The sequence below is a fragment of the Kiloniella sp. EL199 genome, assembly GCF_900313065.1.
Taxonomy (GTDB): Bacteria; Pseudomonadota; Alphaproteobacteria; order Kiloniellales; family Kiloniellaceae; genus Kiloniella.
The window spans coordinates 346,030-403,700 of sequence record NZ_OMPU01000013.1 but is presented as its reverse complement, the minus strand read 5'-3'; the positions used below and the strand labels follow the sequence as shown (position 1 = coordinate 403,700).

Sequence of the window (57,671 nt, the reverse complement as noted above, 5' to 3'; positions counted from 1 at the left end):
CCGTCATCTTGGCGCAAAAAAAGTATTTCTCGAAAGTAATCGCAAGCTGATTAACGCCCAAAAACTCTATCGAAAACTGGGTTTCTGTGAAGTGCCACACCCCAACGGTAAATCTGACTATCGGCGCGCCAACATCTATATGACCGTAACACTATGAGTATGAATAATGAGTAACGTACCCCCATCTGACAATTGTGCGACAATATCTATGGGCACACAGCCTATAGATACCGGGGACATGACAACAGCCGAAGATCAAAAACTCTCCCGGAAAGAGATCTTTAGAGAAATTTTTGCCGGATCTCGCGCGACCATTCCCATGATTGTCGGCGCCATTCCCTTCGGCATTATATTTGGCACCCTTGCCGAACAAAGTGGTTTGTCTCCCCTCGGGGCAATCGCAATGTCAATTTTTGTGTTTGCCGGTTCATCCCAGTTTATTGCTCTGGGGTTGCTTGCCGCCGGAACCGGACCACTCATTATTATAGCCACAACCTTTATCGTAAACCTTCGCCATCTGCTCTATTCAGCCGCATTGGTGGACGATGTAAAACATCTGTCCGGGCCTTGGCGAGCCTTGATTGCCTTTGGCCTGACCGACGAAAGCTTTGCCACAATTGCAGACAAGATCCGTAAATCTGATGACATCTGGCGCAAAAAATATGTCCAATGGTTCTACCTTGGATCTTTCTCAGCAATGTATGGCAACTGGATACTCTGCACTGTCATCGGCATTACCCTCGGCGAACTTTTTCCCGACATCGGAAACTGGGGTCTAGACTTTGCCATGTCCGCAACCTTTATCGGGATGGTTCTTCCCTACCTGACGACCCGCCCGATGCTGGCCTGTGTTCTTATTGCTGGTGCCATGTCATTGGGAACAGCCGACATGCCGCACAAAATCGGCTTGATGGTCTCTGCCCTCAGTGCATTAGCTGTTGGCCTGTCCTATCACCTCTTAAGCCGGAGTAAAAAATAATGAACGAAGCCCTTATGATTGCTGGCATGGCCATTGTAACCTTCGGCATACGATATGTCCTTCTTGCTTCTGCGGGCCACTTTACCTTTCCGGGTTGGGCAAAAATCGCCCTGGATTTTGTTCCTCCCGCCGTTCTAACAGCCATCATTGTCCCCGCCGTTTTAATGCCCAACGGCAGCGATATCGAATTCAATCTGCAGAATGCGTCCCTGCTCGCAGCCTGCGTTGCTGTGGTCGTTGGCTTTATTCGCAAGGATCTGCTGACGACCATTGTCATCGGCATGATCGCCTTTGGCCTTTTCAAATGGCTTCTGTGACAAGTGGCAAATCTATAAGCTTTGCCACCTTCAATAACCTCGACCAATTAAGGAAATGCGCCGAAATGCTCGATCAAAACATTGTAAATCTTCCAAATGCCTTGAAGCAGGTAACCGATCATTGGTCACCTCAAACTTTGGCACAGGTTAATGACCACTGCGTTAAAGTTGCCAAAATAAAAGATGAATACGCTTGGCATAAACACGATGAAGACGATGAATTACTGTATGTTGTAAAAGGCAGCCTTCTCATGCATTACAAGGACAAAACTCTTGAACTCAACGAAGGCGATCTGCACGTAATTCCCAAAGGCATCATGCACAAACCATTTGCCGAAGAAGAATGCTGGATTGTACTTCTGGCGGAACCTGAACTTGCTGTAGATACAGAAAACAGTCCACACGATACAACAGCAAACGACTTAGAGGGACAGATGCAATCCCTGACCCGTTTCAGAGGACTAATTCAAGCAATTGCCTGTTCACAGGAAACGCTAAAGCCCAATAAAGCGAACACCTAAAGCAAACTTTTCAATCCGGATTGATAGTCGGGGTAATCAAGCTTCACACCAAGCTCGTTTACAATACGGCTATTATCTACCCGCTTGTTGTCCAGCCAGAAGGTTTGTGCCATAGGACTCATTTCCGCCTCATCAAATGAAACAAGAGGTGGCGGATCAATACCCAGCAACTGGCTGGCGTAGGTGGTGACCTTAGATGGCTCTTCCGGGGCGTTGTCACATACATTGTAAATGCGTCCAGCCCGAGGGCTGTTAACAGATGCTTCGAGAACATTTGCAATATCTTCAACATGAATGCGGCTAAAAATGTGTCCTGGCTTATCTATCCGCTGCTTCACCTTGCCCGATTTAAGAGAGACCAAAGGATTTCGCCCCGGGCCATAGATACCTGCCAACCTGAAAATGTGTACCGGAATATCACTTGCTTCCGAAAGAGCCAGCCATTCTTTTTCAGCCTGCGCACGCTGTTCGCTTCGCGGGCTTGAAGGATCTAGCGGGTCATCTTCAAAAACGACACCACCATCACGATTACCATACACGCCAGTCGTAGAAAGATACCCAATCCATTCAAGATTTTTACTCTTGGTAATTTCCGCAGCATGCAACTGTAAAACACAGTCCCCTTCCTTACCCGGTGGGATAGAAGAAAGAATATGGGTCACGTCACCCAACACTGTTGATGCATCTGCTAGAGGTAAAGAGCGCTCAAAATTGTGAATGACAATACCTTCGCTCTCCAACCTTTCTCTTTTTCCCTTGTCTTTATCCGAATCAGGACGGATTGTTCCCGATACTTTCCAGCCAAGAGACATCATCCGCCTAGCAAAAATCAGGGCAGAAAAACCCAGGCCAAAACAAAACAAATGCTTGGAATGATGTGACATACGTTCCTCAATCTCGAAATTGCCTAATTTCTTATATAGGGTCTCGTTACAAACTGAAAAGCAAAGCTTGCAAAGTAATAAATTTATGGTCCAAATGCGCCTATGACACAAAAAAACACACTCTTCACGACTCTTTTTATGCTGCCCATGGCTGTTAGCTTCTCCTTTTCAAGTGAAGCAGCGGGGCGCAAAGAACCAATCAATCACGAAGAACAATACATCGCCTGTATAAAACTGGTTGAACGCCGACCGGACGCTGCATTTGAATCCGCTCTTTCCTGGGCATCTCAAGGCGGCGGCTTTCCCGCTGAGCACTGTGCGACGCAAGCATTGTATGCATTAAAAATATACGATGCCGCGGCAACACGTCTGGAAAAGCTCGCGGACGTGATGAAGACGGACAATGTTGAATTACGCTCGCAACTGCTTCATCAGGCCGGGCGCGCCTGGTATGATCATGGTGATTTGGAACGTGCTTTTGCCGTACAAAGCACAGCAATTACCCTCTTCCCCGACGGCACGGAATACTACATCGACCGAGCAGAAATTTTGGCTGAACTTGGCCGCTTTGACGAAGCTTTAATTGATCTGGAAGTTGCTCACAGTTTGGAGCCGGAACGCGCAGACATCCTAGCCTTGCGCGGCACCGCAAAGCGTTTCCTGGGGAACGATGCTGAAGCCCTACAAGACATCACTCTCGCACTGAACCTGGAACCAGACAATCTGGAAGCCTTGCTTGAACGTGGCATACTAAAACGCCTGGCTGGCGATAATAATGGCGCACGGGAAGATTGGCTCAGAATCGTCAACATTGCTTTGGGGACACCTGCTGCTGATGCCGCACAACTAAACCTCGAAAAATTGGATGTAACTGTCGAGTAGTTTCTAAAATTATGATTTCTAGTGCTACCTAGAAATCGAGATCAGCATAGTGTTTGGGCGGTGGCACACCCGGTATCAAATCGGTTAGAACACCGCGCATACAAGGGCGGGATTTTACACGCGCGTACCAGTCTTTGGCCCCTTGATGCTCTTTCCAGGGAACATCCCCGATATAGTCAAGGGATGAGATGTGAGAAGCAGCCGTTATATCAGCCAGCGAAAAATCATCACCGGCCAACCATGTTCTGCGATCTGTAAGCCAACTGATGTATTCCAAATGATAATGAATATTGGCGTGCCCTGCCCGTATAGCCTGAGAATTTGGCTCTCCCAGCCCCAGAAAACGCTTTAGCATCTTCTCTTCAACCAGATTAGCGGTAACTTCACGGCGGAATTTGTCATCAAACCACGAAATCAAACGCCTGACTTCGGCGCGACACAAAGGATCATCGCCCAAAAGGCTTTGATCTGGGTAGGCTTCTTCCAGATATTCAGAGATGACCTGTGCACCACCTGTTATGCTTGTTCCATCATCTTCAACAAGCACAGGTACTTCGCCAGCCGGATTTAGTGCCAAGAACGCTTCGCGGCGCTCCCAGACTTTTTCAGCATATAATTCGAATTCGAGCTTTTTCTCTCGCAACAACATGCGAATTTTACGACAGCCAGAATCGAGGGGAAGATGATGAAGCTTTCTCATTTTCTGGACTATAACCCTACTGAGCGAATGAGAAAACCACGGAAAACAAGTTTAGGCAAAAGATCTGACACAGAATAATAACGAAGAAAACACTTTGTTTTTAAATGAAGAATTATAAATCTACTTAAATTTTGTCGAAAAAATGACATCTCTTTTTAAATTGACTTTTCAGGGTGAGGTTTACACCTTCACATAGTTCGCTTAATATCGAAGCATGAAAGAAGGACCAGATATCACTCTTATCGGCTCCCTCATCGGAGACCCAGCCCGGGCAAATATGCTCTCTGCCTTGATTAGCGGAAAAGCCCTGACGGCCAGTGAACTTGCCCATGAAGCAGGCATCACCTTACAAACAACCAGCGCTCATCTTAAAAAACTTGAAGCTGGTGGCATGATACGTCAACGCAAGCAAGGACGTCATCGATACTTCAATCTCGCAGATGAAGATGTGGCTGCTTTGCTTGAAACCATGATGGGTTTAGCTGCAAAAAAAGGGCATATCCGAACCCGTACAGGCCCTAAAGCCCCTGAAATGAGGAAGGCACGGGTTTGTTATAATCATCTTGCCGGTGAATTTGGCGTTCAGATGTTTGACAGTCTGGTTGGCAGAAGATTTCTTCTCGAAAATCAGGATGAGATTACACTTACAAACTCAGGTCGTGATTTTATAAAAGATCTGGGTATTGATCTTGATCCATTGCAAAAAGCCAAGCGTCCACTCTGTAAATCTTGTTTGGACTGGAGCGCACGCAGAAGCCATCTCGCAGGATCACTTGGTACTGCCTTACTGGATCACATCTATGAAAAGGGCTGGGCAAAACGCCTTGATGATATGAGGGTTGTTCAGTTCTCACGTAGTGGTGAAGCCGCGTTTCATGCCCAGTTCCCATTGCTCACTGATTAAGACCCACTAATCCGTAATACAGGACAAAAATTTGAACGCACCACGTTTTCAAACTCTTTTTTATTTCTCGAATGAAGATATAAACCTTGTTGAAATTAAACGCTTGGATCTTCCGGCAACGGCTGCCAAGTCAGATATTTTCCACTGGATTTTAATCAACCAAGATCACTCCATTCAGAAGCTTATCTTTGTCTCCATGAGCGAAGAAAACGGCTTTCAATCAAGAGAGTTCGAAGAAGGAAAACTTCGCTTCAATGAGGACCTTGGCTTTTATGAAACTGAAACATCGCACCCCCTGAAATGCCATCAACCCGATAACTTGTCCAACACGCTGGTATCCTTGCTGGAAAACTATCTAAGTTAAAATATCTATCACCATGCTTAATGCAAAAAAACAAGGAGCCGTAACGAATACAGCTCCTTTATTTATGCCCTGCCTCTCAGAACTTAAGCTGATTTAAGTTCTGCAGAATCTGTTACAGGATGCTCAAGCAACGCTAGCATTTCCTTTGGAACCACCTGCCAGAAATCACCTTTGATTTGCGCCCAGTCATTCAACAAACGCTCGGTGTAAACCGATTGCGTCTCTGCATGATGCTCTTTTACCAGATCCAGCAACACCTGTTCCCAATGGTCTGTCTCAACCTGTTGATAGATAACACTCTCGTCATTGATACGGCTCGGCAGGATACGGCTCGGATCATAAACAAAGGCCATGCCACCAGACATCCCGGCCGCAAAGTTCATGCCCACATCACCAAGAATAACAGCCGTTCCGCCTGTCATATATTCACAACCGTTGGAGCCACAGCCTTCGACAACAACCTGCGCACCGGAATTTCGCACAGCAAAGCGCTCCCCAGCCTGTCCGGCAGCAAACAGTTTACCTGCCGTAGCACCGTAGAGAACCGTATTCCCTATAATCGTGTTGTGCTGAGTGGGCAGCTTGCTTGACGCCAAAGGTCGCACCACAATCTCTCCACCGGAAAGACCCTTGCCAACATAATCATTAGCATCACCAAAGACCTCCAGCTTCATACCCTGAACAGCAAAAGCACCCAATGACTGCCCGGCAGAACCACGCAAGCGAACCGTAATATGTCCCGGTTGCAATTCTTTCATGCCAAAACGGGTTGTAATCTTTGACGCCAGACGTGTTCCAACGGCACGGTGCGTGTTGCGCACGTTGTACTGCAACTGCATCTTTTCACCCACTTCAAAGAAAGGGTTCGCATCTTCGATGATCTGTGCATCAAGCGTATCAGGCACGGCGTTGCGTCCTTCGAGAGTACAGTAACGCTTTGAATCACCACTATCAGCCAAAGCAAGCAGCGGGTTAAGATCCAGATCATCAAGATGTGGTGCGCCTCGACTGACCTGTTTCAACAAGTCAGTTCGACCAATGATTTCATTCAACGTTTTATAACCGAGTGAGGCAAGGATCTCGCGCACTTCTTCTGCGATAAAGCTAAAGAGGTTCACGACCTTTTCTGGCGTACCATCAAACTTCGCTCGCAGATCATCATCCTGCGTGCAAACCCCGACAGGACAAGTATTGGAATGACATTGGCGCACCATAATACAGCCCATAGCAACCAACGACGCCGTCCCAACACCATATTCCTCTGCTCCCAAAAGAGCCGCAATAACGATATCACGTCCGGTTTTCAAACCACCATCTGTTCGGAGCGTAACATTATTCCGCAGTCCGTTGAGAGTAAGAACCTGCTGAACTTCACTCAGACCAATTTCCCAAGGCACCCCAGCGAACTTGACCGATGTTTGTGGTGAAGCACCCGTTCCACCGACATTACCGGAAATCAAAATAATATCGGCCTTTGCTTTCGCTACCCCTGCGGCAACCGTACCAATACCAGACCGTGCAACAAGCTTCACACAAACCTTGGCTTTCGAATTAATCTGCTTCAAGTCATAGATAAGTTGCGCAAGATCCTCAATCGAGTAGATATCATGATGAGGTGGCGGAGAGATCAAGGTCACACCGGGTGTGGAATGACGCAGGCGCGCAATCAGCTTTGTCACCTTGAAGCCCGGAAGCTGTCCGCCCTCACCCGGCTTTGCACCTTGGGCAACTTTAATTTCAATTTCACGGCACTTGTTGAGATATTCTGCCGTTACACCGAAACGACCCGATGCAACCTGTTTAATAGCCGAATTTTCGTTGTCGCCGTTCGGATGTGGCACATAACGTTCAGGCACCTCGCCGCCTTCCCCTGAATCAGATTTGGCACCGATCCGGTTCATGGCAATATTGAGCGTTCCGTGCGCTTCAGGGCTCAACGCCCCCAAAGACATCGCCGGGGTAATAAAACGCTTTCGGAGGGATGTAATAGATTCTGTATCTTCAACATCCAGACCACCATCTGTCGCCCGCTTGAAATCCAGAAGATCTCTTAGGTTAATCGGACGACGACTTTCCAATCCCTTGGTGTATTTCTTAAAGAGCGAATAAGACCCTTTGGTAACAGCTGTTTGCATGGTGTGGATTAACTGGCCTTCCCATGCATGCTCTTCACCACCAGCGCGATAACGGTAAAAACCGCCAATTGGCAGGGCTGTAGAATCAGATTCCCACGCCTTTTCGTGAAGCTCGAGGGCCTTTTCTTCCAGCCCTGTCATCCCAATCCCGGAAATCCGGCTTGGCATACCCGGGAAGAACTCATCAACCAGCGTACGGGACAGGCCAAGAGCTTCAAAATTGTATCCACCACGATAAGAGGAAATAACAGATATTCCCATCTTGCCCATTATCTTGAGCAAGCCGTCATCCACAGCCTTTGTATAGCGTTCCATACAATCATCAAACGACAAATCACCGAACAAACCACGACGATGACGATCTGCAATAGCCTCTTCTGTCAGATAGGCATTCACAGTTGTCGCCCCCACACCAATCAAAACTGCGAAGTAATGAACATCCAGACATTCAGCACTGCGCACGTTGATGGAACAGAATGACCGTAGTTTGTGGTCTACCAGATGTGTATGAACAGCACCTGTCGCCAGAATCATAGGTATGGAAACCCGTTCAGCAGATTGCGCCTCATCGCTCAGGACAACATGCTCGAACCCCTCTCTAACCAATTCTTCAGCTTCACGACGGATGCGGTGCAAAGCATGACGGAGTGCTCCGGGCTTACCGTTAGCCTCAAAGGTACAGTCAACCACACCAACGGTACGCCCCATGTGCTTGGAGAGAGCAACAAATTCCGAGTTCGTCAGGACAGGCGAATCAAGTTGAAGAATTGTAACCTGACCTTCTTCTTCGTCCAGAACATTGCCGAGATTACCAATGCGAGTAATCAAAGACATGACCTGTTTTTCGCGCAGACTGTCAATCGGAGGATTTGTCACCTGACTAAAGTTCTGGCGAAAGAAGTGGTGCATAGGTCGCACATTATCAGACAGAACTGCCAAGGGCGTATCATCCCCCATTGATCCCATCGCTTCTTTTGCCGTTTCGACCATTGGATGCAGGATGAGTTCCATGTCCTCAATAGTCAGCCCAAAATCTAACTGGCGACGACGCAGTTCATCTTTAGAAAGGGGCTCTCTGCTATATTTGTGCTTCTTAACCAGATCATCAATCACAAGGATATTTTTCAGCCAATCACCAAAAGGTTGCTGAGCGGCCAGACGATCTTTGATCTCTTTATCCTTGTATATCTTGCCCTCTTCAAAGTTGACCGCGATCATCTGTCCGGGGCCAAGACGCCCTTTCTCAATCACACGATCAACATCAATATGAACCATCCCGGTTTCTGACCCTGCAAACAGCAAACCATCGCGGGTAATCGCATAGCGCATCGGACGCAAACCATTCCGATCAGTACCAGCCAGCGCCCACGGACCAGAAAAACCACATACTGCAGCAGGTCCATCCCAAGGTTCCATCACGGCATTACAATAGGCATAAAGTTCTTTGTGGTGTTGGGGAACAGCGTCGTTTTTACTCCAGGATTCTGGCACAAGAAGGGTCTTCGCCATGGGAAGACTTCGATCAGATCTGATCATCAACTCAAAGACAGCATCCAACGCCGCAGAATCAGAACTTCCCGGCAGAATAACCGGCTTCAAATCCTCAACATGCGATCCGAACTTTGGGTGATCAATGCGGCATTCGTGGGATTTCATCCAATTGACGTTGCCACGAAGCGTATTGATTTCACCATTATGCGCAATAACACGGAAAGGTTGAGCCAAATGCCATGTCGGGAAAGTATTTGTAGAAAAGCGCTGATGGAAAATCGCAAAGCTTGAAACAAAGCGTTCGTCCAGCAAATCAGGATAGAAATCAGCCAGCTTTTCTGCGAGAACCATTCCTTTGTAAATAATAGAGCGACAACTCAGTGAGCAAATATAAAAATCTTTGATTGAATCACGCTCTACTGCCGCTTCAATACGGCGTCGAATAATATAGAGATCCGTCTCAAATCGCTCCGCATCAACACCTTTGCTGTTCGCGATCATGATCTGTTCAATCTCGGGGCGGTTCAAACTCGCTTTTTCACCGCAAATTGCGGTATTAACAGGCACCTGTCGCCATCCGTAAATGGAATAGCCAAAGTTCAGAATTTCGCGTTCGACAATAACACGGCAACGCTCTTGAGACCCAAAATCGGTTCGCGGCAAGAAGACCATACCGATGGCAAGGTCTTCGTTTTTTTGCGCATAGCCAATGTGTTCTATGTGTTCCTGAAAAAAGCCTTTTGGAATTTCAACGTGAATACCGCAACCATCGCCAGTCTTGCCATCTGCATCTACAGCACCACGGTGCCAAACCGCCTTCAGCGCCTCAATACCTGCCTCAACGACAGAGCGACGTGGTTTACCATCAACCGCAGCAATCAGCCCGACACCACAGGACGAATGTTCGTCCTCCGGATCATACAGGCCATGCTTTTGATAGTGTGCTGCCTTTTGTTCCCATTGTGAAATCGGGTTCGGAGTTATTTTTTTATGTTCCATTTGCTCTCTCCTCAGGCGGCGGCAGTTTTTCTGCGCTCAATATAGGTATGGATTTGATCGGCAGCATCACGGGCATCCTTGATCGCCCAAACGACTAATGATGCTCCACGGACAATATCACCGGCGGCAAAGACACCATCCAATGCGGTCATCATCGTCGAGTTATCAACCCTCAGCGTACCATAACTGCTGACTTCCAACCCTTGTTCGTTAAACAATTGGGGCAGATTTTCTGGTGAGAAACCAAGGGCCTTGATCACCAAGTCAGCAGGAATAGCTTCGCGAGAATCAGGTACAATTTGCGGAACCTGTCGGCCAGAGGAATCCGGCACTCCAAGATGTACTTTTGAGACCAAAACTTCGCGTACATTTTCATCGCCAATAAAAGCATCCGGCGATGACAACCATACAAATTCTACACCCTCTTCTTCGGCATTCTTCACTTCACGTTCTGAACCCGGCATATTTTCTTTATCACGCCGATAGAGACACTTGACCGATTTCGCCCCTTGACGAACAGCAGTCCGGACACAATCCATCGCTGTGTCACCACCACCAATAACGACAACATCTTTACCCTTGGCATTAAGTCCATCACTCATATGATCCGACTTCATACCAAGGTCGTTACGATTTGCTTCTGTAAGATAATATAGCGCAGGCAGTATATTACCAAGTTCGCTACCAGGCAGACGAAGGTCCCGCGCTTGATAAACACCTGTTGCGATCAAAAGAGCATCATATTTCTCACGAATTTCTGCAAAAGAAGTTGAGCCACCAATATCGATACCAAGATGGAAAACAATTCCTGCATCTTCCAACAGCTTGATCCGGCGATCTACAACATACTTTTCCAGCTTAAACCCGGGAATACCATAAGATAAAAGGCCTCCCGCACGGTCATATCGATCATAAACATGAACCTGATACCCTTTGCGGCGTAACTGTTCAGCAGCTGCCAAACCACCGGGACCAGCCCCAATAATACCAATTTTTTCAGCGCGTTCGCGCACAGGTTTTACCGATTGAACCCAACCGTTCTCCCAAGCGGTATCCGTAATATATTTCTCTACAGCACCAATTGTTACGGTTTCATGCCCTGATTGCTGAATAACACAGGAACCTTCGCACAATCTGTCTTGGGGACAAATACGTCCGCAAATCTCCGGAAAGTTGTTTGTAGCCTGAGAAATTTCGTAGGCTTCTTCCAAACGCCCATTGGCTGTAAGCATCAACCAATCAGGAATATTATTAGAGAGAGGACAATGGATCTGGCAAAAAGGGACACCGCACTGAGAACAGCGACTCGCCTGAATTTGCGCCGCAGCTTCGGAAAAAGAATCGTAAATTTCACGAAAATCTTCATTTCGCTGATCAGCAGATCTCTTTTCAGGCATTTCCCTGCCTTGCTGAACAAACTTCAGCATCTTTTCGGACATTGTCTCTCTCCTAATCGGGCAACTATTTTGTTTTTATTTACAGAAGCTTGCTGGCTACTTCTTTGGAATTTGGGCCGCACCCGCAAATCATCACAATGATCAATGGACAATATAGGTAACTATATTTGACCTATTTGTCAAACAACACACTAACTGATCGGTAAAAATATAAAGTAAGTTTATTTAAGACAAGAATATAGTTCCGATATGAGACTATATAGTTAACCCTCTAAATAGGTAGGCAAAATAACCTCCACATCAACAGGAGAGACACCAATTTCGTCAAAGCCACGTACTGTATCAGCGACCACGTTATCCTTCTTGAGCATCTTTAGCTGATCCCGCGTCAAAGGTGGTTGTGGCATAAGCTCCATGAAAATGGCCTGCAAATACGCAACCGAAAACGGCAAGACAAGATAAGGTCGAGAGCGACCATTGTATTTTTGCAAGAGATCCAAACAATCCCGGAAAGAAAGAACCCTGGGTCCTCCAAGCTCATAAATGTGCCCTCCATGTACATCTGGTTGCTGAACGCACTTCAAAACAGCTTCCGCCACATCCCTGACATAAACGGGTTGAAACTTTGCGACGCCACCACAAACCAAGGGCAAGAAAGGACTCACAGCAGACATCCGATCAAACCGATTAAAGAAATCATCTTCAGCCCCGAACACAATACTCGGCCGCAAAACACTCGCAGAGGGAAATGCCCCCAGAACAGCGGCTTCGCCTTCTCCCTTACTGCGCCCATACCTAGAGGGAGAGGCAACATCCGCACCGATAGCCGAAACCTGAACAAATGAAGAGATATCATTCGCTTGCGAAATTTCTGCAATCACACCCGGCAGTTCACTGTGCAGATAATCAAAACGTTGCTTTCCACCCTCAAATAAAATGCCTATCAAGTTTACAACCGCGGAAGAGCCACGAATCACTTGCTCAATGGAGATCTTATCGCTCACATCAACAAAAACAGGCATCACACTGCCAACATCACCGCAACAAGTCAGAAAAGATGCTTGCACACGATCACGCACAGCAAGCCGCACATGCCAACCAGCCTTTGCAAATCTGGAAACCGCATAGCGCCCCAAGAAACCGGTACCACCAAAAACTGTTACTACCTTTGAACCATTCATCTTTGCACCTCCTCCAACACGCATTATTAGATTAACAAATGACACCACACCTGAATAAATACCCCCCCTTCAACCGCAGAAATCATCAATCATCCTTGACAGAAACAGCTTTGCTGTGAGAATGCCGAGATTAACACAAAGTCGATGTTTTATTATTAGACTATTCGCCTTACAGTCAGACTAAACACATTATTGCCAAACCACCCGCCAGAGGTTTTAGGTTTGGGAAGCACAGATAAATCAGGAGCCACATTGTGAGCGATGTAAAAATTCACCTTCATCAAACAGATCTGCCAAACGACATTGACTTCGGCACATCCGTGGCTGTTGATTCAGAAACCATGGGCCTCAACCTTTCCAGAGACCGCCTGTGCCTCATTCAACTCTCTGCAGGTGATGGTGTTTGCCACCTTGTCCAGTTCAAAGATGGAAACTTTGACGCCCCGAACTTGAGAACTCTTTTCACCAACCAGGATATTACAAAAATTTTCCACTTTGCCCGCTTTGATCTCGCGGCGATCGAGCGTTATCTCGGCGTGACTTGTAATCCTGTATATTGTACAAAGATTGCCTCCAAACTGATCAGAACCTACACTGATCGTCACGGGCTGAAAGAACTTTGCAAAGAGCTTTTGAGTGTTGATATTTCCAAACAACAACAGTCCTCTGACTGGGGATCTACCGATCTAAGTGAAGACCAATTGCGTTACGCAGCTTCTGACGTTCTGTATCTCCACCGCATGGTAAAGATTCTGGATGAACGACTTGCCAGAGAAGGCCGAATTGAAATGGCAAAAGCGTGCTTTGATTTCCTACCTTGGAGAGCGAAGCTGGACATCGCAGGGTGGGACGAAACAGATATTTTTGCACACTCATAACCCACTCGCCATCTTGGTGCCATTTTTAAAGTACATTTTTACAGTCCATTTGTACTGGCCGCTTACCGACATTTTTTTAAAGTGCCGATTTTACTTCCCGGCAAATAACGTGTACCAATTGAGTATGACATGCACCATTAGTGCCAGTTTATATTTTGCCTGGAACATTAATTCAGGAAACGGGATAAAAATCTAGAAAATGGCTAACGCAGTTCATAATTCTGAGCCGGAAATGACAACAACACCAGCCAATGTGCAACAGGCAATAGAAACAGCTCGCCGGGTTCTTGATCTTGAAGCGCGGGGTATTCAACAATTAAGTGCAGAACTGAACGGCAGTTTTGTCGAAGCCCTAAACATCCTGGCGGGTGTGACTGGTCGCGTTATTATATCTGGTATGGGGAAAAGCGGTCATATCGCCAAAAAGATCGCAGCAACTTTGGCCTCGACAGGAACACCTGCTTACTGCGTTCACCCAGGCGAAGCCAGCCACGGTGATCTTGGCATGATCACCCGTAGCGACGCCGTTCTTGCCATGTCGAATTCAGGGAATACTTCAGAACTCAGCGACCTCATCACCTATACAAGGCGCTTTGGCATCCCCCTTATCGCAATGACCAGCCGGAAAGATTCAGCTTTGGCAGAAGCCGCAGATGTTGCGCTTATCTTACCATCACTCCCGGAAGCCTGCCCTCACGGTCTCGCCCCCACGACATCAACAACGATGTCACTTGCACTTGGCGATGCGCTCGCAATCGCATTGATGGAACAAAAAAACTTCCAGCCACAAGACTTCAAAATATTTCATCCTGGTGGCGCGCTTGGGAACCAACTCCTGAAAGTGTCCGACATTATGCACGGCGAAGAGCTCCCTCTTTGTGCCGGAAATACATCGATGACTGAAACCATCCTGATTATGACAAAGCGTTCATTTGGATGCATTGGTGTCACAGATCATGACGGCAAACTTGCAGGGATTATCACAGACGGCGACTTAAGAAGACACATGGATACAGACCTGTTATCAATGACAGCAAAAAACGTCATGACGCCTGCTCCCAGAACCATACGCTCCTCAGCTCTCGCTGCAGAAGCGTTGGGGCAAATGAATGAACGTTCAATCACAAGCCTTTTTGTCACTGAAGATGAAATGCCGGTTGGTATCATCCACATCCACGACTGCCTCCGGGCAGGGATTGCCTGAGGCTGCGAACCAGCATGGACTCACCCGCCAGATCCAATAAAAAGGACAACACAGTTCCTCAAAAAGAACCCGAGCCTGCAACACCCGTTAAACCGCCTCGTTTTTCTGGTGGAAATGCCTACAGTGCTTTTGTCAGCGTCGCAAAAATAACGCTCCCCTTCCTTGCTGTAGTCTTGATTCTTCTGGTTGTTGTCTGGCCTCAGCTTGAAGAACAGGTGATTACCGAAGGAACAGCTATCGGCAACAGTATTCTGGAATCCAGCACCCCCGATACATTAAGCGCTCTTAATCCCAAATACCTAGGTTTGGACGAAAAGAATCAACCCTACACGATCATTGCCGACCTTGCAGAACAGTCCAGCGAACGTGAAAACGAGATTTTCCTGACACTACCTAAAGCCGACATCACACTGGAAGATGGCACCTGGCTTGCCCTCTCGGCTCAATCTGGCGTGTATGACAGGGATGCGAAGTACCTCAATCTAAATGGCAATGTAAACATCTTTCAGGATCAAGGCTTTGAGATTGTAACCGAAGAAGCCATGTTTGACGCCAAGGCGGGGTCTGCATACGGACAAATGTCCGTACAAGGCCATGGTCCAGCTGGAACGATAAATTCAGAAGGTTTTGTCATCACAGATCGCGGGAAGCGAATAACCTTTACCGGCAAGAGTAAACTGATCATCCTTCCTGGGGCTCAGGAGGCCCTGAAACAATGACCCGTCTAGTAGCAACTTTGGCTTTGATCTTCAGCATCACAATGGCGCAGGGCAACATCGCTTCGAGCCAAGGTCTGACTGAAGGCTTAGGGGAAAGCAATGTTCCCCTGGAAATTAACGCCGACGAAGGTATTGAATGGCGCAGAGATCTAAAACAATATGTTGCAAGTGGCAATGCACGCGCTGCACAAGGCGAGTTGGAAGTCTTTGGCGATCAGCTCATCGCCCACTACAGAGAAGCTGTTGAGGGCGGTACAGAAATATATCGTGTTGACGCTGTTGGTAATGTCAAGATTGTTTCTCCCGGTGAAACGGCCTATGGCGACAACGGTGTTTACGACATCGACAAACAGGTTATGGTCTTAACAGGCCAAAACCTGCGCATGGTTAGTGGCGCCGATACCATTACGGCACGTGATAGCCTTGAATATTGGGAAACCAAGCAACTTGCTATAGCACGGGGTAATGCAATTGCCATACGCGAAGACAAACGTGTACATGGCAATGTTTTGACAGCTCATTTTGTTCGTGATGCTCAAAATAAATTGGAAATTGAACGCATTGACGCACATGGTGATGTTCGGGTTGCCACAAAAACAGAGTATGCTACCGGCGACAAAGGTGTCTATTTTGTCAAACAAGAACTAGCCAATCTGATTGGGAACGTAAAGATAACGCAGGGAGAAAACCAGATGAACGGGGACGAGGCACAATTTAATCTAGCAACTGGTGTCAGCAAGCTCGTCAGCAAAAGCGGCAAACCTGTTCAAGGTCTCATCCTGCCATCAAGCAAAAAGAAAAAACCATGACCAACAAGCAACAATCTGCCAATCAGGAAAGCAGTGCCAAGCCATCACTTGTTGCCGACAATCAGGGATTGATGGCAACAAACATTGGGAAAAGCTTTAAGAAGCGCCCCGTTCTTCGCGCCGTTACAATGCGGGTTCAAAGAGGGGAAGTTGTCGGATTGCTTGGCCCTAATGGTGCTGGCAAGACCACCAGCTTCTATATTATTACAGGTTTGCTCTCTCCCGATTCCGGGTGGGTTACCCTGGACAACCAGGACATTACCGATCTCCCCATGTATCGCAGATCGCGCATGGGCATTGGCTACCTCCCACAGGAAGCCTCCATTTTCAGAGGCTTGACAGTCGAGCAAAATATTCGCGGTGTTCTGGAAGTTGTTGAATCGGTTCGCAGCAAAAGAGAAGCAAAGCTGGATAGCCTCCTTGCGGAATTCTCAATTACGCACCTGAGAAATACCCCGGCCATTGCCTTGTCAGGCGGCGAGAGAAGACGTGTTGAAATTGCTCGTGCACTCGCGTCAGACCCAAGCTTTATTTTACTGGATGAACCGCTAGCTGGCATTGATCCAATCGCTGTCGGTGATATTCGCGACCTCGTCATGCATCTGAAAGATCGCGGTATTGGCGTTTTGATTACCGATCATAATGTTCGCGAAACACTTGATATTGTTGACAGAGCATACATTATTCACGATGGCATGGTGCTAATGGAAGGAACCCCGGATGAAATCGTAAACAATGATGATGTTCGTCGCGTTTACCTAGGAGAAAGGTTTAGCCTTTAAGGGTTATACCTATGGCAATATCGCAAAGACTAGAGCTGAGGCAGAGTCAAAGCCTCGTTATGACCCCGCAGTTACAGCAGGCAATCAAACTGTTGCAACTGTCAAATATAGAGCTCGCAGACTATGTACAGCAAGAGGTCGAACAAAATCCTCTTCTGGATCGGGATGACGGCACCCAAAATACAGCTCTCGCCGACACAGATTCCAACGATATTCATTCCGCCGCAGCATCCCCCTCTGATAACGAAAATCAACAGCCAGACTCTCTGGAATTATCCAACGCCGATACTTTACCTGACAACAATCAAGCGCCGCTGGATAATGAGTTTGATAATTATTATGACAGTAGCCCGGACAACCAATGGAATGATCAGGACACTGCATTTTCCAGCTGGGGTGCAGGAGGGAATACGCGCTTTGATGATCCAGAATATTCATTGGAAAATCGATTACGAGACACCGTTACACTTCGCGACCATCTTCGCGAACAGTTACAAATGGAAGTTGATGAGCCAACCGAGCGATTGATCGGGGTTCATCTCATTGATCACGTTGATGAAGCTGGCTATATGAAAGCCCCGCTGGATGAGATCGCGGATCAACTGGGGTGTCCCTTGGGTCTTGTCGAATCCGTCCTAAAAATACTTCAGTCTTTTGATCCTGTCGGCATCTGTGCCCGCGATCTGGGCGAGTGTCTTGCAATACAGCTCTCAGAACAGAACCGTTTGGATCCAGCGATACAGGCGTTACTGGACAATCTCGAACTTCTCGCAAAGCGTGACTTAAAAAGCTTAAAACAGATTTGTGGAGTCGATGAAGAAGACATCACGGATATGATCGCGGAAATTCGCGCCCTTAATCCACGCCCAGCGGCGACCTTTGATACCAGTGATGTTGAAACCGTAGTCCCCGAGGTGATTATTAAATCAGATAATGCTGGCGGCTGGCGCATTGAACTTAACAATGATGCCTTACCCAAGGTACTGATCAATAACAAGTATCACGGAACTGTTTCTGATCTGGCACGCACAAAAGAAGATAAATCCTATATTTCTGATCAGCTTCAGTCAGCAAACTGGTTGATCAAGGCCCTTCATCAACGGGCAACAACAGTTCTTAAGGTTGCAACTGAAATTGTGCGCCAACAAGATGGCTTTTTACAAAAAGGTGTACAGGCTTTAAAACCTCTCACACTCAAGGACATTGCCGAAGTCATTGAAATGCATGAATCAACAGTCAGTCGTGTTACCTCGAACAAGTACATGGTCACACCACGCGGCACCTTTGAAATGAAATACTTCTTCACCTCTTCTATTAGTGGAGGAGACGGGGATGCACATTCATCCGAAGCTGTAAGAGATCGGATAAAAAATCTTATTGATCAGGAAGATCCAAAGAAAATCCTGTCAGATGATGCTTTGGTCACCAAGCTTAAAGCTGAAGGAATCGACATTGCGCGACGTACTGTCGCAAAATATCGTGAAGCCTTGGGAATCCCTTCTTCAGTACAAAGAAGGCGTGAAAAAAAGCTCTCTTTTTGATTTTTTTTCACGTAACAAAATCGACTTATTCCAAAAGACTATGTATACTGTCCGTGTCGTGTATCATTACGGGAGGAAAACATGGTTCGACCTACTATCCTTGACTCCGGTAAACGACGTCACTATGGTGCCGCCCCAGATAGCGGGGCTTGATTGGCACATATGGCCATTACGCTAACCCCCTTAACAATTCAGAGAATTTGTTCACATGCAGCTTTCCGTTAAAGGCAAGCAGCTCGACGTTGGCGACGCGCTGCGCACTCATATAGAAAACAGCCTTTCCGCTACTTTGGATAAATATTTTGGTGACGCCATTGATGTAAATGTCACCATGTCCAAAAACGCCTACCTTTACCGTGCAACTGTGGTTGCACATGTAGGTAAAAATATTCGCCTGGAAGCAAACGGCGAGGCAGGAGAACCTTATCCTGCATTTGATCTAGCTGCAGAACGTTTATCCAAACGTCTGCGCCGTCATAAACGCAAACTTCGTGATGACCATGCTGAAGGCGGTAAAGAAGCCACCCATGCTCAGCATTACATTTTGTCTGGCGAAGAAGACAAAGACGATCACAAAGAGGAAGTCGAAGACAGCCCCTTGATCGTTGCAGAGATGGCAACCGAAATCCCAACATTAACAGCCGGATTAGCTGTAATGCGTATGGATTTGGAAGACTTACCAGCCATGATGTTCCGTAACAGCAAGCACGGAGGTCTGAATATGATCTACCGTCGTGCGGATGGAAACATCGGGTGGGTTGATCCATCAAAGAGCTAAGACGCGAATAACCAAAGAACTACATGTAATGGAACTAACCGACCTTATCGGCCCAGATGCCATTGCTGCTGACATGAAAGTCAACAGCAAAAAGCAATTCCTTCAGGAAGTTGCAAAACGCGCATCTGAGATCACCGGAACAGAAGAACGTGATATTTTCGAAGTTCTTATCGAAAGAGAGAAACTCGGCACGACAGGTATTGGACAAGGTATTGCTATTCCACATGGTAAGCTCCCAAACCTAGACAGGCTCTACGGCTTCTTTGTAAAGCTGGAACGCCCAATCGACTTCGATTCGATTGACGAACAGCCCGTAGATCTTATTTGCCTTCTTCTTGCTCCGGAAACTGCTGGTGCTGACCACCTCAAAGCTCTCGCACGAGTATCTCGCTTTCTGCGGAATGCATCAACCTGTGAAAAACTTAGGGGAACAGAAAGCAACGATGGCATATACGCACTTTTAAGCGCGACGGCCACAAGCCATGCAGCCTGAAAGGGATAAACGGTTCTGATCACAAATCAAAAAGGCTCCGAATTCCGGAGCCTTTTTTATAACTATTTTCCTAACATCAGTGCACGCTTAACGGCTCAAGGTCCTGTTGACGCACAGCAGCAAAAGCGACATCGCGATCGCTAACAACTGTTATTTCTGTTCCATCCGCCGCGTAAATGCCAAAGCAAGCATCACCATCTACATCCACAGGCTTCACATAGGCCACTATCTCCAGGCCCAGTGCAGTCATGTCCTGATCTGTCATCAATTCTGATATAACTTGCTTAATCATCATAACTCTTTTTCCAGCTTCAACAGCGGCAGCCCATTTAAACGAACTGCAAAATTTGTAATCAGTATAGTTCCCTATTCTTAAGGAACCATCAATCAGTAATATTTCTTACGGCCTATTATTTTCTGAAATCAGCTCTTCTTGTCTTCAATCACAGTCGCCGAAGGTTTTTCATTACCTGTTTGAATTTCAATGCTACGAATAGCTATATTTTGCAATGGCTGTTCCAAATCAACATGTAGAAGGCCGTTTTCCAGCTTTGCATCTAAAACTTCAATCCCTTCAGCCAAAACAAACGCGCGCCTGAATTGTCGCGCGGCAATACCACGGTGAAGGTATTCTTTATCATCATCTGATTTAGCCTTCCCTTTAATTACAAGCTGGTTATTTTCGATTTGAACCTGCATGTCCTCTTGGGAAAAGCCTGCAACAGCGAGCGTAATACGTATCTTATTCTCGCTCACCTTTTCAACGTTGTAGGGGGGATAACCATCTGACGCTGTTTTAGAAATCATATCAACAGCTTGCTCGAATTGTTCAAATCCAAGCATAAGCGGGCTATTAAACAAAGATAATCTCGACAACTATACCTCCTCGAAAGAGCAAGGCTCATTCATAACGCGGCCCCGTAATGGCAACCAGTAAGTTTAACCAAGTGGCCTGCACCAAGCAGCGCCACAGTGATACATATTTGGGGATTACAGCTGCACAGGTCAAGGCCAGCGGACAAAATCCTGACATTTTATATACTGAGCCTCCTCCGACTAAAGTCAGAGGGTTCAGTGTAATGAGTGCCTTTGGCGCAAAATTGTATATTTATCCGACTGAAGTCGGAGGATTTAACCAATTTGTGGAAATTAAAGCACGACGCGTTGACATCCACAGATTTTTATTCACAACGGATCAACTACCCAAGATTTAATTTCTTTCCAAATCACTGTAAATTGTGTATACCTATGCATGATCAACACCACATGTTGTGGAAAACTCTGTGGATAACATGATGAAAAGCTCGTTGTCAGTTGCCTCAAGTCCCTATTTAGCCAAGCCTTTGCGTTCGATTGCTCAAGCTAAAGCTGAGCAAAGCGAAAAAAGAAGACTGGAAGAAGCAAAGCGTGATAAAAGGCGCAACAAACTTCGTTCACAAGACAGAAAAGAACATTAAGGCTTTTCGTTATTTTTTCACGACTAAATCGGACGGAAACCTAAGAGTAATCGCCGTTCCCAACCCTGGTTCACTCGTGATAGAAAAATCACCACCCAAGGCCTCAATTGATCGCTTTGAAACAGGCAAGCCAAGCCCGGTCCCGCGAATATGAGTATGCGTTTGAGCATCCAGAACCTGCCCATAAGGGGATAGAGCCAAAGCAAGCTCTTCTGATGACATACCAATACCATTGTCACGTATCACCATCAAAACAGCACCGTTTTCAACATCATACTGCCCTTCTACACTGACACGCCCCCCTCTGCGGGTAAATTTAACTGCATTTGAAACCAGGTTGGTCAATACCTGCTTAAAGCGACGTTCATCTGTTTTAAGGTCGGGAAATTCATCAGGAATATTTGCTGACAGTTCAATACCTGATTCTTCAGCAAGCAAGGCCATCAAACGCAAAGTCTCGTTCACGGCATCTTGCGCCGAAACTTCTGTTATAACAAGATTCTCTTCACTGGATTCCGTTTTGGCAAGATCCAACACGTCATTGACAATACCTAGCAAATGTCTGCTGGCATTATGAATATCATCAGCATAACCAAGATATTTTTCATGTCCAAGAGAGCCAAATCTTTCCTGCTTCATGATTTCAGAAAACCCCAGAATTGCATTCAACGGAGTGCGCAACTCATGGCTCATATCTGCGATGATATTATTGTTTTCTTTTGTTTCTTCTGGAAGCTCTGGGTTTTGCTGCAGGATTTTTCGCTCAGCCTGCTTCAACAGAACAAGTGCGAGATCAGCCTTCTGTGTTTTTTTTGCAAGTTCAGCTTCAAGCCTTGATCTTTCCTTGGAAATGCTCAGTAAAGTGCGGCACGTCAATCCAAGACGATCAATATCCCGAGGAAATACAATAAAATCATCAAACAAAGAAATTGTCTCTTGTCCAAAAGCCCGGTGATCATCATTGGCAACACAAATAAGCGGGCATCTTTGCGTCCAAGACAGAGACTTGAATTGATCAAGTTTTTGCATCAAATCTCGATTCAAAACCTTAAATGAAAACAGCAGAAGGTCTGGCTTACTTTTACTTTCAAGCTCAAATTTTTGGGATACAACAATCTTCGAGAAACCAGCATCGTTAAGTGCAATGCTAACATCTTTGCAAAAAGCTTTGTCATCACCAACGATGACAATCCGCGACTGTTTAATATCTGGATCTAACAACAAGGCCTTCCTGAACCACAAAACAACATGCTATCCGAATCCTACGGACAGAAAGTAATTAACCTAGAAAAACAACAATAGGCACTGAGAGTTATAAAACCATTAAAAATCAGTACTTGTTTCAAAAACATACAATTTTACTGTCCACACCAGAATTTCGGGCACCCAAGACAACTACCTGTGAGTTGTTTTTACTTAAGGAAATTTTCAAGACTTCTCTTCATAGCTTCATTTACCGGTTTTATTTCCTGTCTAAAGCGCTTATCCGAGGATCAAAGCACTATCATCACAAACAAAACTCCCTATTTTATAAAAGAAGGTGTTATCCTTTTTGAAAAATGGAGATCGGCATGCAGGTAAAAATTGAAGCTTTCTTTCATGATGCAAGCAACACAATTTCCTATCTTGTCTCGGATATTAAAACCAAGAAATGCGCCGTGATAGATTCTGCTCTTGATTTTGATGCCAATTCAGGAAGAACTTCAACAAAAAGCGCCCAGAAAATTATTAATAGTATTATAGAACAGAAATTTTCCTGCCAGTGGATTCTTGAAACCCATGTGCATGCCGATCATTTAAGCGCCGCACCGTTTATTAAAAATAATGTCGGGGGAAAAACTGCTGTGGGTAATCATATTCCCGAAATTCAAAAAACTTTTAAAACTATCTATAATACAGAATCAGACTTCAACACAGACGGCCAGCAATTCGATCATCTGTTTGAAGAAAATGAAGAGTTCCCGCTTGGCAACACTGTCTGTAGAGTCATCCATACGCCTGGACACACACCTGCTTGCGTGACCTACCTGATTGATGGAAATGCCTTTGTAGGTGACACATTATTTATGCCCGACTTTGGCACGGCAAGGACAGACTTCCCCGGGGGAGATGCAGGTCAATTGTATGATTCCATTGAGAGAATTTTATCACTAGATGAAAATACAAAGCTTTATACCTGTCACGATTATGCCCCGAATGGTCGTCAAATCGCATGGGAAAGCACCGTCAAAGAACAACGTGATAACAACCTGCATGCACACAAAGGCGTAACAAGAGAAGAATTTATCAAAATGAGGACAGAACGGGATAAACAACTCGCTATGCCAGCGCTCTTAATTCCTTCTATCCAAGTCAACATGCGTGCAGGTGATCTCCCTCCTAAAGAAGAAGACGGTGACAGGTATTTGAAAATCCCGCTCAACAAGCTGTAAAGCGAATAGGCTTCTGCGCTTTCCAACTATACACCTCATAAAAAGCTGCCTAATAGCTACTTCTTATTATCTGTTAGAGATCAAAGGTCAGGAAATTGGATCTGGTTTCTCGTGCTGACCAACTGTTGCTATGCGCAGGTTGTTTGTCGCGCCCGGTGTACCAAAGGGAACTCCTGCCGTTACAACAACCTTATCGCCGTTCTCACAGAAACCTTCCCGACGGGCAATACGTGTTGACTTCCCGACCATTTCACCAAAGCTGCTGACATCCCGTGTATTTACAGAATGAACCCCCCAAACCAATGCCATCTTTCTTGCGACCCGCAAGTCAGGGGTCAATCCCAGCAATGGTGTATTGGGACGACCACGCGCAGCCCGGAAAGCTGTACTACCTGTTGTCGTAAAAGTAACAATCGCTTTCGCATCAACCAAGTCGGCAACATGACGCGCAGCATCACTAATCGCATCAGCCTCTGTTGGATTAGGTAGAACTTCATCTGCATGCACCAGCTTAAGATAGAGTGGATCCTGTTCGATGGTTTCGATAATCCGGTTCATCATCGTCACAGCTTCAAAGGGATAAGCACCACTTGCGGATTCAGCTGACAGCATCACAGCATCAGCGCCGTCATAAACAGCTGTGGCAACATCAGACGCTTCCGCTCTGGTCGGCGTTGGCGCAGAAACCATTGTTTCCAGCATCTGTGTTGCCACAATCACGGGCTTTCCATGTTCGCGACAGGTTCCAATAATACGTTTTTGCAAAACAGGTACGTTTTCCGGCGGCAATTCAACGCCCAAGTCTCCACGCGCAACCATAACCGCATCTGTCAGTTCAACAATGGCTTCGAGCTGCTCGATAGCCGATGGTTTTTCCAGCTTGGCCATAACACCAGCGCGCCCGTTGACCAGCCTTCGTGCTTCCATCACGTCTTCTGGACGCTGGACAAATGATAACGCACACCAGTCACAGCCGAGTTCAAGACCAAACTCCATATCCAGCAAGTCTTTTTCGGTAAGAGCTGACAGTGGCAGAACAACACCCGGGACATTCACTCCTTTGTTGTTTGATAACACACCACCGACCATCACTTCGGTCGTGGCTTCTGTCCCGTTTATACCTGTGACACGCAAGCGAATACGACCATCATCCAATAACAGGTCAGTTCCGACTTCTAGTGCATCAAAAATTTCTTTATGTGGTAAGGTTGCCCGATTTGCGTCTCCAAGCTCATCCTTCATATCCAACTTGAAGGTAGCTCCGTTTGTTAATTCAGCAGAATCATTGACAAAGCGGCCAACACGTAACTTAGGTCCCTGCAAGTCCATCAAAACCGCGATTGGACGACCGGCTTCTTTTTCGACCTCACGGATCAGATCATAACGCTCTTTGTGGTCTGCATGGGTTCCATGGCTGAAATTAAGACGGAAAGTATCAACACCCGCTTCGAACAGCGCCGTAATAGTCGCCTTATCCGAACTGGCCGGGCCAAGTGTCGCTACAATCTTACAAAGACGCTTACGTTTCATTTCAGGAACCTTTTCATTATGTTTATTTCAGGATTATATCCTGTTTTATCTGTCTTATCAGTTTTCTATTACAAAAGCTTGGCTCAACGACGACAGTTTTGTCTCGATCAACGAAACTCTTGCGCTGTATTCTTAATTCCAAGTTCAGAACCAGAATACAGAAAACGGCACGTTAATTCGTGCCGGCTTTTTACTTTATGGTTTCTCTACAAAAACACTGTTTTTATTGCCGCTTAAAAATCAGGACAAAAAAAGATCAGGAGAGAGCCCTCTACTCTCTCCTGATCAAGTAGACCTAGAGGCTAAGCCCCAGGGCGACAGCAGTGTCAACCATACGGTTGGAGAACCCCCACTCATTATCATACCAGCTCAAGACACGAACCAAACGATCCCCAACAAGTTGGGTTTGCGTAAGATCAAAGGTAGAGCTGGCAGGAGAGTGGTTAAAATCTATTGAAACCAAGGGCTCATCATTCGTGTCCAAAACACCTTTGAGAGCACCTTCGGAAGCAGCCATCATTGCCGCATTAATTTCTTCGGTTGTTGTCTTTCTGCCTGCTGTAAAGACAAGATCAATCATGGAAACATTTGCTGTGGGAACGCGAACAGCCGTTCCATCTAACTTTCCGTCAAGTTCCGGCAAAACGAGCCCAACAGCACGGGCCGCACCCGTAGATGTCGGGATCATGGAAAGAGCAGCCGCTCTGGCACGGCGTAAATCAGAATGCATTGTATCAACAGTGTTCTGATCACCTGTGTAGGCATGAACCGTTGTTACAAAACCTTCTTCCAGACCAACGATCTCGTTGAGAACATGGGCAACCGGAGCCAGACAGTTTGTCGTACAGGACGCATTGGAAACAATTGTATGTTCCGGGACAATCTTGTCGTGGTTCACACCGTAAACAACGGTTAGATCAGCGTTTTTACCCGGCGCAGAAATTAAAACCTTCTTTGCGCCAGCTTCCAGATGAAGAGAGGCTTTTTCGCGATCTGTAAAAAGTCCGGTGCATTCCAGCGCGACATCAACGCCGAGTTCACCCCAAGGTAAATCAGCTGGATTCCGTTCAGACAAAGCAGCAATTCGCTTGCCCTCAATGATCAAGGCCTTGTCATCCGCCTTGATGCTTTTACGAAGTGTACCATGAACTGAATCATACTTGAGAAGATGGGCATTGGCCTGAGCAGATGCCAAGTCGTTGATGGCAACAACCTCGATATCGTCACGGCCAGATTCAATAATGGCCCTCAACACAAGTCGGCCGATACGACCAAAACCATTAATTGCTACGCGAACCGCCATAATCTGCTCCTCAGGGACTTGATTTGTAATTCTTGATGATAAAATGTTCATTTTTGAACATAAACGCAAGTTATATTTTTCTAAAGTGAATATTTTATGACACAAAATTGAGAAAAAAGAACGTTGGAAAAATTATCTCAAAACATAAATTTTAGAAATAACTGTTTTAAAACAAAAGAATAAAACAAGGTGGAGGTACAACGATCAGTAATCTCGAGATCACAACAAAGAATGATCACGACAAATCCATCATTGATTATGAATGTTCAGTTACAAAAATTGGAAAGAATCCGGCTTCAACAGAGAACTTCGAGATCCAACGATTTAATAATAGAAGACAAGGGTTCAGTCGGCATACTGTCAGTAACCAATGTGTCGATCTGAGACAAGTGTCCCAAGCGTACCAAAGCATTTCGCCCGTATTTACTGCTATCAGCAACAAGCAATGTATGGCGAGCATTTTCTATAATTGTTTGGGATACCCGAACACCACCATAGTCGTAATCCAAAAGACTGCCGTCTTCATCAATACCACCAACGGCGATCACACCATAATCGGCACGAAACTGGCGGAAAAAGTCAATTGTCGCCTCACCAATAATGCTTCGGTCAACATTCCGAACAACGCCACCCGCAACAATAATCTCAAAACTGGGATTCGGACTCATAATGTGAGCAACACTCAAGCTGTTTGTAATAACTCGCAGGCCTGTGTGCCCCATCAAAGCCTGGGCTACGCTCTCATTTGTTGTTCCCATATTGATGAACAGTGATGCATTGTTAGGGATTTCACGTGCCACAAGCTGGGCGATGCCTTCTTTTTCTTGCGCGTTGATACCTTGGCGTTGCGTATAGTCAAGATTGAGAACAGAGGAACTAAAACTTGCCCCACCGTGAAAGCGGTTCAGTAACTTGGCATCGCAAAGTTCATTTATATCCCGACGAATTGTTTGTGTGGTAACAGAGAAATCCTGTGCCATTGAATCAATAGATACGAAGCCATTATCCTTCGCCAACTCAAGAATCTGCCTTTGACGACGGCTAAGTTTTTCCAGATTCATCTGCTATTCCCCACTAACAAATTCGCACTTTTATCAGCACCCGATACCAATAGCTGGCCTCCTTTACTCAATTTCCAGCAAAAAAGGAACCGATGTTCACTTTACTTTCATAAACGAACATACGAAAGTAAAGATCAAATTCCAAGGGGAGTCAAAAAGGGAAGCCGGAATGAACGAAAATCAGCACATTCTTTCAATTGACCAGGGCACAACAAGTAGTCGGGCAATTATCTTTGATGTCAAAGGCAATATCCTGGCAACATCACAGCAAGAGTTCCCCCAAATCTTCCCAGAAGATGGATGGGTCGAACACGATCCCGAAGCAATCTGGTCATCGACGCTAGAAGTTTCCCGCGAAGCCCTGAAATCTGCACAGACCAAAGGCGCAAGCGTTGTGACCATCGGGATTACGAATCAACGGGAAACTACCGTTATTTGGGACAGGTCAACCGGATTACCTGTCTACAATGCAATTGTATGGCAGGATCGACGTACCGCGGAACTATGTTCAAAACTCAAAGAGCAAAATCAAGAAGGCAAAGTAACAGCCAAGACAGGCCTGTTACTTGACCCCTATTTCTCTGCCACGAAAATCGCCTGGATTCTAGATAATGTCGATGGCGCGCGTGAAAAAGCAACCCGTGGTGAACTCGCTTTTGGGACCATCGATAGCTTCCTGCTTTGGCGCCTAACCAATGGTAAAGAACACGCTACAGACGTTACCAATGCGTCCAGAACCATGCTCTATAACATTCATGATCTCAAATGGGATGATGACCTTCTGGAATTGTTTAATATTCCCGCATCCCTTTTACCCGAAGTAAAAGACTCCGCTGCTGATTTCGGCACGACAAATACTGATATATTTGGCTCTCCCATTCCTATTCAGGGTATTGCAGGCGATCAACAGGCGGCAAGCTTTGGGCAGACCTGTTATAATGCAGGCGATATCAAAAGCACCTATGGAACGGGTTGCTTTGTCTTGCTCAATACAGGCGAAAAGCCTCTGGCATCAAAAAATCGACTGCTCACCACCATCGGCTATCGGATTAATGGTAAAACATCCTACGCCCTTGAAGGTGCAATTTTCATGTCTGGCGCAGCAGTCCAATGGCTTCGCGACGGCCTCAAGATAATCAAATCAGCATCCGAAACCGAAGAGATTGCCAAAAGCCTCTCAGACAATAAAGGGGTTTACCTTGTTCCAGCCTTTACCGGCCTCGGCGCCCCTTACTGGGACCCTCATGCTCGCGGCTCAATCTACGGGTTAACAAGAGATAGCGGACCAGAAGAAATCATCCGCGCGACACTGGAAGCAGTTTGTTACCAAACCAGAGACCTTTTTGAAGCGATGGCAGATGATGGTATTGAACCAAAGGCTCTAAAAGTTGATGGCGGAATGGTGGCCAATAACTGGGTCATGCAATTCCTTTCCGATACGCTAAATCTGGAAGTGGACAGGCCTGCTGTCGCAGAAACCACTGCATTGGGAGCAGCTTATCTCGCGGGCCTTCAGCACGGTATATATAAGTCGCTCGACGATATTCAAAAAAACTGGAAGCTGGATCGAAGCTTCACACCAACAATGGATGAAGCCACTAGAAAACAGAATCTTGCGGGCTGGGATCTGGCGATCAAGAAAACTCGATATCAATAGGAAAACTTGCTACTTTGTATTAGGGCTTCTTCGGTTAATATCTAACGTTCACAAAAAGCGGACAATATTAATGGTATTATTTCTTCCGCCGTTTTTTGCTCATACTCTTTTTTAGGGCTTTGCCCCGCCCGGATAAACTTGGGTTTGTCATAAAGAAATTATGGGCACTAAAGCCAACACCAATCGGCTCGATACGTTTGAAAGTCGTATCCTCTTGCATAATCCAGCTCTGCGCTTCGTCCTGTAGATTGGCAAACATTACCTGATCCAGCACCTGTCGCTTTACGGTATCATTTTCAATCGGCACCATCACCTCGACCCGGCGATCCAGATTCCGGGGCATTAAATCCGCTGAGGATATATACACCTTGGCATCAGGAGACGGCAGATCCTGTCCATTACCAAAACAAAAAATACGGCTGTGTTCCAAAAAGCGCCCGATAACACTGCGTACCTGTATGTTTTCTGACAAACCAGCTATACCTGCTTTCAGGCAACAAATCCCCCGAGCCACAATTTCAATCTGCACCCCGGCATTGCTGGCTTCATAAAGGGCATCAATAATATCTGCATCGACCAGACTGTTAACCTTGATCCAAATCGCCGCTGGCTTCCCTGCATTCGCATGTTTGATTTCTGATGAAATCTCTCTTTTGATCCGTTGACGCAAAGTGTTTGGTGCATATTCGAGCTTTTCCATGCCCTTTGGCGCGGCAGATCCGGTCGTGAAATTAAACAAGCAGGCAGCGTCTCGCGCCAGTTTCTCGTCACAGGTAAAGAAACTGAGATCCGTATAGATCTTGGCATTGATCGGGTGATAGTTTCCTGTTCCAAAATGAACATAGGTCTTCATCCCGTCACCATCACGTCGCACAACCATAGACAGCTTGGAATGGGTTTTCAGATCAACAAAGCCATAAACAACCTGAACACCAGCACGCTCCAGATCACGTGCCCAACGAATATTCGCTTCTTCATCAAAGCGTGCTTTCAATTCAACCAGCGCCGTGACCGATTTTCCAGCTTCTGCAGCATCAATCAACGCACGGACGATTGGTGACTGATTTGATGTCCGATAGAGTGTCTGCTTGATGGCAATAACCTTTGGATCACGAGCAGCCTGTTTCACAAACTGGACAACAACATCAAAGCTTTCGTAAGGGTGATGAACAATGAAATCCTTGGCCCTGATCGCGGCGAAACAATCCCCACCAAAATCTTTAATTCTTTCTGGAAAACGAGGTGTATAACTTTCGAACAGAAGATCGTGCCGCGAAGAAACAATCATCTGGGATACATCGGAAATACCCAGCATACCAGCCAAGACAAAAACATCGTTATCATTGACCAAATGATGCTTTGTCACAAAAGCACGCAAACCTTCCGGCATAGATGCATCAACCTGAAGCCTGATAACAGAACCCCGACGGCGACGGCGCAGCATGGTTTCAAAAGTTCGAACCAGATCTTCCGCTTCCTCATCGACCTCTACATCCGAATCTCTCAATATGCGGAAGAGCCCATCCCCTAAAAGCTTAAAATCCGGGAATAATGTATCCATAAACATACGGATAACATTTTCCAGAGCAATAAAACGGTCCTGATTTCCCGGTAATTTAACAAAGCGTTTGATGTTATGAGGAATGGGAACAAGAGCATTAATCAAGTGATTATCCTGATTTCGAGAAAGCTCTAGTGCCAAAACCAATCCCTTATTCGGAATAAAAGGAAATGGATGAGCAGGGTCAACTGCCAAGGGCGTCAAAGCAGGAAAAACCTGTGTCTGAAACCATGATGTCAGCCACTCCTTTTCGTCCTGTTTCAATTCATCCGGGTTTAAAAGAAAAACGTCCTTGGCCCGGAGCCTGGTAAACACATCTTGCAAAGCAATCTGTTGCTGCTGCATCAGGCGCCCTGCCTGAAGTGAGATCTCCTCTAATTGTTCTGCCGGTGTCAGGCCATCCTGACTGAGCTTCGTAACACCAGCCGCGACCTGTCCCATCAAACCGGCAACACGCACCATGTAGAACTCATCTAGATTACTTGCAGAAATCGAGGCAAAGCGCAGCCGCTCCAACAGAGGGTGCTGGGAATTACTTGCTTCTTCCAACACTCTAAAATTAAATGCTAACCAAGACAGTTCACGATTAATGAAGCGCTTGGGCGATTTCTTAGCCAGCCAATCACAATCAGGATGATCAGTTTCCTTTTTATGCTTTTCAATCCCCTCATCCGGAAGGTCAACAGCCAGATCATCCATCATAAATTCCTAACCTCATACACAATCAGATTGATTGCCTTAACAAGGTTAGGTTTCATTTTCGTGTCAGATTAACCAAAGGAATCTGACAATCAACATTCAAAGAAAAAGCCTGTCAGTGATGTCGCTGACAGGCTTTTTCTTATTATAACATCTGATCTTTATTCCGTCAGATCTTCCCAAAACTCTTTTACGCGCTTAAAGAAACCAGAACTGAGGGGTGAATTATCCCCACTCTCTTCTTCGAATTCACGCAACAGCTCTTTCTGGTGTTTTGTCAGGTTAACCGGTGTCTCCACAGTGACCTCAACATACATATCACCGCGAGAACTTGATCTTAGGACAGACATTCCCTTATTCCGCAAACGGAACTGCTGTCTGCTCTGTGTGCCATCCGGAATAGAGACCTTCGCTCGGCCACCGTCAATCGTTGGCACTTCGACAGAACCACCCAAAGCAGCCTGTGTCATCGAAATGGGAACACGACAATAAATATCTGCGCCTTCGCGTTGGAAAATTCTGTGTGGTTCGATGGAAAGGAAAATGTAAAGATCCCCGGGCGTTCCGCCACGGGCACCCATTTCGCCTTCACCAGCCAAACGAATGCGATTACCTTCTTCCACACCTGCCGGAATGTTTACCTGAAGGGTTTTTTCTTTTTCCACGCGGCCAGAACCGTGACAGTTTCCGCAAGGATTTTCGATAACTTTACCGACACCCTGACAACTGTGACATGTTCGCTCAACAGTAAAGAAACCCTGTTGCATACGCACACGGCCATTACCCTTACAGGTACCACAGGTTACCGGGGATGATCCCTTTGCAGCACCACTCCCGTCACAGGAATCACAAGAAACTGCACTTGGAATGCGAATCTCGGCTTCTTTCCCTGTGTAAGCATCTTCCAGAGAAATTTCCATGTTATAGCGAAGGTCGCCACCACGCTGGGACCCGCCAGCAGATCGGCCGCCACCGCCGCCAAAGCCGCCAAACATTTCTTCGAAGATATCAGCAAATCCACCGCCGCCGAAACCGCCGCCACCAAAGCCACCGCCAGCACCTGCGCCACCGTTTTCAAAGGCAGCATGGCCGTAGTTATCATAGGCTGCGCGCTGCTGGTCGTCCTTGAGAACGCCATAGGCTTCGTTAATTTCTTTGAATTTTTTTTCCGCTTCGGCATCATCCGGATTGCGATCCGGGTGGTATTTCATCGCCAATTTGCGGTAGGCCGATTTCAACTCTTTGGCATCTGCCGAACGTGAAACCCCTAAGACCTCATAGAAATCCTTTTTGGACATCAGTGTAATTTTCCCTCATCAGAAGGTGAAAAGGGGCTGGCAACTCTGCCAGCCCCCTGAAATCCAAAACCGCCTTAAGCGCTTTTGCTGTTCTTCTCGTCATCAACTTCTTCGAAGTCTGCATCGACAACACCGTCGTCAGCCGCTGCTTCAGAAGCCGCTTCCGCAGCACCTTCTGCGCCTTCGGCACCAGCATCAGCATACAGTGCTTCGCCAAGCTTCATTGACGCCTGACCAAGGGCTTCCATCTTGGCGTTGATCTCTTCAGCATCATCGCCTTCAAGCGCTGTTTTCAGCTCTGCGACAGCAGCTTCGATAGAAGCTTTTTCTTCGTCGGAAATCTTGTCGCCAACTTCACCAAGTGTTTTCTCTGTCTGATGGATCAGGCCTTCCGCCTGGTTTTTCGCTTCGACAGCTTCACGGCGTGCTTTATCTTCTTCAGCATTTGCTTCGGCATCACGAACCATCTGATCAATGTCAGCATCGCTCAAACCACCAGACGCTTCGATACGAACAGACTGTTCTTTACCAGTTGCTTTATCTTTCGCACCAACGTTAACGATACCGTTGGCATCAATATCAAAAGTAACTTCAATCTGTGGGACACCGCGTGGCGCACCAGGAATACCTTCAAGGTTGAACTGACCAAGAATTTTGTTATCTGCAGCCATTTCGCGCTCGCCTTGGAACACACGAATTGTCACAGCACTCTGGTTGTCTTCGGCTGTAGAGAAGGTCTGGCTCTTCTTCGTCGGGATTGTTGTATTACGATCAATCAGTTTTGTCATAACACCGCCCAGTGTCTCAATACCAAGAGACAATGGTGTCACGTCAAGAAGAAGAACGTCTTTCACTTCACCCTGCAGAACACCTGCTTGAATAGCAGCACCAGTCGCCACAACTTCATCAGGGTTCACACCACGGTGTGGTTCTTTGCCAAAGAAGTCCTTAACGGTGTCATGGACTTTTGGCATACGAATCATACCACCAACCATGATGATTTCATCGATGTCACCAGCTTTCACACCGGCATCTTTCAACGCAGCTTTAACAGGCCCCATTGTGCGCTGGATCAAATCATCAACCAATGCTTCCAGCTTCGCACGTGTTAGCTTGACGTTTAGGTGTTTAGGACCAGATGCATCAGCTGTGATAAACGGCAAGTTCACTTCGGTCTGTGTAGAAGAAGAAAGCTCGATCTTTGCCTTCTCTGCAGCTTCTTTCAAGCGCTGCAGAGCTAGCGTATCGTTACGAAGGTCGATACCCTGTTCTTTATTAAATTCTTCTGCCAAGTAATCAATGATGCGGCTGTCGAAATCTTCACCACCAAGGAATGTATCCCCGTTTGTTGATTTCACTTCAAAGACACCGTCACCGATTTCAAGTACGGATACATCGAAAGTACCACCACCAAGGTCATAAACAACAACGGTACCAGAGCCTTTTTTGTCCATACCATAAGCAAGAGCCGCAGCTGTTGGCTCGTTGATGATACGTAGAACTTCAAGACCAGCAATCTTACCGGCATCTTTTGTTGCCTGACGCTGAGAATCGTTGAAGTAGGCTGGAACAGTGATAACAGCTTTAGTTACAGGCTCACCAAGATAGCTCTCGGCAGTTTCTTTCATTTTCTGCAGAATGAAAGCAGAAATCTGTGATGGGCTGTATTTTTCGCCGTTGGCTTCGACCCAGGCATCACCATTGTCAGCTTTAACGATATTGTATGGAACGAGGTCCATGTCTTTTTTCGTCAGCGGATCGTTGAAACGACGACCGATCAAACGCTTGATCGCAAAAAGAGTATTTTCTGGATTTGTAACTGACTGGCGTTTAGCTGGCAGCCCGACAAGGCGCTCTTCCGCTGTAAACCCAACCATGGAAGGTGTTGTACGTGCACCTTCAGCATTTTCAACAACGCGGACGTCTTTGCCGTCCATAATAGCGATACAGGAGTTTGTGGTCCCTAGATCAATACCAATAACTTTGCTCATGTTTATTCCTCACACTTAATATAGCAAACCGATTTGGCAGCCTTGATGCCAAGCACTGCCGGCTGGTCCCTTTTGAGGGGTGAACCCTTCTTCTGGGCTCACGGAGTATATATGCAGCCAGAGCCTGGACTGCAAGGAGCAATATGCCTAAAAAAATAAGGTTTTTCAGAAAAGTTAAATTACATTATGAATCAATAGATTAGTGATATAATAATTTTCCTCTCGCCTTTATCATTAAACCTTTTTGGTGAATCATCGCGCGAATATTCCGGGAATTTAGCAGTAATGAACTCAAAAAATACCAGAATCAGCCCCAATATACGAACAATGGTCAAGTGGATTGCCGTTGGAGACGTTTTGTTTGGAATCGCTGTCATGCTCACAGCGCACTATGTTCTTAAGAATGAAATTGTTCAGTGGTTTGGTCTCGCAGTAACGCTCATTGGCGGATTGCTCTTCCTCACAATGCGATTACTTGAAAAACGGCAAGCGCGAATCATCAATCCGCAAGATGACTCTCAAGATTAATCCTGAACCACAACGCAGTGACAAATTGGCAATAATAAAATGATCGCCGGTTTTGAATATCATCCGGAATATCTAAGCCGGGAAGAACAAGAAAATCTCTTGGCTGAAATTCGCGAGATGATCAGAACAAATCCGCTCTTCCAGCCATCAATGCCTAAAACGGGGAAACCCTTTTCAGTCGCCATGACATCATTTGGCTCTCTTGGCTGGGTATCTGATAAAACTGGCGGCTATCGGTATCAAGATTTCCACCCTGTCACCAAACACCCCTGGCTTCCCATTCCGGAAAAATTGCTTTCAATCTGGTCTGACTTGACCAATTATCCAGAACTTCCTGAATGTTGCCTGTTAAATTACTATCAAACCGAAAAAGCAAAAATGGGTTTGCATCGGGATCAGGATGAACAGGATTTTGATGCTCCTGTTCTTTCTATATCACTTGGGGACAGTGCTCTCTTTCGCCTTGGCGGCCTCACACGAAAAGGGCCAACAACCTCAACCAAGCTGAATTCTGGCGACATTGTCATTCTCGGCGGCGAAGCCCGAAATGCCTATCATGGTATTGATCGTATTCTATACGGTTCAAGCCAGCTGTTGAAAAATGGCGGGCGCATTAATCTCACGCTGCGGAGAGTCACCAAAACCTAGGTATCTCTTTCCTTTGTCCTTGAGCAAGTCATCATAGAGCAAGACCCTATGAAACAAAAAAGCCGATACTTTCTGTATCGGCTTTTTAAATATCAAACAGCGTAAAAAACTAAGCTGTCGTATCGACTTTTTCTGCTCCGGCAACCGGGCCACCTTTGGCAACACCAACGCGTGCTGGTCTTAGCAATCGATCATGCAGGCGGAAACCTGGCTGAATAACCTGCACAATCGTTCCTTCCGGCTGAGAAGGATCAGGAATTTCAAACAACGCTTCATGGCTGTGCGGGTCCATGCGGGCGCCCATTGCCTCGACTTCAGTAATATTATGCTTTTCAAAAACCTTGAGCATTTCACGATTGGTCATTTCAACACCATCGCGAAGTGTTTTAAGATCTTCGTTCCCTTCAGCTGCTTCTTCTGAAACAGCTGACAATGCACGTTGAAGATTATCCATGACACCGATCAGATCTGTTACCAGCTTTTGCGGTGCGTACTTGATGGCATCTTCTTTATCACGGCGTGTGCGATTACGCAGATTTTCCATATCTGCCATTGTACGCAACAGCTTGTCAGTCAGCTGTGCGTTCTGTGCATCAAGTTCAGCAACTCTTACGGCGTCTGACTTGGCTTCCTCAGCCACAGCACCAGTATCAATGGTCGTTTCATCGGCTGCTTCTTCATTTACAAGATCATCAGGAATCTGATCTTCAGCAACAACATTCTCTTCCGGATTTTGTTTTTCCGTTTCGGACATTTTCCGCTAACCAATCTTCTTTTTCAAATTACCAGCTTTGGGATATCACAGGATTTCGGCCTTGTTTACCCAGCTATTCTCATCCAACCATTCGACCAAGTATTTTGGCAGTGTAATCCACCATCGGAATGATTCGGGCATAGTCGATCCGCGTTGGACCAATGACTCCGATCGCCCCGACAACCTGTTGTCGAGTATTTTTATAAGGTGCCATTACTACAGAACACCCTGCTTGGGCAAACAATTCATTTTCAGACCCGATAAAGATCTGAACACCCTCGGCCGTTTTTGTCATTTCCAACAGACGAACCAAAGACTCCCGTTTTTCCAATGCAGAGAACAGATGGCGTACCCGCTCCAAATCTTCAAGGGCATTTATATCGTCGAGTAACTGAGCTTGTCCTCTGACAATCAACGCGCCATTAGAGCTGCCATTAATATCTTCTGCCCAGGTTGCCAATCCCAATTCGACAACTTTCTGTGAAAGCTGATCCAGCATGGCCTGATGTTCAGTGAGTTCGGTTTGAATTTCCTGGATCGCCTCTTCCAATGTGCGCCCGATCAGACGCGCAGCCAAAAAATTCGATGCCTCCACAAGAGCAGAAGGCGGCAACCCCAAGGGGATATCAACAACTCTGTTTTCAACAGATCCTGAATCAGACACCAGCACAACCAAGGCCCGTCCAGGCGCAAGAGATACAAACTCGATATGCTTTAAAGGCTCAGATAACTTAGGGGCAACAACCAACCCTGCACACTGGGAAAGGCCGGATAGCATACCGGTTGCCTCTTCCAATAGCTGAGGCATAGATTTCCCACCGGCTGCACATTGTGCTTTTATCTGGCTGCGCTCATCTTTGCTAAGGTTCCCGTGTTCCAGCAAACCGTTCACATAGAGCCGCAGTCCCACATCAGTTGGCAATCGCCCCGCAGAGGTATGCTTGGCAAATAAAAGCCCCATATCCTCAAGATCAGCCATGACATTACGAATTGTTGCAGGGGACAGATCCATACCCAACTTACGCGACAATGTTCGGGATCCGATAGGTTCACCAGTTTCAACATAAGCATCAACCACCAGGCGGAAAATTTCGCGAGAGCGATCATTCATACCAGCAATTGCACCGGATATCAGGGATGTCTCATTAAATTTCACAGAATTATCCTTTGAATTCCCTTACCGTTAAACAAGCGATCCTTATCCACCCATTTGCATAGCAATAATTTAGTTACCCTCAAAGCCCCGGTCAATGCCTCAGACAATGCTAAGCCAATACATGAGGTAATACTGAGCCAATACCGGGGCATCTCAAAACTATCGCTTGCATCAAAACCATATACCTCTTAAAGACTCTTTGAAATTAATGGCCTCGCTTGTGAAAAGCATAGATAAGGATTCTGTTTAACATGGACTAAGCCTGAACCAGATTCTGGAAGGGCTTGGATAATTCTGCCAGAAATAGCGATTGATTATATGGGTACTGGTTCTCTGATGACAAAACTGGATACATTTTTCGCGCAGAATTCCTTTGAGGAACCACATCTGGTCATTGACCTTGATAAAGTCGCAAGCAACTTCACTAATTTGATATCCGCACTACCAAAAGCCACAGTTTACTATGCCGTAAAAGCCAATCCGGAACCCCAAATTCTATCCCGTCTCAAAGATCTCGGTTCATACTTTGATACCGCAAGTATAACAGAAATCAAACTCTGTCTCTCGCTTGGTATTCCTGCCGAATATATCTCTTTCGGAAATACCATAAAAAAACAAGGTGATATAAGTCAGGCTTTTGAACTTGGTATTCGAAGTTATGCTTTTGATAGCGAAGAAGAGCTGCAAAAAATAGCCCGTTTGGCCCCTGGCTCTGACATTTATTGCCGTGTTCTGGTTGACTGTGCCGGTGCCGACTGGCCCCTCAATCACAAGTTCGGATGTTCTACAACAATGGCCAAGGAGCTATTGCTGAAATCAGCCGATCTTGGTTTACAGCCAATCGGACTTTCATTTCATGTAGGATCACAGCAAACACAAACAAGTCAGTGGGATAATGCCCTACATCAAATTCAGGGTCTTTATAAAAACCTGAAAGAACAGGGTATTGAACTCTCTACACTCAATATGGGTGGCGGCTTTCCAACTGCCTACAATGCGAATGTACCCTCCATCGCGCAGTACGGCGAAGCTCTCACCATTGCGTTGGAAAAGCATTTCGGTGCCAACAGTCCAAGAATCATTATTGAACCTGGCCGCTATATCGTCGGTGATGCTGGCGTTATCGAAGCTGAGGTCATTTTAGTCTCGCGCAAGAATGCCGGAGATGAAAAGCGCTGGGTGTATCTGGATATTGGTATTTTTTCGGGCTTGGCTGAATGTCTTGATGAAGCTATCAAATATCCTGTTACAGTGGTTGGAAAAGAAGCAGATACCAAGCTTGGACCTGTCATTCTCGCCGGACCCAGTTGCGATAGCGTCGACATACTCTATGAGAAATTCAATTATCAGCTTCCACTCGATCTGAAATCCGGTGACAAAATTCGTATCCACGCAACAGGCGCCTACACAACCACCTATTCTTCCATAGGTTTCAACGGCTTCCCGCCATTGAGTTGCAGCTGTATATAAGCTTGGATTAGCTCCTATTCCTCAACAATCAAGTAACGAGCTTGAGGTGAAGGATTTTTTACTGGCTCTTTCTCAGAAACTTTATCTTTCTCGAATTGATTTGATTCTCTTGAATCTTTAGGTCGAATGAAATAGCTACAACGGTGCCCACCTTCTAACAGATATTCTGCACGCTCCACCTCAACATCAGGTCCCAGAACTGCTCTGAAAACAGATAGCTCGGCCCTGCAAAACCCTTGGCAAATTGTTGCTGCAGTACAAATGGGGCAATGATTTTCAATGAACAGGAAACCGCCGTCATTATCCGCTTCGGCTGATGCCATATACCCTTCCTGCTCTCGTAGTACGACCAGTTTTTGCACGCGATCTTCAAGGGATGATGCTTCTGAAAGCGCCTGTGTATAGCTTTCAAGAGTCTGTTGCTCGCGATAATTCACCAGCTGATCTACCCCCTGATCACCGAACACAGCGCGGGCACTTTCAATTAAATCCCTTGTTAAAAGCGCGTGGGAATCACCAAAAGCATTATGGGACTCCGCAGTTAACTCCCAACTCACAGCGGGTCGCCCTGCTCCCGATGATGCTCTGGATGACGTAACATCTACAATTGCCTTTTGGATCATACCTTCCACAGACATGCGTTTAAGATGTTGCCGCATACCTATTGCTGTCATTGACAATTCTTTTGCCAAATCAACTGCTTGCATAGCTCCACGTGCTTTTAGAAGCGCCAGGATTGCATCTTCTGTCTTTGCATTTTTTTTCATGAAGGCAGAGTATAGTCTATAAAATCAATTAAAAAAAGTATTTGCTTTTTTAATTGTTCAAACTAGAAATTAATAAGGAAAGAAAAAACTTTTTTATTTAAGGTTCTCGCAATGGCCACTCACATTCCGACAGAAGCAATCACGCCAAAAGCTTCTACTAACAATACAAAAATGACACGACAGAATATTCTGCACCTTGTCATCGTTTGCATGGGTGTGGCGCTTTATGCCTTAAACAGTTTGATCACCTCAACGCTCCTACCTTCAGCTGTTGACGATCTTAACGGGTTGGAATTTATCAACTGGTCCGCCCTGCTCTACACCACTGCCGCCATGATTGCCTCTCTCGCTACGGGTACAACAAAAACCAGGATAGGTGGCAGAGCAATTCTTTCAATCGGTGGCTCTGTCTTTGCTGTTGGCTCTCTTTTGGTTAGTTTATCTCCATCCATGGAAATGTTCCTGCTCTCTCGCATTGTTCAAGGCGTAGGGGGTGGTTTGGTTCTCGCCAGTTGTTATACCGTGATCGCTGATCTCTTTCCTCGCCATCTATGGCCAACGGTTTTCGCCATGGAATCAGCGGTCTGGGGCATTGCCTCTGTCGGAGGTCCCCTTGCCGGCGGAATCTTTGCGCAAACAGTAGGCTGGCGGGCAGGTTTTTATATCATCACAGTTTGTGCATTCCTGTTTGTAATTCTCGTACGCAGCAACTTCCCTAAAAAGGAAACCAATACCGCGTCCCGCGAAACAGAGATAAAAACCTCTCTACCCTTTTTCAGGCTCGGGCTTCTGGGATCGGCAGTTTTGATTATCGCAATGGGAAACCGGGAACCTGATTATGCCTGGGCCTTTCTGATTATTGGACTGGTTTTATTAGGATACCTTCTTCACAGGGATAAAAAATCAAACTCTTCTCTGCTACCAAAACACGGTCTCAGCCTCTTCACCGTCGCCGGCACAGGAGTCATGATCATTTTCCTCGCGATGGTTTCCTCTATATCATTCATGGTTTATGGTCCCTATATCTTGCAAAAAGTTCATGGATTTTCTCCTCTAGCCGCAGGGTTTATGGTTGCGTTGGAATCAATATCCTGGACAGCTGCAGCCCTGATCTGCGCGAGGCTCCCACAAAATAATCGGTGGCGTTTATACCTTATTCCCACAGGCGTTTTCACGGCATTCCTCGGTTTATTTGGTATTGCCTTATTCCTTTACGGCGGCCCTCTTTGGTCTTTGACAATTTCAATATTTCTGGCGGGGGCTGGCTTTGGTATTTTTTGGGCTGATTTGTCATCTGTCATCATCGAATCAGGGCCAATCGATGAACAGGACAAACGTTCAGGTGCTATCCCAACTCTTCAGATGTGTGGCGGCGCCCTTGGTCCTGCAATCGCGGGTATACCAGCCGCAGTAATTGGCTTTCAGGATGGTGCCAACCATCAGGTTGTAGAACAAACTGCCTATTGGGTTCATGCGATCTTCTTGCCTGTTCTTTTCATCGCCAGTCTATTGGCTATCTATCTCGTCAAACTGAAGAATAGAGATAGTGCAAAAATAGTAAATCTTGCGCCCGAAACATCCTCTGAAAAATCATAAATTTCGATGTCTCATAATCTTTCACAAAGAAATAGAAATCCTTCTGAAGGCCTGATCACGCTGAACACACCAATCCTACTGGACGTAGAGGGAACCATAAGGTAGTTTCCGCCCAACATCTATAATATCGAGGGCATATCATGCGTCCATCAGGCCGTACTCCTGACCAAATGCGTCAGATCACCATTGAAACTAACTTCAGCAAGCACGCCGAAGGTTCTTGTCTCATTAAGTTCGGCGATACGCATGTGCTCTGCACTGCATCAGTCGAAGACAGCACACCACCCTGGCTTCGCAATTCCGGGAAGGGGTGGATCACTGCTGAATACGGCATGCTACCCCGCGCAACACACAGCCGTTCAAGCCGTGAAGCTGCGCGTGGCAAACAATCTGGTCGCACTCAGGAAATCCAACGCTTGATTGGTCGTTCCCTACGTGCAGTTGCCGATATGTCAGGTTTTGGCGAACGTCAGATCAAAATTGACTGTGATGTTCTACAGGCCGATGGGGGCACACGTACAGCTTCTATTACCGGGGGTTTTGTTGCTCTTCATCTCGCATTCCAGCACATGAAAAAACTTGGTATGATCGAAGAAATTCCGCTGACAGACCATGTTGCAGCCATTTCATGCGGTATTTTCGAAGGCACTCCCGTTCTGGATCTCGATTATCCCGAAGATTCCAATGCCCAGGCTGATTCAAATTTCGTCCTCACCGGCGGTCTCGGCGTTGTCGAAATTCAGGGCACAGCTGAAGAAAAACCTTTCTCTCGTGACGAGTTCAATGCGCTGCTTGACCTTGCGGAAAAAGGCGTATCCGAACTTGTAGAGCTACAGAAGCAAGCAATAGCAGGCGAATAAGACAAACAGGAAACAAGGCCATGACTCAGGCTGACAAAACACACCCGGAAAAAATGCTGCGGGATGGCAAACTGGTTCTTGCCAGCCATAATCCGGGAAAGTTGCGCGAAATAGCAGAGCTTCTCACCCCTTACGGCGTAGATGTTGTTTCAGCCGGAGATCTCGGCTTGCCTGAACCTGTCGAAGATGGGAAAACCTTTGTAGCGAATGCAGAAATAAAAGCGCTTGCCGCTGCAAAGGGATCTGGCCTGCCAGCCCTGTCAGATGATAGTGGTCTGGCTGTCATTGCTCTCAATGGTGATCCCGGTATCTATTCTGCCCGTTGGGCAGGTCCTGAAAAGGATTTTTCTTTGGCTATGGAAAAGGTCGAAGGAGAACTGCAAAAAGCTGCTGAAACAGGCAATGATACACGTGCGGCCCACTTCGTTTGCGCCCTTTGCCTTGCCTGGCCTGATGGCACAACAGAAGTGTTCGAAGGCCGGGTAGATGGCACTATTGTCCATCCGGCACGGGGCCTACAGGGATTTGGTTATGACCCGATTTTTCAGGCCGAAGGCGAGACAATAACCTTTGGGGAGATGGATCCAGCACGAAAACATTCAATGAGTCACCGTGCTCGAGCCTTTGCCTTACTTGTTGCAGAAAAGTTCGCCTCAAAGCCCTAAGCCACAAATATAACGACGAAACTGTGCCAAGTTGGCTTTCCGGGTGGTCGAGCAAAACTGTCCATGGCTTTTATAAGCTGGGTTATGTCTAGTTTTTAACTGATTTCTAAAAGGCCAGCGTTTTGAGCAACACCCCAAGTACTGCCTCATATATACCTGCTGCCGCACAGCGTGGATTTGGCATCTATATACACTGGCCCTTTTGCTTAAAGAAATGCCCCTATTGTGATTTTAACAGCCACGTCCGAGAAGAAATCTCTCAGGAACGATGGCGGGCGGCTTTACTGCGAGAGCTTGATCATTACGCCGGTTTATTGAAATCATCTGGAGATGACGGCAGGATTGTCAGTTCAGTGTTTTTTGGAGGTGGCACCCCATCCCTCATGGCTCCGGAAACAGCCGAAGCATTGATTCAAAGAATTCGAAAACACTGGCCCTGTTACAACGATCTTGAGATTACACTGGAAGCAAACCCGACATCCGTAGAATCTGACAAATTCGCAGCTTTCGCCCAGGCAGGTATCAATCGCGTATCTCTTGGAATTCAATCTTTAAATGATCAAGATCTCCAGTTCTTGGGGCGCGAACATTCCGCAGCGGAGGCTCTGAAGGCAATTGATGTTGCCAGACAAAACTTTGAACGCTTTTCTTTTGATTTGATCTACGCACGACCAGAGCAAGATAAACAAAGCTGGGAAGAAGAACTGGAACGAGCCCTTGCAGAAGGCACCAGACACCTTTCTCTTTATCAGTTAACAATAGAGGAGAATACGCCATTCCACGGTGCACGTCGCCGGGGAGAGTTTAAGGAACTCAATCCAGACACAGCCGCCGAACTTTACGATATTACCAACGATGTTATGGCCCGACAGGGTATGCCAAACTATGAGATATCAAACTATGCCAACCCCGGAGAAGAAAGCCGCCATAATCTAACATATTGGAAGTATGGAGATTATGTTGGCATTGGCCCCGGTGCACACGGACGCTTGACCCTGACAGACAATACCTCTTTGGGAAACAAAATCGCCACAAGACAGCACAGAGCCCCGGAAATCTGGCTCAGCACCGTCGAACAGGCGGGTCATGCAACGCGCACTCATGATTCTATTTCGGATACGGGACGTTTTGAAGAAATGCTGATGATGGGATTGCGCCTGAGCGAAGGCATAAAACGAGCCGATATTTGTGACGAGACTGGTCAAGATCTGGAAAATCTGATTGAGCAGAAAAAGATTGAGCAGCTTGAACAAGAAGACTTGCTGTTCCTTGACGATGTCAGAATAGGGGCCACAAGTGAAGGTAGAGCCCGGTTAAACAGCGTCCTTTCTTATCTTTTGACATAATCAAGACATAGATCTGTAATTTCGCCAAAAATTTAGCAGGAATCTTTGCAGTGAAAATATCATTTTATCCGCGTTGACAATCTGCCTGAATCATTCCAGAAATAGCCATGCCCAATTATGACTATACCTCTTCACTTATAGATTTTTCGGATGCGCCTGATGAAATTCTCCGCGTTCTGAAGATATGGCAAGATCATAAACCTGCTCAAGGCAATCCCTATAAAAACGAGATGGACCCGCTAAGATACCGTAAACACCTTGGCCGCTTTTGTGTGATTGAAATTCAGAAAGACCCCTTGGATTTTATATACCGCCTTGATGGTACCGAGATTTCCTCCTCTTCAAACGAAGATCTCCGTGGTAAAAGTGTTCTGGATGGTACACCGAGTGAAATTTATCAGAATCATTTTAAAGAGTTTAAAATAACCTTCGAAGTCGCAGTCCCTCAGATATGGAAAATTTTCTATCGGGAAGAAGAAGACTGCCATTATTTACGCTTGATTCTCCCCTACGCACAAAATGATGCCTCAGCTGAAGATTTACCGTCATATTTCATGACTTACTGTTATTCTCTTCTTTCTCCCGAAGGGCATTTCGAAGCGTCACGCCACTCAACATCGAACATTTAGCTCTATCTTGACTTGCCTGAGCATCAAACAGATGAGACAAGGCGTTAAATAGAGGATTGATGCATGCTATACCTAGAAAAAGCCGCTGCCGTTATTTATCAACAGGCCGCGAAAAGACCTGGCTTTGAAGGCCTGAACACAGAGGAAAAATGGCAAGAAATTGCCATTGATAAAGATCGTGTTATCAAAACCCTGACCCATAAATGGAAAGGGTGTATTTCACTGATTGCCGAACTGAAAGCACACCCAGATGTTACAGCCGCAGGAATTGCGGACCTACCGGAAGATTATAGACTTGAGAAGCTCGAAGGACCAAAGTCTGACGATGGGAAGTTATTGGAAGATACAGCACGGGCCATGGCATCCGCTGTTCTTGATGTTGCACTGACTCAGCATATAAACAGATAACTCACACTTTTGGTACAGGATACGACTGTGAATCACATCGCAACAGAGCAGCTTAAAAGCATTTCTTTTTGGCGCGATATCAACCCAAAACTCACAATCAGCTCAGATCCTCTTAGCATGATTCCTCTGCAAATAATTGACGATGCTCTATTGTCCGACGTTTCTGATTCATTATGGCAAGACGGATATCTCAATTGCCAGAGCATCTTTACGGAGCAAGATATTTGCCCTCTTCGTCAGGCAATGGAAATACTTCATGAACACAACCTCCCACAGGCGTTCATTTACCTCTATGACGAAGCTTGGGAATTATTCTTCCGCCTGCGTGCACTCCTACAAAACTTCCTCGGGGAAAACTATAGCGTTCTTCCTCACTTTTGGGCGTGGTACATCGATCCCGGAAAGGCAAAAGGCTGGCCACCACACAGAGACAGCGCCGATCAATCGGTGATCAAACTGTATGGTCAAGAAATGTTGATCTCTTTGAGCCTTTGGATCCCCTTGACGGATGCAACACCGGAAAATGGCTGCATGTCCGTTCTACCGCTAGGCTGTGAGCAAGATTACGACACGCCGGTTACGGACCCGTCTGAAATCGCCCTGCAGGATATTCTTTGCCTGCCCGCCAAAGCAGGTTCCGTATTGGGATGGCGACAAGATATATATCACTGGGGCGGAAGAAGTCATCGGAACGCCCAAACACCAAGATTAAGTCTCTCTCTTGAATTTCAAAATGCAGCCCTGGATCCTCTCTGTGAACCCTTGTTGGATCCCAGACATCCCCCACACCCTAAAGAGCGTCTGAATCTTATCTTTCAACAGTTTGAAAAATACAAACACATCGCTGAACTGCCCAAAGGCTTTGTGGTCCAATAATAAGCTCGATCCCGCGAACCCAAGATCAAACCAAACACTTAATCTGAAGAACTTCTCAATAGCCGCAAAGCGTTCAAAGTCACCAATACTGTTGCCCCTGTATCAGCTAACACAGCCACCCAAAGCCCTGTCATACCGAACAAAGTCGTCATCAAAAAAATTCCCTTTAAGCCCAGCGCCAAAGTGACATTCTGATGGATGTTCGCCATGGTTTGGCGTCCACGGCGAATCAATGCTGGCAAGTCCTGTAGCTTGTTTTGCATCAAGGCAATATCAGCCGCTTCCAGAGCAACATCGGTACCGCCCCCCATTGCAATGCCAACATCAGCAACTTTCAGGGCAGGAGCATCATTTATGCCATCGCCAACCATCACCACAGTACCTGCGCCCCGCAATTCATCAATTTCACTGAGCTTGTCCTGAGGCATCAAACCAGCTTTTACAGCAAGGCCCAACTCACTCCCCAAAGCCTTACCCGTTTTCGGGTTATCCCCGGTGAGCATAATCGTTTCAACACCCAACTGCTGCAATTGACTCAAGGTACCGCTGGCTTCTTCACGCGGTTCATCACGCAAAGCCAAAATTCCCGCAAGAACATTATCAATTGCGACAACAACAACTGTTTTACCCTGTGCCAAAAGCCCCTGTGCCTGATCATAAATTTTTGTATTTCCAGATAGTTGTTCTGCAAAATAATCCGTAGATCCGACAACGACCATACGTCCTTCGACATTTCCCAATGCTGCCTTTCCTGTTATGGACTGGGCATCAGATACAGCCGGAATTTCTATTCTTTGATCTAAGGCATATCTTACAACCGCTTCTGCAAGGGGATGACTTGACCCTCTCTCGACTGCCGCCGTCAACCGAATCATCTCTGTCGTATCACCCAGCGCAACAGCGTCCGTAACCTGTGGTTTACCTTCCGTCAGAGTGCCTGTTTTATCGAAAGCCATAGTTTTGGCCCGAGACAATAACTCTAAAGCTGCACCTCCTTTAATTAACACACCGCGACGCGCGGAAGCCGCAAGGGATGAAGTCACTGCTGCTGGAACAGAAATAACCAAAGCACAAGGACAGGAAATAATTAACAGCGTAAGTGCTTTGTAAATCCAGGTATCCCAAGCTCCGTTGAAAAACAGTGGAGGAATCATAGCAACCAGTAACGAAACGCCCATCATTGCTGGCGTATACCAGGACGAGAAACGATCAATAAAGCGTGCAACAGGGGCTTTGTGTTCTTCTGATTCTTCTATCAGCCTGATAATACGATCCAACGTATTGTCACCAGCTTCCGATGTCACACGAAAGGTTGTTAGCTTTTCAAGAACAAGGACTCCGGCTTGGGCTGTATCGTCAATTTCTCTGTTTCGAGGAATAGATTCACCCGTCAAAGCAGATTCATCCAAGACAGCCATACTGTTGAGAACAACTCCGTCGGCGGGCAATCTCTCACCCGGACGCACTTCAATCACGTCACCAACGGACAGATCTTCAACGGGTATTTCTTGACTATGGCTTCCTTGAACCAAACGGGCGACTTTAGGCTGTAGATCAAGTAAAAGCGTCACACCTTCACGTGCTTTATTCACTGCTCGTTGCTCCAAAGCTTCCCCAATTAAAAAGAGGAACAAGACCATAGAAGCTTCTAATGCCTCGCCCAGAAACAAAGCCCCAATTGCCGCAACAGTCATTAGGGTTTGAATACCAAAGTATTGACCAAAACGAATAGATCTTAGCGTATTAAGGAAAATTGGAATCAAACCTATTAAAGCAGCAACACTATAATAAATCCGCGCATTAACCGGATTAACCTGCGTTAAGATCACAGCAATGAAAAGGGCTGTACCCGCAATCATTACCTTGCCAGCACTTCCGCTCAAGAATACTTTCAGCTTATCAGGTACACCGCTAGCAAGAGTTGTTTTGGATGATTGATCTGCGGCTTGTGAGGAAGAACAACAACCTGCTTTTCTTTCAACTATGCTCGTATTGCCATCCCTTACTTCGGTGAGGCTATACCCCAAACCTGTGACGACCTTGTGAATGTCATCTTGCGAAACTTCGCTCGGGTTAAAATCTGTATTAAGTCGTTCTCGCGCAAAAGAAATTCGTGCCGTATGAATACCCGGCAATCTATCAACAGCTTTTTCAATTGATTTTGCACAGCTGGGGCAATCCATTCCACTGATTGTCCATGCCATGTGATGATGCAGATCTTTAATTTCTGCAATAACTGCAACAATCGCATCCCTGATATCATCACCACCAACCCAGGATATTGCCTTACGGGAAACCTCAAAAGATGCCAAGCCGGGCAATGCCTCAAGCCTTTTGCCAATACGATCGCGGCAATCCCCACAGCTTTCTGCCTCGGGCATATGGTCGATAAACAGAATTGTTTGTGCCATAGTAAACCTACACATGAAAAATATTTCATATGAAAGTATATTCATGTATAAATTAAGTCAAGGGCAGTAAGCTTTCATTCTCGAAAATTAAATCCTGACACTGGATCAGTGATATTTTACCAACCACCGCCACCGCCACCGCCGCCGCCACCACCAGACGAGCCACCACCACTTGATGAGCTGCTAGACGAAGAGCTGGGCGGACTGGAAGCAGAAGAAATCGTATGCCCGATACCACTTGTCAATCCACTGGCAATAGAGCTTGAACTTCGGGAAAAAGAGTCTCCGCGATACCAGCGTGGCTTATAATCCATCGGAACCTGATTCATGACGGTAAGATAGTTTTGTAACCTTTCTGACCATTGATCTTCGACTCCAAGAGCCATAGCAAAGGGCAAGTGTTGCTCAAACACGTGTTCATTAAAATCAGGCTCGGGACCAATCGCTTCCAACCGTTCTCCTTCGGCAACAGAAAGGTACAACTTATAGCCTTCCAGTTTGTCGAGGATTTTCTGCCCCTTAACGCTTGGCGCTTCCATCAGGTAGCTAAAAACCAGCGTTATCGTAAAAATCAGAAGAATAACGCCATAATTTTCAGCTGAAAAATCCTGATCGGTAATGAGCTCTCCCACAGACAAAGAACAGTAAGGTATCACCAGAAAAATGCTCAGGGGTAAAAGCACAGCAATGTTTTTCGGTAACCCTGACTTTGTCATTTTTCCCGACATCACCCTGCACAAAGGCGGTAAAATTACTCCGGAAAAAATACCAAAAAATGCCATGAAAAAGAGCGCAGGGATAATAAGATCCCCCCCTGCATAAGCCAATGACATGATAACACCACCAAGCCCCAGCAAAAATCCAATAAGCCATTTGCCAGTATTTGCCGCAAAATAACCTGATCCATATTCATCGCTAACGGCTTCACCAAAAAAACTGACCACAGAAGCAAATCTGGAATCATATTTCCGCTTCAACTTATATTCATCGCCAGGATCAGGAAGTAAGCGATCTATAATTGTCCATTCACCGCGCGGCAGGCTATCAAGATCTGCTTTTTCTGTTCGCTGAAGAGAATAATCACTCTTGCTCTGGTCAATGGTTATATAGCCCTTTGTCGCAAGGCTCGTCAGTGCAACGACAAAGGCTGTTTTTTCGCTATAGCCCTTTCGAAAACCGAGATGGCTCAGATATCCAGCCGCAGCGGGAGAAATATTTTTTGGTCCTTCGAAAAGGGGAATGACAATGCCTGCGGCCGGATCACGTCCTACATAAAACCAGGCAACAGAATAGTACGCCGTGATAATCACTAGCGTCACAAGCCCAATCAAAAAACTGGCGTTATCTTCCAGATAATATTGTGCCTGTTCATAGCTATCCGGCACATAGACAAAACCCGTTGGCCAAGCAGTTGCAATTGTTAAACCTTCACTCGTCGACAACGCACGAGTTGTTTCAAAGGAGACTCCATCAGATCTAAGCGATGATTGATAATCCTCTCCATCATCCCCGTAGTAGCCTGTATAACCGATGGATTGTATAACCTCGGCACCTTGGGGCAGGTACACATTGGCGACAACTTTTTCGATCGGAAAGTCCCAGCCATTACCAGTCACGTTCCAATAAAGCTCGTCCATCGTCTCCAGATGCGTCAATTGACGATCTGTTATGTAGGTAATCTCATAGGTATATTCACCAACAGGCAGAAAATAATCAGACCGTCCCATGTAAATACGCACACCATTACTTAAATTCTCGGTATGATAGGATTCATTTCGACCATCCCGTCTGACAGACACAAGGTGAAAACCAACTGAATAGCGCTTACCCTGAATTTCGTATTTCGTGGGGAAATCCCTGTAGATTCCGCGTCTAATATTCTGTCCTTCCGCACGGACAGTAATCGTTTCTGTTACCTTTATACTACTGTCTTCACGCACAACAATGTCCGAGACAAACAACTTGATCCGCTCATCAGCAAAGACAAGAGAAGGGGCAAGAATGATCAGAGCACCAAACAATAGGTTGATGAGATTCCATTTACGAAAAATCTGATAGTTCATAGCTTTACTCCTGGTGCCTGCCGGTCATCTGGGTTTTCCAGTTGAAAATATTCTGCGCGGATAAAATGAAACTGTTTTGCGATTAAATTACTTGGAAAACTTTCAACAGAAACGTTCATCAAACGCACTGCGCCATTATAATATCGGCGCGCCATCTCGATATCGTTTTCAACTTCGGTCAGCGTCGACTGAAGATCACGAAAGCTGCCATCCGCTTTTAAATCCGGGTAGTTCTCTGCGACCAGAAGCAATCTGGTCAAAGCCGAGGCAAGCCCTCCTTCAACCTTCCCCCGTTGATCAACACTGTTTCCCACAGAGCTTACACACTGCGCTCTTAATTTCGTGACTTCGGCCAGGGTCGACTTTTCGTGGGCAGCATAACCCTTTACCACCTTCACCAGATTGGGAATTAGGTTGCTCCGTTTCTTCAATTGAACATCAATACCGCTCCATCCTTCAGAAACTTGCTGGCGATATTTCACAAGACGATTATAGGCAAAAATACCCCACAAGATTACGAGGGCAGGAACACCAATTCCAAGAAGGGAAAAAAGAAACGAAGAAGGCATATACAATCCTGCAACAGATTTAAATATGCTCTACTATACAGAGCATAAGAAAAGCCGCTAGCGGGTATTTTGTATCAATTGTTGCAGAACTGTTGCTATGATTTGATTTTAATTGTGATCTTCCAGCACATGATGTGCCATATCAGCAATGACATGGCGAATATGATCATCGGCTAATTCATAGTGAACCTGGCGTCCCACTTTTTTAGACACCAATATGCGCGCATCTCTGAGGTGCCGCAGATTATGGCTGGTCAAAGATTGCGACTGACCCGTTGCTTCTGAAAGCTCACTCACAGAACAGGGATTCTGAAAGCAGCACAGACAAAGCCGTAAACGCCCTTCATCACCCAGTGTCTTGAAAATGTTGCTCAGGTTTTCAACGCCACTCTTGCCAAGATCGGGGAGTCCCTGACAGCAGTTTTCTTGTCCCGACACACTGGAAATAACAGATTGGCAATTCTGATGATCTTCTATAGCCACAGCTCTACTTTCAACGCTCCCTTGATAACAACGTCACTTATAATCAATTCACCAAAGGCGTAAAACTTGCCGGGGCAGGATCAACAACATTGATCAAATCACGTTCCAGCGACAGGATAGCCAAACCACGTTCACTCCGACCATCTGCGTGAAGACGGAAAACACCATCAAGGCCAGCAAAACCTTGTGAATTGGTTAAAAGGCTCTTGGAATAGTTCACAGCCGTGGATTGGCTTTCGGCTTGACGGGCAATGACAGCTGCAAGGGCAACCGAATCATAGGCAAGCGTCACAATACGTGGTGGCGTCTTGCCATAAAGTACCTTGTAACGATCTTTAAAATTCTCCCAATGTACTGGAGACGGGGCCGCATACCAACTGCCAACCAATGCCGGCTCACGCCCAAGCTTCGGATTATTCCACAGTGCCGTACCAAGGTATTTCACCTGATTAGGGTCAACATCGTAATAGTTCAGCAACGGTGCTATCGTTAGCAACTGCTTGCCCCCTGTGGGAATGATAATAGCCTCGTAGTTTGGTGGATTAAGTGTATCGCGCCCACGAAGTCGAGCCAACGCCCGACGTGAGGCCGCATCGCCCCGGGATTTCAGCGTTGCTTTATGAGCCAAAAGAGACTGGTGACGCGCGTTATAATTGGCAATGGCCTTTACTTCATCTTCCAAATCGGGATCTGAAGGATTGAAAAAACCCAACCGTGTCAGTTCAACACTTGATCCATATGATTGAATTTGCAGCGCGCTGACAATACGGCGACCATAGTCGTTATCAGGGGCAAAAACAGCAACACGTCGAATTCCCTGAGCCGTAGCATAGTCAACAACGCGTCTGATCTGTTCTTCCGGTGTTAGTCCCAAAACATAGATACCATCACCAGCTACAGCCTGATCGTTCGAGAATGAAAGCACATTGATATTTGCTTGGCGGGCGAGGGGGGTTATAGCTGACACAGATGTTGCAAACAAGGGACCGATCACCAGATCAACCTGTTCTGTTATCAGTGATTCCATTGCAGTGCGTGCCCCTGTTGGCGTTCCCGCTGTATCGCGAACCACAAGGTCGAATTTCTCTCCGGACACATCAAACAAGGCAAGCTGTGCGGCGTTTAACAGAGATTCACCAATGGCTTTATGGCGCCCACTCAAGGGTAGAAGAAATCCGACTTTTGTTCTTCTTTCGCTAATCACAACAGTTTCTGCCGTCTCAAGATCCGCAAAAGGTTCGATCTCTTCAATTATTTCAGGTTCAGTAATTTCAGGCTCTACCGTATTTTGAGCATCCTCTGGCTGAGTTTCTTGAACTTCAGGAGTTTCTGCCGTTGCATCCGGCCCCTTTTTCATGGTTGTCTGGCATCCAGAGATCAAAATAGAAAGCAAGATGATCGCGGGCAGGGATAAAAACCTACGGCTAATGTCCGTGCCCTTTACAACAAAGAAAGTCGCCAACGTTGAGCTCAAAACAGTCATCCTCTCAAAATCATCCTGCCGTAAAATCAGACGGGACCAATAAAACACTAACCGAGGAACAAGCCAACAGTCGACCCGCCCTCAATAGCGATAAACCTGAACCAGCACTTTACCTCGTTGCGACCCCAATCGGCAACATGGGGGATATTACGGACCGCGCAAAAAAAATTCTCGCTGCCGCTGATCTTATCGCCTGTGAAGACACTCGTGTCACCAAAAAGCTGGCTCAGGCTTTTGGCTTTACAGCGCCTCTTGTGGCTTATCACGAACATAACGCAGATAAAGTAAGACCCAAGCTTATTGAAAAGGTAAAAAAAGGCAATGTCGTGGCCTTGGTTTCCGATGCCGGAACACCACTGATATCAGACCCGGGTTACAAACTCGCGAACAGCGCTCATGAAGAAGGAATCGCTTTAACATCCATTCCTGGTGCCTCAGCCCCTATAAACGCACTTGTTTTATCCGGTTTGCCAACAGATCGCTTCTTCTTCAATGGATTTCTCCCCAATAAAACTGGCGCCCGGTGCAAAGCACTAAAAGAACTTACGACCATTCCCTCAACACTTATATTTTTCGAATCTACGCACCGACTAGCGGGATCTTTGGCAGATATGTACAGCGTCCTTGGTAATCGTTCCGCAGCAGTAACTCGGGAACTTACGAAAAAATTTGAAGAAGTACGGCGTGGAAACCTCAAAGAACTCGCTGAGCACTATGCTGACGTCGGGAACCCCAAAGGCGAGATTGTAATTGTTGTCGGTCAGGACAGTACAAGTTCCAATGAACTCACGGAAGAAGATCTGGATAACCAGATCAGAAGCGCATTGGGAAACAATTCCCTACGGGATGCTGCCGCCCTCGTCAGTACAGCCACCAGCCTGCCCAAAAAGAAAGTCTATCAACGCGCACTGGAACTTTCAAAAGACACTTGAATGCCTGACCTTTTGCAAAAAAACTCAAAAAGAAACAGCTATAAAACAGGCCGTTATGCAGAGCTTTTTTCTGTTTGGTATTTACGGTGCAAAGGCTATCAAATTCTCTCTAAAAATTACAAAACCAGAGTTGGAGAAATTGACCTGATTGCCAGAAAAAAGAAGTTAATTTGTTTTGTAGAAGTGAAAAAAAGACAAAACTTGGAAATGGCTTCGCAGGCGATCAGTCAAAAACAACAAATACGCATCATTCATGCAGCAGAATACTTTTTGAAGCAAAACCCTCAATATCAGGATTTTGCCCAAAGATTTGATGCTGTTCTTATTGGTGCCACAGTTTTCCCCTATCACATAAAAAATGCGTGGCAGGTTCACTAAACAAACCGTACAAAGACATAACGAGATATTACAGAACTCAGAATTTGAGATCAGGTCATAAACAGGAGTAATTTCACCATGACCAAGGTGGGGATGGCGCTTAGATTAACACTTACTCTAATCGGAATAACGGTACTGAGCGGATGTAGCACAACCGGCGCAGTTATTGGTGCAGGTGCTGTTGCAGCAAACACAGCAGCCCAGGAAAGACCTTTTCAAAAGGCAGTAACGGATGTTCAGATTAAACTGGAAATCAACGATCTTTTCTTGAGAGAAAACATTTCTATTTTCAGGAAAGTCAATATTCAGGTTAACGAAGGCAAAGTCCTGCTCAGCGGTAATGTCGAACTACCCGAACATCGTATCATCGCTGTACGTGATGCATGGAAAGCAACAGGCGTTCGTGAAGTCATTAATGAAATCGAAGTCAACAACGACAGCGGAATCACCGACTATGCAAGAGACGTCTGGATTAACACTCAACTAAAAACAGTTCTTTTATTCGACAAGGAAGTAACGTCAATTAATTACAATGTCGATACTGTTAACCAGAGTGTTTATCTGCTTGGTATTGCTCAAAACCAGGAAGAAATAAACCGGGTAATTGCGCATGCAAAAGATATTGATTACGTCAAACGCGTTGTCAGTTATGTGACACTGAAAGACGACCCTTCCAGAACACAATAGCGCTGTTCAAATGAACTTAAACGGCGGTAACATTTATCCTTACCGCCGTTTAAAGTATATATATAAGATCCATGCTACATCGCACATCACTCTCCAGCGCTAATATCTTTCGCTACTTAAAAAATATTGGTCAATCAGAAGACCATGATATTTCTCTGTCTGAAACGGCACTGTTAATTGCGGCACAAGATCGTAAAGCGAATTCTATTGATCGCTACAGAGATCATTTGGATTGTTTGGTTCAAGACACACAAAATCTTTTACGACAAATTGCAAATCATAAAGAAGCACTTGATCTTGATGATATTCTTAGCACAATTGAAACTGTGCTTTATGACATACATGGCTACAAGGGCGATATAGAAACCTATGACGATCTTGAGAATGCAAACCTTATTGCGGTCATTGAAAGACGCAAAGGTTTGCCAATTGTTTTAGGGATTCTCTATCTTCACATCATACATTCAATCAATCTTGAACAGACTCTTTTTGCTGCCGGATTGAATTTCCCCGGACATTTCCTTATCCGCATTTCATATGGGAAAAAGCACGTCATTGTTGATCCCTTTGATCGCGGAAAGGTACGTGATACTCCTTGGCTTCGCGCAACCCTGAAAGGTTTTATGAGTGATCGAGCTGAACTACAGGCAGAATTCACTCAATCCGTGAGCAACCGTAATATCCTCTTGCGACTTCAGAATAATATTAAAGTACGATTGATTGAAGCTAAAGAACCAGAAAAAGCATTAGAAATCTTGGAAAAAATGCTTCTCATTGCCCCGAATGAACCTGTCATATGGCGAGAAGCAGGCATGCTTCAGGCATTTTTAAATAACATTCTTGCTGCAATTGAAACTCTGGAACATTATCTACAGATCGAAGAAGACCACAGAGGTCTTATGGAAGCGTCTCAAATGCTCCAGAAACTGAAAGCACAATTGAACTGATCTACTAGGGAATGTGACCTCATGACACTCTCCGTTGCCATCCAGATGGACCCAGTATCAACCATTGATATCAATGGCGACAGCTCTTTCATATTAGGTCTCGAGGCTCAAAACCGCGGCTACAAACTATACCATTATCTGCCTAAAGACCTTTCAATGAAAGGGTCACAGGTTTATGCCAAGTGCCGCCCGGTAGAATTTCGGCGCGAACAGGGAAACCATGCAACACTTGGTGAAGCTCAAATCATTGATCTCGCCACGATTGACGTTATTCTCATGCGCCAGGACCCACCATTCGACATGTCCTATATTACGGCAACGCATTTGCTGGATCATGTCCACCCCAAAACACTTGTCGTAAATGATCCCAGTTGGGTTAGAAATTGCCCGGAAAAACTCTTCATTGCTGAATTTCCAGAACTCATGCCCCCAACCCTGATCACAAATGATCTGGACGAAATCAAATCCTTCCGCGCCGAACATAAGGATATCATCGTTAAACCACTCTATGGAAACGGCGGTGCAGGCGTTTTCCACATCAAACCTGATGATGAAAACCTGAATTCCGTTTTTGAATTATTTGAACAGCACTACCGCGAACCCATAATCGCACAGCTCTACCTGCCGGATGTTCGCAAAGGAGACAAACGGATCATCCTGATCGACGGAGAGCCAGCAGGGGCTATTAACCGCGTACCAGCAGAAGGCGAAGCAAGATCCAACATGCATGTGGGTGGACGCCCAGATCCAATTGGTTTGACAGAACGTGATCGCGAAATCTGTGCTGCCATTGGCCCAACCCTGAAAGAACGGGGTCTTATTTTCGTAGGCATTGATGTCATCGGTGACTACATGACAGAAATCAACGTGACATCCCCGACTGGCATTCAAGAAATAAACCGCTTTAATGGCGTTTCGCTCGAAGCTGACATCTGGGATTCAATTGAAGGTAAACTGAACCTCCTCCGACTAAAGTCAGAGGCTTCAGTGTAATGAGCACCTTTGGCGCAAAATTGTATATTTATCCGACTGAAGTCGGAGGATTTAACCAATTTGTGGAAATTAAAG

56 protein-coding genes (1 of these 56 running past the window's edge) are annotated in these 57,671 nt (G+C 46.1%); 34 read left to right on the top strand and 22 right to left on the bottom strand.

Annotation, left to right across the window (positions count from 1 at the left end; translation table 11 throughout):
- The 4 genes from D9A03_RS16780 to D9A03_RS16765 form a co-directional block, all read left to right on the top strand.
- Positions 1-157, top strand: partial view of a bifunctional helix-turn-helix transcriptional regulator/GNAT family N-acetyltransferase gene (locus tag D9A03_RS16780; RefSeq protein ID WP_120498352.1) — the end only. 806 nt of this gene lie to the left of the window's left edge; only the last 157 of its 963 coding nucleotides appear in the window; its start codon lies beyond the left edge, outside the window; its stop codon occupies positions 155-157.
- A gap of 9 nt (positions 158-166) precedes the next feature.
- Complete coding sequence (locus D9A03_RS16775) at positions 167-979, top strand: AzlC family ABC transporter permease (protein ID WP_254055077.1); 813 nt, start codon at positions 167-169, stop codon at positions 977-979.
- Positions 979-1,296 (top strand): AzlD domain-containing protein, encoded by a 318-nt coding sequence (locus tag D9A03_RS16770; protein WP_120498350.1) that lies wholly within the window; start codon positions 979-981, stop codon positions 1,294-1,296. Before D9A03_RS16775 ends, D9A03_RS16770 begins: the two co-directional genes overlap by 1 nt.
- A gap of 65 nt (positions 1,297-1,361) precedes the next feature.
- Positions 1,362-1,817, top strand: coding sequence for a cupin domain-containing protein (locus D9A03_RS16765; RefSeq protein WP_120498349.1), 456 nt, complete (start codon positions 1,362-1,364; stop codon positions 1,815-1,817).
- Here the strand turns inward: D9A03_RS16765 and D9A03_RS16760 are convergent.
- A complete protein-coding gene (locus D9A03_RS16760) occupies positions 1,814-2,701 on the bottom strand; it encodes an SDR family oxidoreductase (RefSeq protein ID WP_120498348.1) in 888 nt (295 codons plus the stop codon). The genes D9A03_RS16765 and D9A03_RS16760 overlap by 4 nt on opposite strands.
- A 102-nt stretch (positions 2,702-2,803) precedes the next feature.
- Here D9A03_RS16760 and D9A03_RS16755 point away from each other — a divergent pair, with 102 nt between their 5' ends.
- A complete protein-coding gene (locus tag D9A03_RS16755; RefSeq protein WP_120498347.1) occupies positions 2,804-3,583 on the top strand; it encodes a tetratricopeptide repeat protein in 780 nt (259 codons plus the stop codon).
- A gap of 28 nt (positions 3,584-3,611) precedes the next feature.
- On the opposite strand, the gene D9A03_RS16750 is transcribed toward D9A03_RS16755, so the two are convergent.
- Positions 3,612-4,283 carry a glutathione S-transferase family protein gene (locus D9A03_RS16750; protein ID WP_120498346.1) on the bottom strand — a complete coding sequence of 224 codons (672 nt, stop codon included), beginning with the start codon at positions 4,281-4,283 and terminating at the stop codon, positions 3,612-3,614.
- Positions 4,284-4,497: 214 nt separating this feature from the next.
- Here D9A03_RS16750 and D9A03_RS16745 point away from each other — a divergent pair, with 214 nt between their 5' ends.
- Both D9A03_RS16745 and D9A03_RS16740 read left to right on the top strand, forming a co-directional pair.
- Entirely contained in the window at positions 4,498-5,187 is a 690-nt protein-coding gene (locus D9A03_RS16745; protein ID WP_120498345.1) for a helix-turn-helix transcriptional regulator, read from the top strand.
- A gap of 31 nt (positions 5,188-5,218) precedes the next feature.
- Positions 5,219-5,551, top strand: coding sequence for a hypothetical protein (locus tag D9A03_RS16740; protein ID WP_120498344.1), 333 nt, complete (start codon positions 5,219-5,221; stop codon positions 5,549-5,551).
- 83 nt (positions 5,552-5,634) lie between these two features.
- Here the strand turns inward: D9A03_RS16740 and gltB are convergent, their stop codons facing one another.
- The 3 genes from gltB to D9A03_RS16725 all read right to left on the bottom strand — a co-directional run bounded on the left by gltB (position 5,635) and on the right by D9A03_RS16725 (position 12,754).
- Positions 5,635-10,176, bottom strand: coding sequence for a glutamate synthase large subunit (gene gltB / locus D9A03_RS16735; RefSeq protein WP_120498343.1), 4,542 nt, complete (start codon positions 10,174-10,176; stop codon positions 5,635-5,637).
- An 11-nt stretch (positions 10,177-10,187) separates the two neighbouring features.
- Complete coding sequence (locus tag D9A03_RS16730) at positions 10,188-11,615, bottom strand: NAD(P)-dependent oxidoreductase (protein ID WP_120498342.1); 1,428 nt, start codon at positions 11,613-11,615, stop codon at positions 10,188-10,190.
- A gap of 221 nt (positions 11,616-11,836) precedes the next feature.
- Positions 11,837-12,754, bottom strand: coding sequence for a complex I NDUFA9 subunit family protein (locus D9A03_RS16725; protein ID WP_120498571.1), 918 nt, complete (start codon positions 12,752-12,754; stop codon positions 11,837-11,839).
- A 254-nt stretch (positions 12,755-13,008) separates the two neighbouring features.
- Between D9A03_RS16725 and D9A03_RS16720 the strand changes: the two genes are divergently transcribed.
- The 8 genes from D9A03_RS16720 (at position 13,009) to ptsN (ending at position 19,958) form a co-directional block, all read left to right on the top strand.
- On the top strand, positions 13,009-13,632 hold the full coding sequence (locus tag D9A03_RS16720; protein WP_120498341.1) for a ribonuclease D: 624 nt from the start codon (positions 13,009-13,011) through the stop codon (positions 13,630-13,632).
- 199 nt (positions 13,633-13,831) lie between these two features.
- On the top strand, positions 13,832-14,836 hold the full coding sequence (locus tag D9A03_RS16715; protein WP_120498340.1) for an SIS domain-containing protein: 1,005 nt from the start codon (positions 13,832-13,834) through the stop codon (positions 14,834-14,836).
- A gap of 14 nt (positions 14,837-14,850) precedes the next feature.
- Positions 14,851-15,555, top strand: coding sequence for an LPS export ABC transporter periplasmic protein LptC (gene lptC, locus D9A03_RS16710; protein WP_120498339.1), 705 nt, complete (start codon positions 14,851-14,853; stop codon positions 15,553-15,555).
- Positions 15,552-16,364 carry an LptA/OstA family protein gene (locus tag D9A03_RS16705; RefSeq protein WP_120498338.1) on the top strand — a complete coding sequence of 271 codons (813 nt, stop codon included), beginning with the start codon at positions 15,552-15,554 and terminating at the stop codon, positions 16,362-16,364. The genes lptC and D9A03_RS16705 overlap by 4 nt, the downstream gene beginning before the upstream one ends.
- A complete protein-coding gene (gene lptB, locus D9A03_RS16700) occupies positions 16,361-17,146 on the top strand; it encodes an LPS export ABC transporter ATP-binding protein (RefSeq protein ID WP_120498337.1) in 786 nt (261 codons plus the stop codon). Before D9A03_RS16705 ends, lptB begins: the two co-directional genes overlap by 4 nt.
- Positions 17,147-17,157: 11 nt before the next feature.
- Positions 17,158-18,687 carry an RNA polymerase factor sigma-54 gene (rpoN, locus tag D9A03_RS16695; RefSeq protein ID WP_120498336.1) on the top strand — a complete coding sequence of 510 codons (1,530 nt, stop codon included), beginning with the start codon at positions 17,158-17,160 and terminating at the stop codon, positions 18,685-18,687.
- Positions 18,688-18,895: 208 nt separating this feature from the next.
- On the top strand, positions 18,896-19,465 hold the full coding sequence (gene hpf, locus D9A03_RS16690) for a ribosome hibernation-promoting factor, HPF/YfiA family (protein ID WP_120498335.1): 570 nt from the start codon (positions 18,896-18,898) through the stop codon (positions 19,463-19,465).
- A gap of 28 nt (positions 19,466-19,493) precedes the next feature.
- Positions 19,494-19,958 (top strand): PTS IIA-like nitrogen regulatory protein PtsN, encoded by a 465-nt coding sequence (ptsN, locus tag D9A03_RS16685; RefSeq protein WP_120498334.1) that lies wholly within the window; start codon positions 19,494-19,496, stop codon positions 19,956-19,958.
- Between the two features lie 76 nt (positions 19,959-20,034).
- Here ptsN and D9A03_RS16680 read toward each other — a convergent pair whose 3' ends face one another.
- Both D9A03_RS16680 and D9A03_RS16675 read right to left on the bottom strand, forming a co-directional pair.
- The gene (locus D9A03_RS16680; RefSeq protein ID WP_085902417.1) at positions 20,035-20,253 is read right to left on the bottom strand and encodes a DUF1150 family protein; all 219 of its coding nucleotides are present in this window, start codon (positions 20,251-20,253) and stop codon (positions 20,035-20,037) included.
- 128 nt (positions 20,254-20,381) lie between these two features.
- Positions 20,382-20,834 carry an Hsp20 family protein gene (locus D9A03_RS16675; RefSeq protein ID WP_120498333.1) on the bottom strand — a complete coding sequence of 151 codons (453 nt, stop codon included), beginning with the start codon at positions 20,832-20,834 and terminating at the stop codon, positions 20,382-20,384.
- A 47-nt stretch (positions 20,835-20,881) separates the two neighbouring features.
- Between D9A03_RS16675 and D9A03_RS16670 the strand changes: the two genes are divergently transcribed.
- Both D9A03_RS16670 and D9A03_RS19815 read left to right on the top strand, forming a co-directional pair.
- On the top strand, positions 20,882-21,172 hold the full coding sequence (locus tag D9A03_RS16670; protein ID WP_120498332.1) for a hypothetical protein: 291 nt from the start codon (positions 20,882-20,884) through the stop codon (positions 21,170-21,172).
- Positions 21,173-21,241: 69 nt separating this feature from the next.
- Positions 21,242-21,415, top strand: a complete 174-nt coding sequence (locus D9A03_RS19815; protein ID WP_162938214.1) for a hypothetical protein — start codon at positions 21,242-21,244, stop codon at positions 21,413-21,415.
- Positions 21,416-21,424: 9 nt separating this feature from the next.
- Here the strand turns inward: D9A03_RS19815 and D9A03_RS16665 are convergent, their stop codons facing one another.
- Positions 21,425-22,636, bottom strand: a complete 1,212-nt coding sequence (locus tag D9A03_RS16665; protein WP_120498331.1) for a HAMP domain-containing sensor histidine kinase — start codon at positions 22,634-22,636, stop codon at positions 21,425-21,427.
- Positions 22,637-22,986: 350 nt separating this feature from the next.
- On the opposite strand from D9A03_RS16665, the gene D9A03_RS16660 reads away from it, so the two are divergent.
- Positions 22,987-23,847 (top strand): MBL fold metallo-hydrolase, encoded by an 861-nt coding sequence (locus D9A03_RS16660; RefSeq protein ID WP_120498330.1) that lies wholly within the window; start codon positions 22,987-22,989, stop codon positions 23,845-23,847.
- Positions 23,848-23,934: 87 nt separating this feature from the next.
- Here the strand turns inward: D9A03_RS16660 and pyk are convergent, their stop codons facing one another.
- The 3 genes from pyk to D9A03_RS16645 form a co-directional block, all read right to left on the bottom strand.
- The gene (gene pyk, locus D9A03_RS16655; protein WP_120498329.1) at positions 23,935-25,377 is read right to left on the bottom strand and encodes a pyruvate kinase; all 1,443 of its coding nucleotides are present in this window, start codon (positions 25,375-25,377) and stop codon (positions 23,935-23,937) included.
- Positions 25,378-25,672: 295 nt separating this feature from the next.
- Positions 25,673-26,680, bottom strand: a complete 1,008-nt coding sequence (gap, locus tag D9A03_RS16650) for a type I glyceraldehyde-3-phosphate dehydrogenase (protein WP_120498570.1) — start codon at positions 26,678-26,680, stop codon at positions 25,673-25,675.
- 296 nt (positions 26,681-26,976) lie between these two features.
- Complete coding sequence (locus tag D9A03_RS16645) at positions 26,977-27,741, bottom strand: DeoR/GlpR family DNA-binding transcription regulator (protein ID WP_120498328.1); 765 nt, start codon at positions 27,739-27,741, stop codon at positions 26,977-26,979.
- A gap of 169 nt (positions 27,742-27,910) precedes the next feature.
- Here D9A03_RS16645 and glpK point away from each other — a divergent pair, with 169 nt between their 5' ends.
- Entirely contained in the window at positions 27,911-29,398 is a 1,488-nt protein-coding gene (glpK, locus tag D9A03_RS16640; protein ID WP_120498327.1) for a glycerol kinase GlpK, read from the top strand.
- Between the two features lie 76 nt (positions 29,399-29,474).
- On the opposite strand, the gene D9A03_RS16635 is transcribed toward glpK, so the two are convergent.
- The 3 genes from D9A03_RS16635 to dnaK all read right to left on the bottom strand — a co-directional run bounded on the left by D9A03_RS16635 (position 29,475) and on the right by dnaK (position 34,947).
- The gene (locus D9A03_RS16635) at positions 29,475-31,658 is read right to left on the bottom strand and encodes an RNA degradosome polyphosphate kinase (RefSeq protein ID WP_120498326.1); all 2,184 of its coding nucleotides are present in this window, start codon (positions 31,656-31,658) and stop codon (positions 29,475-29,477) included.
- A 161-nt stretch (positions 31,659-31,819) separates the two neighbouring features.
- A complete protein-coding gene (gene dnaJ, locus D9A03_RS16630; RefSeq protein ID WP_120498325.1) occupies positions 31,820-32,956 on the bottom strand; it encodes a molecular chaperone DnaJ in 1,137 nt (378 codons plus the stop codon).
- Between the two features lie 74 nt (positions 32,957-33,030).
- Positions 33,031-34,947 (bottom strand): molecular chaperone DnaK, encoded by a 1,917-nt coding sequence (gene dnaK / locus D9A03_RS16625; protein WP_120498324.1) that lies wholly within the window; start codon positions 34,945-34,947, stop codon positions 33,031-33,033.
- 285 nt (positions 34,948-35,232) lie between these two features.
- Here dnaK and D9A03_RS16620 point away from each other — a divergent pair, with 285 nt between their 5' ends.
- Positions 35,233-35,475 (top strand): hypothetical protein, encoded by a 243-nt coding sequence (locus D9A03_RS16620; protein ID WP_120498323.1) that lies wholly within the window; start codon positions 35,233-35,235, stop codon positions 35,473-35,475.
- Positions 35,476-35,514: 39 nt separating this feature from the next.
- On the top strand, positions 35,515-36,123 hold the full coding sequence (locus D9A03_RS16615) for an alpha-ketoglutarate-dependent dioxygenase AlkB (RefSeq protein ID WP_120498322.1): 609 nt from the start codon (positions 35,515-35,517) through the stop codon (positions 36,121-36,123).
- Between the two features lie 109 nt (positions 36,124-36,232).
- Here D9A03_RS16615 and grpE read toward each other — a convergent pair whose 3' ends face one another.
- Positions 36,233-36,877: a nucleotide exchange factor GrpE gene (grpE, locus tag D9A03_RS16610; protein WP_120498321.1), complete on the bottom strand. Its 645-nt coding sequence runs from the start codon at positions 36,875-36,877 to the stop codon at positions 36,233-36,235.
- Between the two features lie 79 nt (positions 36,878-36,956).
- Positions 36,957-37,988 carry a heat-inducible transcriptional repressor HrcA gene (gene hrcA / locus D9A03_RS16605; RefSeq protein WP_120498569.1) on the bottom strand — a complete coding sequence of 344 codons (1,032 nt, stop codon included), beginning with the start codon at positions 37,986-37,988 and terminating at the stop codon, positions 36,957-36,959.
- Positions 37,989-38,351: 363 nt separating this feature from the next.
- Here hrcA and D9A03_RS16600 point away from each other — a divergent pair, with 363 nt between their 5' ends.
- Positions 38,352-39,503 carry a type III PLP-dependent enzyme gene (locus D9A03_RS16600; protein WP_305778178.1) on the top strand — a complete coding sequence of 384 codons (1,152 nt, stop codon included), beginning with the start codon at positions 38,352-38,354 and terminating at the stop codon, positions 39,501-39,503.
- A 14-nt stretch (positions 39,504-39,517) separates the two neighbouring features.
- Here the strand turns inward: D9A03_RS16600 and D9A03_RS16595 are convergent, their stop codons facing one another.
- Positions 39,518-40,270: a metalloregulator ArsR/SmtB family transcription factor gene (locus tag D9A03_RS16595; protein ID WP_120498320.1), complete on the bottom strand. Its 753-nt coding sequence runs from the start codon at positions 40,268-40,270 to the stop codon at positions 39,518-39,520.
- A gap of 111 nt (positions 40,271-40,381) precedes the next feature.
- Here D9A03_RS16595 and D9A03_RS16590 point away from each other — a divergent pair, with 111 nt between their 5' ends.
- The 7 genes from D9A03_RS16590 (at position 40,382) to D9A03_RS16560 (ending at position 46,650) form a co-directional block, all read left to right on the top strand.
- Positions 40,382-41,866, top strand: a complete 1,485-nt coding sequence (locus D9A03_RS16590; protein ID WP_120498319.1) for an MFS transporter — start codon at positions 40,382-40,384, stop codon at positions 41,864-41,866.
- Between the two features lie 140 nt (positions 41,867-42,006).
- A complete protein-coding gene (gene rph, locus D9A03_RS16585; protein ID WP_120498318.1) occupies positions 42,007-42,726 on the top strand; it encodes a ribonuclease PH in 720 nt (239 codons plus the stop codon).
- Between the two features lie 20 nt (positions 42,727-42,746).
- Positions 42,747-43,391, top strand: coding sequence for an RdgB/HAM1 family non-canonical purine NTP pyrophosphatase (gene rdgB / locus D9A03_RS16580; protein WP_120498317.1), 645 nt, complete (start codon positions 42,747-42,749; stop codon positions 43,389-43,391).
- A gap of 122 nt (positions 43,392-43,513) precedes the next feature.
- Positions 43,514-44,737, top strand: a complete 1,224-nt coding sequence (gene hemW, locus D9A03_RS16575) for a radical SAM family heme chaperone HemW (RefSeq protein ID WP_254055076.1) — start codon at positions 43,514-43,516, stop codon at positions 44,735-44,737.
- Between the two features lie 107 nt (positions 44,738-44,844).
- Positions 44,845-45,366, top strand: coding sequence for a PAS domain-containing protein (locus D9A03_RS16570; RefSeq protein WP_120498316.1), 522 nt, complete (start codon positions 44,845-44,847; stop codon positions 45,364-45,366).
- Between the two features lie 63 nt (positions 45,367-45,429).
- Complete coding sequence (locus D9A03_RS16565) at positions 45,430-45,774, top strand: hypothetical protein (protein ID WP_120498315.1); 345 nt, start codon at positions 45,430-45,432, stop codon at positions 45,772-45,774.
- 27 nt (positions 45,775-45,801) lie between these two features.
- Positions 45,802-46,650 (top strand): phytanoyl-CoA dioxygenase family protein, encoded by an 849-nt coding sequence (locus D9A03_RS16560; protein WP_120498314.1) that lies wholly within the window; start codon positions 45,802-45,804, stop codon positions 46,648-46,650.
- Between the two features lie 38 nt (positions 46,651-46,688).
- Here the strand turns inward: D9A03_RS16560 and D9A03_RS16555 are convergent, their stop codons facing one another.
- From D9A03_RS16555 to D9A03_RS16535, 5 genes are all read right to left on the bottom strand, one after another.
- Positions 46,689-49,061 carry a heavy metal translocating P-type ATPase gene (locus D9A03_RS16555; protein WP_254055075.1) on the bottom strand — a complete coding sequence of 791 codons (2,373 nt, stop codon included), beginning with the start codon at positions 49,059-49,061 and terminating at the stop codon, positions 46,689-46,691.
- A gap of 116 nt (positions 49,062-49,177) precedes the next feature.
- Positions 49,178-51,124: a DUF2207 domain-containing protein gene (locus D9A03_RS16550; RefSeq protein WP_120498313.1), complete on the bottom strand. Its 1,947-nt coding sequence runs from the start codon at positions 51,122-51,124 to the stop codon at positions 49,178-49,180.
- Positions 51,121-51,693 carry a LemA family protein gene (locus D9A03_RS16545; protein ID WP_120498312.1) on the bottom strand — a complete coding sequence of 191 codons (573 nt, stop codon included), beginning with the start codon at positions 51,691-51,693 and terminating at the stop codon, positions 51,121-51,123. The genes D9A03_RS16550 and D9A03_RS16545 overlap by 4 nt, the downstream gene beginning before the upstream one ends.
- Positions 51,694-51,801: 108 nt before the next feature.
- Positions 51,802-52,176, bottom strand: a complete 375-nt coding sequence (locus D9A03_RS16540) for a helix-turn-helix transcriptional regulator (RefSeq protein WP_120498311.1) — start codon at positions 52,174-52,176, stop codon at positions 51,802-51,804.
- Between the two features lie 43 nt (positions 52,177-52,219).
- Positions 52,220-53,650 (bottom strand): penicillin-binding protein activator, encoded by a 1,431-nt coding sequence (locus D9A03_RS16535; protein WP_162938212.1) that lies wholly within the window; start codon positions 53,648-53,650, stop codon positions 52,220-52,222.
- On the opposite strand from D9A03_RS16535, the gene rsmI reads away from it, so the two are divergent.
- The 5 genes from rsmI to gshB all read left to right on the top strand — a co-directional run bounded on the left by rsmI (position 53,641) and on the right by gshB (position 57,596).
- Positions 53,641-54,591, top strand: a complete 951-nt coding sequence (rsmI, locus tag D9A03_RS16530; RefSeq protein ID WP_120498309.1) for a 16S rRNA (cytidine(1402)-2'-O)-methyltransferase — start codon at positions 53,641-53,643, stop codon at positions 54,589-54,591. The two genes, D9A03_RS16535 and rsmI, sit on opposite strands and share 10 nt — an antisense overlap.
- Positions 54,592-54,969: a YraN family protein gene (locus D9A03_RS16525; RefSeq protein ID WP_120498308.1), complete on the top strand. Its 378-nt coding sequence runs from the start codon at positions 54,592-54,594 to the stop codon at positions 54,967-54,969.
- 78 nt (positions 54,970-55,047) lie between these two features.
- The gene (locus tag D9A03_RS16520; protein WP_120498307.1) at positions 55,048-55,656 is read left to right on the top strand and encodes a BON domain-containing protein; all 609 of its coding nucleotides are present in this window, start codon (positions 55,048-55,050) and stop codon (positions 55,654-55,656) included.
- A 71-nt stretch (positions 55,657-55,727) separates the two neighbouring features.
- Entirely contained in the window at positions 55,728-56,603 is an 876-nt protein-coding gene (locus D9A03_RS16515; protein WP_120498306.1) for a SirB1 family protein, read from the top strand.
- Between the two features lie 21 nt (positions 56,604-56,624).
- Positions 56,625-57,596, top strand: coding sequence for a glutathione synthase (gshB, locus tag D9A03_RS16510; protein ID WP_120498305.1), 972 nt, complete (start codon positions 56,625-56,627; stop codon positions 57,594-57,596).
- Positions 57,597-57,671 lie beyond the last annotated feature (75 nt).

Bases quoted from the DNA above. Each gene is read 5' to 3' on its own strand.
- hpf (WP_120498335.1), top strand. From the start codon at position 18,896: ATGCAGCTTTCCGTTAAAGGCAAGCAGCTCGACGTTGGCGACGCGCTG.
- D9A03_RS16680 (WP_085902417.1), bottom strand. From the start codon at position 20,253: ATGATGATTAAGCAAGTTATATCAGAATTGATGACAGATCAGGACATG.
- D9A03_RS16590 (WP_120498319.1), top strand. From the start codon at position 40,382: ATGGCCACTCACATTCCGACAGAAGCAATCACGCCAAAAGCTTCTACT.
- D9A03_RS16525 (WP_120498308.1), top strand. From the start codon at position 54,592: ATGCCTGACCTTTTGCAAAAAAACTCAAAAAGAAACAGCTATAAAACA.
- gshB (WP_120498305.1), top strand. From the start codon at position 56,625: ATGACACTCTCCGTTGCCATCCAGATGGACCCAGTATCAACCATTGAT.
- D9A03_RS16515 (WP_120498306.1), top strand. From the start codon at position 55,728: ATGCTACATCGCACATCACTCTCCAGCGCTAATATCTTTCGCTACTTA.
- rpoN (WP_120498336.1), top strand. From the start codon at position 17,158: ATGGCAATATCGCAAAGACTAGAGCTGAGGCAGAGTCAAAGCCTCGTT.
- D9A03_RS16595 (WP_120498320.1), bottom strand. From the start codon at position 40,270: ATGAAAAAAAATGCAAAGACAGAAGATGCAATCCTGGCGCTTCTAAAA.
- gap (WP_120498570.1), bottom strand. From the start codon at position 26,680: ATGGCGGTTCGCGTAGCAATTAATGGTTTTGGTCGTATCGGCCGACTT.
- D9A03_RS16620 (WP_120498323.1), top strand. From the start codon at position 35,233: ATGAACTCAAAAAATACCAGAATCAGCCCCAATATACGAACAATGGTC.
- D9A03_RS16615 (WP_120498322.1), top strand. From the start codon at position 35,515: ATGATCGCCGGTTTTGAATATCATCCGGAATATCTAAGCCGGGAAGAA.
- D9A03_RS16545 (WP_120498312.1), bottom strand. From the start codon at position 51,693: ATGCCTTCTTCGTTTCTTTTTTCCCTTCTTGGAATTGGTGTTCCTGCC.
- D9A03_RS16715 (WP_120498340.1), top strand. From the start codon at position 13,832: ATGGCTAACGCAGTTCATAATTCTGAGCCGGAAATGACAACAACACCA.
- hrcA (WP_120498569.1), bottom strand. From the start codon at position 37,988: ATGAATGATCGCTCTCGCGAAATTTTCCGCCTGGTGGTTGATGCTTAT.
- D9A03_RS16565 (WP_120498315.1), top strand. From the start codon at position 45,430: ATGCTATACCTAGAAAAAGCCGCTGCCGTTATTTATCAACAGGCCGCG.
- ptsN (WP_120498334.1), top strand. From the start codon at position 19,494: ATGGAACTAACCGACCTTATCGGCCCAGATGCCATTGCTGCTGACATG.
- dnaJ (WP_120498325.1), bottom strand. From the start codon at position 32,956: ATGTCCAAAAAGGATTTCTATGAGGTCTTAGGGGTTTCACGTTCGGCA.
- D9A03_RS16705 (WP_120498338.1), top strand. From the start codon at position 15,552: ATGACCCGTCTAGTAGCAACTTTGGCTTTGATCTTCAGCATCACAATG.
- D9A03_RS16725 (WP_120498571.1), bottom strand. From the start codon at position 12,754: ATGAATGGTTCAAAGGTAGTAACAGTTTTTGGTGGTACCGGTTTCTTG.
- D9A03_RS16570 (WP_120498316.1), top strand. From the start codon at position 44,845: ATGCCCAATTATGACTATACCTCTTCACTTATAGATTTTTCGGATGCG.
- glpK (WP_120498327.1), top strand. From the start codon at position 27,911: ATGAACGAAAATCAGCACATTCTTTCAATTGACCAGGGCACAACAAGT.
- D9A03_RS16520 (WP_120498307.1), top strand. From the start codon at position 55,048: ATGACCAAGGTGGGGATGGCGCTTAGATTAACACTTACTCTAATCGGA.
- lptB (WP_120498337.1), top strand. From the start codon at position 16,361: ATGACCAACAAGCAACAATCTGCCAATCAGGAAAGCAGTGCCAAGCCA.
- D9A03_RS16670 (WP_120498332.1), top strand. From the start codon at position 20,882: ATGGCAACCAGTAAGTTTAACCAAGTGGCCTGCACCAAGCAGCGCCAC.
- D9A03_RS16635 (WP_120498326.1), bottom strand. From the start codon at position 31,658: ATGGATGATCTGGCTGTTGACCTTCCGGATGAGGGGATTGAAAAGCAT.
- D9A03_RS16775 (WP_254055077.1), top strand. From the start codon at position 167: ATGAGTAACGTACCCCCATCTGACAATTGTGCGACAATATCTATGGGC.
- rdgB (WP_120498317.1), top strand. From the start codon at position 42,747: ATGACTCAGGCTGACAAAACACACCCGGAAAAAATGCTGCGGGATGGC.
- D9A03_RS16730 (WP_120498342.1), bottom strand. From the start codon at position 11,615: ATGTCCGAAAAGATGCTGAAGTTTGTTCAGCAAGGCAGGGAAATGCCT.
- D9A03_RS16550 (WP_120498313.1), bottom strand. From the start codon at position 51,124: ATGAACTATCAGATTTTTCGTAAATGGAATCTCATCAACCTATTGTTT.
- lptC (WP_120498339.1), top strand. From the start codon at position 14,851: ATGGACTCACCCGCCAGATCCAATAAAAAGGACAACACAGTTCCTCAA.
- D9A03_RS16645 (WP_120498328.1), bottom strand. From the start codon at position 27,741: ATGAATCTGGAAAAACTTAGCCGTCGTCAAAGGCAGATTCTTGAGTTG.
- D9A03_RS16745 (WP_120498345.1), top strand. From the start codon at position 4,498: ATGAAAGAAGGACCAGATATCACTCTTATCGGCTCCCTCATCGGAGAC.
- grpE (WP_120498321.1), bottom strand. From the start codon at position 36,877: ATGTCCGAAACGGAAAAACAAAATCCGGAAGAGAATGTTGTTGCTGAA.
- D9A03_RS16770 (WP_120498350.1), top strand. From the start codon at position 979: ATGAACGAAGCCCTTATGATTGCTGGCATGGCCATTGTAACCTTCGGC.
- pyk (WP_120498329.1), bottom strand. From the start codon at position 25,377: ATGAAACGTAAGCGTCTTTGTAAGATTGTAGCGACACTTGGCCCGGCC.
- gltB (WP_120498343.1), bottom strand. From the start codon at position 10,176: ATGGAACATAAAAAAATAACTCCGAACCCGATTTCACAATGGGAACAA.
- D9A03_RS16660 (WP_120498330.1), top strand. From the start codon at position 22,987: ATGCAGGTAAAAATTGAAGCTTTCTTTCATGATGCAAGCAACACAATT.
- D9A03_RS16555 (WP_254055075.1), bottom strand. From the start codon at position 49,061: ATGGCACAAACAATTCTGTTTATCGACCATATGCCCGAGGCAGAAAGC.
- D9A03_RS16600 (WP_305778178.1), top strand. From the start codon at position 38,352: ATGGGTACTGGTTCTCTGATGACAAAACTGGATACATTTTTCGCGCAG.
- rph (WP_120498318.1), top strand. From the start codon at position 42,007: ATGCGTCCATCAGGCCGTACTCCTGACCAAATGCGTCAGATCACCATT.
- D9A03_RS16760 (WP_120498348.1), bottom strand. From the start codon at position 2,701: ATGTCACATCATTCCAAGCATTTGTTTTGTTTTGGCCTGGGTTTTTCT.
- D9A03_RS16755 (WP_120498347.1), top strand. From the start codon at position 2,804: ATGACACAAAAAAACACACTCTTCACGACTCTTTTTATGCTGCCCATG.
- D9A03_RS16765 (WP_120498349.1), top strand. From the start codon at position 1,362: ATGCTCGATCAAAACATTGTAAATCTTCCAAATGCCTTGAAGCAGGTA.
- D9A03_RS16750 (WP_120498346.1), bottom strand. From the start codon at position 4,283: ATGAGAAAGCTTCATCATCTTCCCCTCGATTCTGGCTGTCGTAAAATT.
- dnaK (WP_120498324.1), bottom strand. From the start codon at position 34,947: ATGAGCAAAGTTATTGGTATTGATCTAGGGACCACAAACTCCTGTATC.